Source organism: Pandoraea bronchicola (assembly GCF_902459805.1).
Lineage (GTDB): Bacteria > Pseudomonadota > Gammaproteobacteria > Burkholderiales > Burkholderiaceae > Pandoraea > Pandoraea bronchicola.
In genome coordinates this window covers 1-57,671 of sequence record NZ_CABPST010000013.1, presented here as the reverse complement: position 1 = coordinate 57,671, position 57,671 = coordinate 1, and the positions used below count along the sequence as shown (strand labels likewise).

Sequence of the window (57,671 nt, the reverse complement as noted above, 5' to 3'; positions counted from 1 at the left end):
CACCACTTTGCCGCCTTCCCGATGTGCGATCACCGTGTTGAACGTATCAGGCGCCACCTGAAGCGTGCCTGCCGGCTTGCCGTCGATGACGACCCGGAACGCTTCATTTCCTTTGACGATGGCATACGTACTGGCGACTTTCTCACCGGCCAGCGTCTGCGTCGGGCCATTGGCCACCTGCGTGCGCATGGCCGCGGTTCCCGGATTGACGACACGCACGAATGACGAACCGGCAGGCGGGCGAGCGGCATAAAGCCGGGAGAAGATTCCTTCAGCGGCGGCCAGACCGGCTCCTGCGACGCTCAACGTCAATGCGAGCGTCAGATTACGCAACGTCTTCATGCTTACGACTCCGTTTTTGCTGAATGACTCGGGCGCGTGCGCGCTTCGAGGTACATCCGTTCCAGTTGCTTGCGATCGGCCTTGTCGCTGCTCGTTGTCGGGAATCTGTGACACACGACCAGCTCCGACGGGATCATGTAAGGCGGCAGACGGTGAGCAAGCAACGATTTCCAGTCGGCCAACGCTTCCGGTACGTCATGCAGACCTGCGGGCCCGCTCGTTTCCGGCTCGACGAATCCGATCATGCGCACGATCGCGCCATCCGGACGCCGCAATGCCACGGCAGCGCCCGCCCGAATCCCCGGCAGCGTCGCCAGCGAGGCATCGATTTCCGCCAGCTCGATACGGTAGCCGTGCATCTTGATCTGATCGTCGCGACGGCCGCGGAAGGTGACGAGTCCCTGCGCGTCGATCTCGCCGAGATCGCCGCTTCGGTAAGCGCGCTTGCCGTTGTGCAGGAAGAGACGTGTCTCGTTCAGATCGGGACGATTCAGATAGCCGCGCATGACATGGTCGCCCGCCATGCAGATCTCGCCATCGTCGATGAACACTTCGGCATAAGGCTTGGCGCGGCCGATGGGAAAAGGCAGGGGGGCTGCCGCGCGCAATGCCGGGTCGATCTCGACCCACGTGGTCGAGCAAGTGGCTTCCGTCGGGCCATACGAATTCACGATGCGCACGTCCGGGAAGCGTTGCCAAAGCGCTTCGGCAACGGCTGGCGTCAACGATTCCGCCCCGAAGACGAACATGCGCAAGTCCGGCAGATGTGCGTGATCGAAATCGGCATTGAGCAACTGTTGCCGCACGAACGACGGCGTCGATGCCCAAACGTTGACGCGGGTATTCGCGAGATAACCGGCAAACGCCTGGCGATCGGCAATCACTTCGCGCGGGCACAGCACGCAGCAGCCGCCCGTGGCCAGCGCACCCACCCAGTTGAACAACGAAAAGTCGAAGCTGAACAGCATCTGGTCCATGAAAGCCGGCGCCGGCCCGGGCTTCACGTCGTCGCGAATCCAGCCCGCGAACAGCGCCACGCTGTCCCGGCCAATCTGCACGCCTTTGGGGTCGCCGGTACTGCCCGAGGTGAACATGATGTACGCAAGCCCGCGCTCCGTCAGCGCGGCAGCGTCGTGCCCGGTCGGCACGAATACATTGGCCTGGGCATCGAAGCGCAGCCCCGCTTGCACCAGCTCTCCAATGCGGGCAATGCGCTGCGCGGGATTGATCACGTCCACCGGCACGAACGGCACACCTAGGCGCAGACAGCCAAGCATCGCCACCAGAAACCCCGACTCCTTGTGGCCTGAAATGACGAGTGGCACGTCGGGCAATGCTCCGGCCAGCGTGGCATCAGCCATCCACTGTTCCGTAGCGGCGCGCAGTGCCGCCCATGTGAGGGTGCCCTGAGCGTCGACGACCGCTGGCGCCTCAGGCGCCTGTGCAAGGTCTGCAAACGCCAGCCGTTCGAAATCGAAGTGCATGGTTGAATCTCTCCGGCAAATCGCCCCTGAACTCAGGCGCCCTTCTGTTCGGCAATAAACGCGGCCAGCGTGTGTACCGATTGCAGATACACGTCGATCTCCGATGGCGGAACCTTGACGCCGAACTCGCGCTCGACGGCAAGCACCACGTCGACCGCCGACAGCGAGTCGACCAGCCCGGAATCGATGAGCAGCGTGTCCGGTTCGACCTGCGTAAGCACAATGTTGCCAATGATCTCGGCGACTTTGCCTTCAATCTGATTGATGTTCATGAAACGACTCCCGCGATCAATTCGCAATCAAAACTGGAAATAGAGGAAACGCGTTTCCTTGTGAAGATTCACGAGGCACAGAAACAACAGCACGAGCGTGATCGACAGCCATGCCGGGTTCGGTTGCCACCGCATGAAGCGACGCGCCGCTTCCTGCACCTTGAAGAGCGCCGGTGAATAACGGCCGAGAATCTGATGAGCATTCGGTGTAAACCAGACGATGCCAAGCAGCACAACGACATAGGCCAGTTGCAGATGATGTCCGACCAGCAAACGCCAGCCATCGCCAAGACTCGCGCCGTCGAGATAGCTCAGCGACGGCCACGCCTCAACGCCTCGCAAGCCGATCATTCCTCCGAGCAGCGACAGCGCGTCGTGTACACCATTGGCGCGGAAGAATGCCTGCGCGACAAGCACGGCCACGAAGGTGATCGCCACCGACGCAATATGCGCAGGCCAGTTGATCTTGCGCGACGCCGGCTTTCGGCCGATGACGAAAATGCGCCAGCCGTGATTGATCGAGAGATAGGCCGCGTGCAGCAGGCCGAAGACCAGAAACTGGAAACCCGCACCGTGCCACACCCCGGCCAGCCCCATCGTGAACACCGTGGGCGCGACGATTGTACTCAGAAAGCCTGATGGCGTGCGTGCGCCCTCCGAGCCGACCGGCAACCCGCGATTGCTTCGGCGCCGTGAGATCGCCATCGCTACCGGGTAGAACAGATAAGACGTCAGATAGCGCGTAAGCGTGATGTGCCAACGCGCCCAGAAATCGATGACGCTCGTGGCCTTGTACGGCGAATTGAAGTTCAGCGGGAAACGAATCCCGAACATCTTTGCCAGCCCCAGCGCCATATCCGAATAGCCGGAGAAGTCGAAGTACACCTGCAACGCGTAGCACAGGCTCGTGCCCCACGCCGCCCAGAACTGCAAATCCCCCGGCGAGGCGAAACCAGCATCGGCGTAGGGAGCAATCGCGTCGGCCAGCAGGACTTTCTTGGCCAGACCGATGACGAAAAGAATGCCGCCAATCGACAGGTTCTCTGCCTTGAACCGGTAATTCTCCCGCTGCGCGAACTGCGGCATCATTTCCTTGTGATGCAGGATCGGGCCGGCGATCAAGTGCGGGAAGAACGTGACGAACAACACGTAGCTGAGCAAGCTACGTTCCTTGACCAGCCCCGCACGACAGTCGAGCAGATAGCCGATTTGGGTGAACGTGAAGAACGAGATGCCGAGCGGCAGTATCAGCGTATCGACCGATGAATGCGTCAGACCGAGGTCATGCAGAAATCCGAAAAGTGCGGCGAAATACTTATAGTGAAACAGAACCGCCAGATCAATGCCCACGCCCAGAGCGACGATGGCGTTCTGCACACGCGCACGCCCCGCATTTCGCAACACGCCCTGGCTGATCGCATAGTTGAACGCGATCGACGTAGCGAGCAGCACCACGAACTGCGGGTTCCACCAGCCATAGAACACGAACGACGTCAGGCACAGCCAGAACGCCGCGAGACGCAAATTGATTGCCCCGCTGATGTAATGCCCGGCCAGCGCCACTGGCAGGAACAGCAACAGGAATAGGTAAGAGTTGAACAGCATCGGATATCGCGTATCGGGTCGTTGGGCGTTAGGGCGTTAGGGCGTTAGGGCGTTAGGCGGGTCAGTGCGGACTTCTCGTCGTCGCTGAGCGGCAGCGACAGCGCGTTCTCCGAGAACTCCCAGATCACCAGCTTCAGACTCGTGGGCCACTGCGTGCGCTGTTTGAGAGCCACCGTCAGCGCACCGGCAAAATCCCCGCCGTCCATACTCAGGTTCCACACCTCGCGCCCCAGGTCGACACCGAGCCATTCGGCAAAATTGCTGCGGCGTCCGTGTGAGCTACCGGCGAGCATGACCTCGACGGGCGGTGTATCGTCGAGCAATCCGCCTGCGCGAATAGGCGCAATGTGCTGTGCTGAAGCCAGATCAGGACGCGGCCGCCACGCGCCGTGTGCATGCTCCAGCCCGGACAGCGCGAGCAAATCGCCCACGCGCGGCTGAGCCGGTGCGGGCGCGCCGATATCGAACGCCTGTGTGCCCTTGCCCGGCAACAGCGTAAGACCAGCCGTCGCTACCTTGGCAGCGGCCGCTCTCGCGCCGTCGGCATTCATATGGACATCGGTGCGGAAGAACATCGGCTGGTCTGTACCGGCAAGCGTCGGGCGCAGATCGACGAACGGCACCCCTTCGCGCTGCAGCGTCGATTTCACGATATCCAGACGCGCGAGCATCGCCTGCGATACCTGCCGTCCACACAGATGCGCCGATTCGATACGTGCCTTGTCGGGCACGGCCACCACCAACACGTTGACCCCTTGTGCGCGCACCTGCGACAGCCAGTAATTCATGAGACGCAAGCGGTCCTCGAATACGACGTCGCCCGTGCCGGGCTTTGGCCGCATGCCGTCGCGATAGAACATCCACTGCGGACATCCCATGGCGACCTGCTCGCCAACGTCACCCAGCACGCGATAGCGAACGGCCGCGTTCCACGTCTCGACGGTCTCTTGCTCGGGAAGCCGTAGCGATTTGTTCAGCGCGGCGCCTGCCGTGCCGTTGAGCCACGCGCCCAGATTGACCTGGTCGCGCTCGAGCCGCGCGTGAACGAGTGTCCACACGCCCCAGACGAGGCCGGCGGCAAGCAGCGCCGCCATGACGAACGCCGTCAGTCGATGCGACGGCGCTTTGGGGGAATCAATTTCCGGCACGTGCTCAGTTTCCTAGTGCAGCCTTCAGACGCTTGCGCCATGTGTCGGGCGTCATGATCGAGGCGTTGTCCCACAAACCGGAGGCGTCCGGACCTTGCGAATAAGCTGGTTCGAAAATCTGCCAGACCAGCACTTGCGGCTTCGTCTGCTTGAACGCAGGCGACTCCAGGTATTCAAGCAGCATCACCCATTGCCCCACATTTCCCGGTTTCCAGTTGACCGAGACCGGACGGTCAAGAATGTTCGACAGCTTCTGCGGGAAGCCGAAGTACGGCTGCACCATGCTGTGTCCCGTGACATGCACCGGGGCAGGGGCATCGTCGAGCAGACTTTGCCCTTCGGACGGACGGCGCACCGTAAACACCTCGCGGCCGATCTTCTTGCGCTCGTCGGTCGTCATGAAGAGCTCGGCCAGATCGCCGTAACGTCGGTCGTTGACCATGCCACCCAGCGGCAGACCGGTGCCAGGCTGTCCCGACAGATTCGGCACGTCCTTGCGGATCATGTCGGCCGTCGCCTGCGCGGTGGCATCTGCGGCGACTTGCGTCCAGTGCTGGTCGGTCCGGTAGTAAACGTCCTGGCCGCCGTCCTTGATGCCGCGCAGAATGGTCTCATCGTCGAACGTGTTGATGCCGGCCGCTTGCAACTTGCCCAGAATAGTCTTGTAGCGCGCCTTGACCTCGGGACTCATGACCTTGCCGTCGGGCAGCTTGTCCTGGTAGAACAGCGACTTGTCCGGCAGCAGCAGCACTTCGAGTTTGATGTTGTGTGCGGCGAGCGCGTCGCGCGCTTCGCGCACGAGTTCCGTATTCGCATCGATGCCTCGGGTGTCCACCTGCGTGAGACTGCCCCAGCCCGGGAACAACCAATTGTCTTTGCCGCGAATAATGAGCGTCGAAGCGTCTTGCGCCAGCGCGGCTCCGAAGGCCAGCGTCATCGCGCAAGCCGTCAGACAGCGAAGCATGCCTGCGCCCATGCGTCGCGGCACGCGGGATTCGGAAGCATTGGGGGTCATGCGGCAACTCCTCGATATCGATGAAAATCTGTCATGCCTGAAGACTCAGTAAGAAAGCGTCAGGGTCATGAATAGCCCCTTCGCCCGATCCGCCTGCCCGCCGCCGATACTGAAGCGATACTGCGTGGCGAAATCGACGTACGACCTGGCAGTGTTGTAATGGTCCGAGCGGAAGTAGTAACGGATGTTGAAGCCGACACCTGCGCCCAGCGACCACGACGAACTATTGCCCAGAAGGTCATAACTGTTGACGGCCTGCGGCGGCAAACCCTGATCATTGATAGGCAGCCCGTCCACGCTATCGGCGTTCCTCAACCAATCGCCGCCCATCACCAGATAGGGAAACAGCACGAGGTGTTCGTCGATCTGGTCCATCCGGAAGCTTTGCCCGGCGCGCACTTCGAAGGCCGCGAAATACTGCCGCCGTTTGACCGTGCCCGACGTACTGGTGCCGGCCGCGCCCGTCGTGTTGTCCGTAAGCCAGAGCTGAGATGGCAGGTCTTGCCACGAGTAACCCGCCTGCACGTAGCTCTCGAGCGTGAACCAGCTCGGCTTGTCCATGCGCAATTCGCTACCGATGTAGTACCCATAGGTGGCGTAGGCCAGCCAGCCGCCATTGCCCGCATTGGCGTGGTAATTCGCCGTCTGGTTGCTCTGATTGAGCGTGCATTGCAGATCCTGGCGTTTGGGCTGGAAGGTGCCGGAGCGGGTCGCCGATCCGAGCAGGAACTGGCGCTCCAGACCGAACGTCAACCCGAGATCTGTCGACGGAGTGAAGCGCACACCCAGAATGCCGACGGTCGTCGGAAAGCCCGAGCTGCCGCGGTTCGATGTCGGATCGATGTTGATCGGTGCCTGACTGCACGGATCGAGACCCGTTTGCGCGATCGTGTTGCCCCCTGCGTCGTACAACGTGTTCGACAACTGACCGTAGACTTCGAACGCGTGATCGTTCGAGTTCAACCAGCCGCGAGGACGCCAGAAGACTTCAGCGGAGCTGAATACGGCATTGCCGGGCACCGAGATCGCTGCCCCGCCAAGGCTTCCGCCAGCGGGACGCGAGCCGCGATAGCCCGCAGAAACCGTTGCCCCCCATTGCCGCGATACGTCGGCAATGGCACTGCGCGTGTCGTAGAGCTGCTCCGGCGTCAGCGACAAGTGTTTCGCATCGTAGTCGTCGATGGCCTTGCGGAACGTCTCCTCGGCATCGGCTTTCCGGCCGGCTGCGGAGAGCGCATACCCTTCGGCAAGCACAATATCGGGCGGTGCCTTGCCCGTCGCACGTGCCGCCTCGAAATCCTCCACGGCCAGCGCCGGCTCGCCAACGCGTTGACGCAGATAACCACGCTGAATCAGTAGATCCGGATCCCCCGGCTTCTCGGCGAGCGCTTTCTCGATCCGATCGCTCGCCTCCTTCGTCTGCGCCGAATTTCCTGCCGCCAGTGCCGTCGTCAACAGGCTCTGGTAGATGGGGCTTTTCGGGTCCAGCTCGACCGCGCGACGCGCTTGCTTGATCGCTTCTTGATAGTCCTCGCGGTCGTACGCGGCGTAGGCCTGTGCAGACGGTCCTCCATAGCCCACCGTGTCATATGGCAGAAGTTCGTAGACCGTGCCGTAGGGTGTCTCGCGCGGGTCCTGAATCGGCGACGGGAAATTGACCTGCGTGAGCGGCGACGGCGGACGCTTGTTAGAGCGCGCGAGCTTCAGACGCGTCTTCGCGGCGTCATCCTTGTCGCCAAGCGGCGTAACGAGCGCAATGGCCCGGGCATGATCGCCGCCCGCAAGCGCTGCATCTGCCGCAATCAGCCGGACGTTGCGGACTTGTCCTTCGTCGAGCCAGTCTTGCTTGATCGCTTCGTCGAAGTCCGCATCTGCCAGCGCCTTCTTGCCCTGAAGCTGACGCAAATACCCGCGCATCTCCAGCGCGACCGTGTTCTCGTCGTTCTGCTTGAGCGCATCGGACGCAGCGTCTTCGGCTTCCTGCAACTGATTGTCGAGCATGAGCGCCGATATCAGCAGCAGCCGGTAACTATCGTCCTCCGGCGCCAGACCGACCGCCTCTCTCGCAAAGGGGATGGCGTTTCTCGGCCGGTTATCGATGATCGCCTGATACCCCTGACTGGCCGGTTCGACGGCCTTGCGCGCGCGGAGCACCTGGATACGGGCTTTCAGGTCCGAGGTGTTCGGGGCGCCGAGCGATATCGCCGTGTTCGCGGCGGCCACACCGTCGTCGAGCTTTTCCTGCGCCTCGAGGGCGCCGATCCACAGCAGCGCCCATGCGCCCTGCGACGGATCGATGCGGAACGCTTGTTCCGCATGCGCCGCAGATTCGCTGTATTGCTGCGCGTTGTATTCGGAATAGGCCTGCGTCGCCAAAGGAAAGCCGCGCCGGTAAGCCTCGGTCGGCGGCGGTCCCCCTGCCTGAGCCTGCGCCAGGTTGGTATTCGCATCGCGCAACGCCGGGGCATTGAAACCGTACTTGAGCGCATCGTCGACCGCCTTGCGAGCCTCGTCGAGCTTGCCCGCACGTTGCAGCGAATAAATGAGCAGCATCCGTAGGCGCAGAACATCGGGACGCAGACGCACCGCGCCAGCCGCCGAGGTCGCGGCCTGCGCAAAACGGCCAGCCTGATAGTGCTTGTAAGCCTGGTCGGCAAGCTTCCATGCCTGACCGGAAAGCGGCGCCTCACCGGCCGCCTTATCTGCAGTGGCTGACGCCTGGGCCAGAGCCGGGGACGGAGCGGCAGACCAGCAGCAGGTCATTGCCGTGACAAGGGCGAGCGTGCGAAAAGGCGTCTTCATGTCGCGCCCGAAGTGAGGGTGTTAGGCTGCAGCGGCGGGGCGACCACACCTTGCTGGAACGAGATGGCTTCGTGAAGCGTGGCTTCGTCGAGCCAACCCAATTGCATGAGGATCTCGCCCAGCGGACGGCCCTCGCGTGCTTGCGTCTCCAATGCAAATGTCAGCTTGCTCTCGTCGATGGCCTGCCAAGACAGCAACAGTTCGCCCAGTCGCTGGCGCTGCTGCGTGATCTGATCGGTCGATGGGAAATCGTGCATCGTCTTGTCCCACACAAGGCGCTTGCCCGTAACCAGGTGGACGATAAACAGGCGCCACGCACGCGCGGCGGCCATGGCGTTGATGAAGTTGCCGATCACCATGCGCGGCGCGGCGAGCAGCGCGTGCTCCCAGCCATACATGTGGAACACGAAGAAGCTCCGCTGCGATACACGCAACGCCAGCGCAACGGCGTTCACGCTCATGAGTGTCATGACCCAGCCGTTGGGCGGGAAAATCGACGGGTAATAGACCGTCCACCAGCCGAGCTTGTCGGCGATCAGGAACAGCACGAAGTTGAGCAACAGCACGTAAGCAATGATCGCAACGAACGATGTCGCCAGCCCCTTCCGGTCACGGAACAGCAGGTACTTCGTTGCGAGCGATCCTTGCCATCCGACCTGCGCCCAGCCTTGCAGCCCGATGCCCAGTGTCCAGCGCGCCTTCTGTCGATAGGCCGTCTTGAACGTGTTGGGAAAGTACTCGCGAATGCCGAGCGGCATGCGCAGCGTCGACACCTTCTCCTTGCCGAAACCGAAGAGTCCGGCGCGTTTGATCACGTATTCGACGGGGAACTTGCCGAAGATCTGTTTCATGCCACGCCGCGCCAGTCGCGCGCCGATGTCATAGTCTTCGGTCAGCGTGTCGGTATTGAAAGGCTGATTGTTCGTCTCGGCGGCCAGCTCCTCGAGCGCCCTGCGCGAGAAGCAAGTGCCCACGCCCGCCGACGGCACCATCTTCGACAGGCTCTCGCGCACCACCAGATCCTTGGTGTGCCACTCGGCGAACTCATCCATATAGGTGCCGGCCACGAGTTCGTACCACTCGCGCTCGAGCGACGTCACCGGCAACTGAACGAAGTCGATGCGCGGCAGCAGGTAGTTGTAGTACTTCAGTTCCAGCGGGTGAAGCACGTCTTCGCTGTCGTGCAGGATCACGCCCGCGAAAGGCTCGGGCTGCTGCTGGTTCTGCTTGAAAATCGCCTGCACGATCCAGTTAAGGCAGTCGGCTTTGCAGGTCGGCCCATCGTGCGGCACTTCCACGCGCACCAATTGCCGGTAGCGTCGGCGCATCCGTTCGACTTCGGTCTTCGTCTTCTCGTCGTTCTTGTAAGTGCCAACGAAGATCATGTAGTTCTTGTACTCGAGCGTGCCCACCATGCTCTCGAGCATGGCGGCAATCACGTCGTACTCGAGCCACGCCGGCACCATGATCGCAAGCGGCTGTTCGCGCACGGCGCGCAACTGCGCCGCCTGCAGCGGCGTATAACGCCGCTTGATGAACAGCGAGCGATAGATCTGACGTCCCCAGTACCAGGCATCGATGAACAGATCGTCAATGCTCGACAGCAGGATGACAACGCCGACCACCGCACCGGCAATTTCCAGTGCGTGATAGTAGTCGGCGACCAGATAGGGCCAATAGAGAGAAGAGATCACGATGACGCGCCTCTACGGCTCAATGGCCGCTGCTTTTCCTGCGACCGGCTCGCAGCGCCAGCACAAGAATCAACAGCAATACCAGCAGCGCGATGGCAATCGCAGGCACTCCCCACGACACATAGCGGCGCCATTCATAGAACGCGCTCTCGCCCGCGCCCGGCGGCATGCTCGCGTCCGGATTGCTGCTGTCGATCCACGCCACCGGGCCGGCCGGCCCGATGATCGCCAGATTGCCGCGGTTGAGCAGGAACGGCTCGCCGACATCCGCGCGCGGCGTGCCGATCGCGTACCACAACAGACCGTCTTGGCCGCTCGCGCGCACCACTTCCGCCGTCGACAGGTTCTGCAGGCCGGTGATGTCCAGCCACTTGGCGTCCTTGCCGCCGATCTCCAGTCGCTTGCGATCGGTCACGCTCACCGTCGGTGTGGCCCCGTTGAGCGGCACTTCCATCGCGACGAACGGCTTGCCCGGCTTCACGCTCTTGCCACCGGCGGCCACCGTCAGTTCTGCGCGCGACGGCGACAGGCCGCTGGCTGCCGCGATACCGATCACGCGACGGATATTGGCAGGCGCATCTTCGAGATAGCGGTCCGGCACGATGAGTTGCGGATTGCCCGCCATGAGCGGAAGCAGGCCCACAAAGGTGCCGTCCGGCTCCGCCTGACCCGGGCGGATGTAGCTCGCCGAGGGCAGCACATTGACCGGATAGGCCTGCGGAATCTCATCGCAATTAGCCGAGTACGGCTGGCGCTGCACCGACACGCGCAACGTGTTGTTTACTCCCAGCACATAACCCGGCACACGCGCCTTGAGTTGTTCGGGGCGGCCATTCGCATCGAGTTGCTTGGCCGCGAGCAGAATGCCGTTCCAGAACACCGTGGCCACCGGCTTCGAAGCGGCCGGGCCGGGTGCGGCGGAGAGATACAGCGAAATTTCGGCGGGCATGCGGCCGTCGGATGCCACTGCACTCAGCGGGAACGTCACCGTCCAGTCACCTCGCGCCAGCACGTCGAAACTATCCGACGTCCCCCCAAGGCTCGACAGACGCACCACCTGCTTGTCGGAGATATCAGGCGTATGGGCAATGGGCGCAGTGACGTTGTTCGAGAGCATCAGGCGGCGCAACGAATTGTCAAAGAGACCGGCCGCTTGCGCACCCGCGTCTCCCGCCACGGCGATCACCGACTGATTGCCCATCGCCAGCAGGCGAATCTGCTTGGCGCCAAGCGCGTCGTTCGAGAGCGATGCACGTTGGGTGCGCCACGTTTTGAACGCCTCGGCGGCGTCGGCGTCGCCGGCAAGTTGCCCCTGCACGGCATCGAAAGCAGCCGCAAGCCGCGCACGCAGCGCCGCGTCTGCCACCACGACATCGCCACTCACCGACGGCGCGTTCATCGCGACCAACGCCCCCAGTTCGGCGTCGTTGGCCAACTTGTGCGTTGCACTGTTGTCGCGCAACGCGGAGAAAGCCGGCACACCCGCGAGTGCCGTCGGCACATTGACGCCGCGCGTGTCGACCACATCGCCCACTGCGGGCAGCGCGCGCACGACCACCCGCTTGCCGCTGCGCTCAAGCGCTACACCAATACGCCAGGCGCTGTCGAACGCTTCCTGACTCAGTGTCTTCGATGCGACGAGCAGCGCGGGAGCGCCTGGCAGGGTGCCCCACGCATCGTCGAGACTTGTCACCGACTTCTGATCGATGCGGTAGGTCAGACGCGTCTGCGGCGTGATCGTCACCGAATTGGCCAGCGAGCGATCCGGCTCGCACCGGTACGTGCCGGTACGCGAATGCCAATTCACCGAGAAACGCACGAAACCTGTCTCGCGCGGACGCGGCGAGACCGTCAGATTGCGCTGCAACGGACCGTCGCCGTCGGGCACGGCTTGCGAGGTCATCGGCTGACCGTCGATGGAGAGCACCACTGAGGCGGCCCCCGGTTCGCCCTTCAGATAGCGACCGTCGAATGCCACGGTGGCGTCGGCCAACGGCAGGCCCTTGGGCACAGGCAGATAGAAGTCCTGGCTGGCGTCGCCCGAGAGAACGATGGGCGTTGTAATGCCGAGGTCAGCTAGCGCGATACTGCGCTGCAGGTTGGCTCCCGAGCCAAGCGCGCGAACGCCGTCGCCCAGCGCGCTTGCGTATGACGTGGCGGGAGCGAACGCGCTCAACACCGCGAGGGTGCCCGCTGCCGTCGCACAGACGCGGTGAAGCCGCGCACGCGAGGTATCGGGCGAAGATCGGAGGAGGTCGCGCGCCGTGCGGCGACGCGCATGCAATGTGTTGAGCAACAGCATGAAATATCCGTGAATTGGCGTTTCGTCCGTGCCGGTGGACGTTACGCAGTGGGACGGCTTTGGCGGAGGCGGCAGGAGAGTCATCGCGTCGGCACCCGCTCGGATCTCAGGGAACCCGGCTGTCAGCCGGGGTATTCGGATCGAACTCGCTCACGGTGCGCCCGCACAGGGCCGCCACGATGCGTTGCGAGGCGTGACCATCGCCATACGGATTCAGGCGTCGCGAGAACGACGTGTGATACGCCAGATCGTCGAGAAGACGTGTCACGCCTTCGACGATGCGCTCCCGATTCGCGCCAACCAGCGCGACCGTGCCAGCGCTCACCGCTTCCGGCCGCTCGGTCACATCGCGCATGACGAGCACCGGCTTGCCGAGATACGGCGCCTCTTCCTGCACGCCACCGGAGTCGGTGAGGATCACGTACGCTCGCTGCATGAACCAGACAAAGTCGACGTAGTCGAGCGGATCGATCAAATGCACGTTGCCGAAGCCGGCCAGCTCGGTCATGACGACGTTGCGCACCGCCGGGTTCAAGTGCACCGGATAGACGATCTGCACGTCGTCGCGCCGGGCGAGTTCCGCAAGGGCAGCACAAATATTGCGGAAGCCGTCGCCGAAGCTCTCGCGACGGTGGCCCGTCACGAGCACCAGACGGCGCGATGCGTCGAGCCACGGGTAGCGCGCTGCCGCGGCAACGGCGAGCGGCGAATCGTCACGCAGGCGGGCGGTGAGCGTCGCGAGCGCGTCGATCACGGTATTGCCTGTCACAGCGATCCGGCCGTGCAGATTTTCACGCAGCAGATTTTCCCGGGATGTCGCAGTCGGCGCGAACAGCCAATTACCCACGCAATCGACCACCCGGCGATTCATCTCTTCGGGGAACGGCTTGGACAGATCGCCAGTGCGCAGACCGGCTTCCACATGTCCGACCGGAATGCGGCGATGGAAAGCGGCGAGTGCACAGGCAGACGCCGTGCTCGTGTCACCGTGAACCAGCACGTAATCGGGTTGTTCCGTTTCCAGCACCGCATCGACCCGCTCCATAGCCCGTGCGAACAGGCCGTTGAGCGTTTGATTGGGCACCATGACCTCGAGGTCGTATCTGGCCTTGAGATCGAACAGCGACATCACCTGATCAAGCATCTGGCGATGCTGACCGGTCACACACACCACGCTATCGATACCGGGTTCGCGATCCAGCGCTGTGACGAGAGGCGCCATCTTGATCGCTTCGGGACGCGTGCCGAAGATAGACAGGACTTTCATAGTTACACGTTCTGGTCTGAGCCTGTTCATGCCGTGCGGCACGCAGGCTTCATTGCCCCGGAGGAACTTCGGACAGGGGCGGTCTATGGCATGAGGTCGATACGCCTGCAGCAAATCCAATTCAATTAGATTAGATTGGAATACGATTCATTTTTTGTGAATTTAGCCGCAGCGACGGGCGCTCATCAATACGGGCCGGAAAAACCCGAGTCTGAGCACTCCTCTTACCACCTGTTTGTCCGCCCGGCGCGGCGCTTCTGCCAGCCCCATGCGAACTTGATCTGCCGGATGTTATAAGCCTTCCGTCCCCATACTGTCCCCCGGCAAATCGGAAGATCGTCATTGTCGCGTACGCGCAACGTCCGACGCGCGTCAGCGCTGGGGCTGTACGATTGGGAAATCGGCAAAACAGCCCCGTGCCGACGTCAGAATTGATGTAGCGACTGGGTCAGAAATCTCAAAGCAAATTAAGTAAGTTTGTTAACTTTCCGAAGCGTCACAAAAGCTTCATTGCCGGTGAAGACGGTGCAATCGTCGTGACGAATCGATAGGCGGGACAAACGCAAAAAAGCCGGATGTCTTGAAAGACATCCGGCTTTTGCCATACGTTTTGCCGAATCTGACGCCGGCCGGCTTCGATGTATGAATCACATCGCTGCCGATATGTGGCGTCCCCTAGGGGATTCGAACCCCTGTACTCACCGTGAAAGGGTGATGTCCTAGGCCTCTAGACGAAGGGGACGGAAACCGTCATTCGTTTGGTGGAGGTAAGCGGGATCGAACCGCTGACCTCTTGCATGCCATGCAAGCGCTCTCCCAGCTGAGCTATACCCCCGCGCGAAGAGGCGTGACTATAGCGCATTTGGCAACCGCTGGCAACTGGCCTGTGGCGCCCCCTTCGGCTGACCGTCTCTGACGGCCGATCGTCGCCCAAGGGGGAAATCCGATTTCCACCGCCGATGCCCCACCTCGAAACACCTACATGACACGGACAAAACGTCGGCGTCAGCCCCTATCAATTTAGGCAGGATCGCCAGTCAATAGATTGACTTGAAATAGTTAGTAATACAGTATTCCGCGTTCTCGCGTCCCCCGTCACGGACGCGTAACGGGGGAGCATAACAATATGAAAACCGGCGGATTCCTCTTCCGTCTTGCCATCACCTTTTCGATGGCATTCTCAATGGTGCTTGCGGGGCACGTTCAGGCTCAGGTCACAGACAAAACCGTGGCGTTTGCGGGCGCAGCCTACGGCGGCGACGCCGCCAGCATCGACAAACGATTTCCTTATTCGCGTGCTTATGAGAACGGCCTGAAGGCCGCGGGCGATTCGCCGTACAAGCGTCTGCTGGCGGCAGTGGCACAGAATCCGGCCAGACACTTCACACTCGCGACCGGACCGATCGAGCAGTTGAAGGGTCGCGACCAGGCGCTCGTTGTATCGCTGGTCATCAATACCGAGACCGTGTCCGTCGAGCGCTTCGGCGCCATCCGCAAGCTGTTTGTCCTGCTGCGCGGTCAAGTGCTGTTCTTCGACTTCAAGTCGATGACGGTACTGCGCTCCTATCCGGTCAGCTTCGGTTACGTCGATAACCTCGATCACGAACCCACGCGCGCCGAAGTCCTCGATCGCGTGCGCATGGTCTACGACGGCGCGAACGGCAAGCCCGGTCTGTACGCCCGCTTCGCCGCGTCCGTCGCGCAAGCGCAACTGCCCGATCAGGCGCCGCGCTATCTGCAAGTCACCCGCGTGGAAGTCACGCCGGAGGCCACCGCCGTCCTGCCCGATTACCTGAAGGCCACACCCGGCGCCGCACAGACGTGGGTCGCAGACATGGTGAGCGAGGCGATCTCCACGCGCATCGGCGTGCCGGTCGTGCCTTACTCAAAGGGCTATGCCATCGGTAACGTCATGTCGATGCAAATCATGGACGGCACGGTCTTCAACCTCAAGCTGCCGCAGCCTGATTACGAGATCGACGTCACGCTGAAGAACTTCAAGAAGATCAAATACAGCGAGAACGCGGTGGGCACGGCCTACATCTACGGCAGCTATGCGGATGTCGCCATTCGGGAGCCGCTGACCGGTGCGACCTACCTCAATACCTCGCTCAAGAACGGTGAGGTGAAGCCGGTACCGGCGTCGCAAACTTGGGTCGACGATTTCCCGGCCTATTACGACTCCGTCAACGGCTTGTTCGTGAAGCTTGCCGAGTCTGTGGCAGGTACGGACACGTCATGGGTGAAGTCTGCCGCTTCGGCGTCGGACATTTCGTCGCAAATCGACAAGACGATGGGACTGATGAAGCTATGCAAGTGATGAAGAAACTCTTTCTGCTGTTTGCCGCAGCCGTGTTCGCGTCGAGCGCAGCTGCGCAGGTGCAGCAAGCGCGCGGCAAGGCGACCGTGACGTATGAAGGCTGGTCGATTTCGCGCGACGACAAGGCCCGCGCCTTGTCGGCTGCCCAAATGAAGGCCGTGGAGTTCTATTACGCCGAAGCCGGTGAAGCCGAGTCGGAGAACTTCGACGCGATTCGCCAGAAGATCCTCGCCGAGCCGGATCGCTACATCCTCGACTCGACGATCCTCGCCGAAGACGAGAACTCGGATAAAAAACAATACACGGTGGCCGTGCGCGTGTCGCTCAACGTGGCGAATCTTCGCAACGCCGTGAAGCGCGATTCCGCCGTCGTCAAGGGCGGTCCGGCCGGACGCTCGCCGCTGGCGTTCATCTTCGTGTCGCGCGAAGTCGGTACCTCGCGCGCCTATGACGACCGCGTGTACAAGCGTGTCGACCGCAAATCCGACGTCAAGGCGCAGATCAGCGAGTCCGAGCAGGGCAGCGAGGGCGAGAACATTCGCGGCAATCAGATCGGCACCAGCGCGTCGACGAACGCGAAGATGTCGGCATCGGTGCATAGCTCGGCCTCCATCGAGACAGGCGGCAGCACCACGCGACGCGCCACCGACAACACGTTCCGCCTGATTCCCAGCGCCAATCTGTCGCAGGTCTTCACGTCGACGTTCGCCAAGGCGGGCTTCAAGGTCAACGAAGCCGCACTGGTCGAGCCGTATACCGGCGGTCAGTTCAAGGTCGCCAACGTCGAAAACGACTACAAGAGCGGCATGGACCTGAAGCCTGCGACGCTTGCGTCGATGGTCTCGGGGATGCGCGTAGCGCGCATGTCCTACATCGCGCTGGGCACGCTCGATGTCGGCCTCGCAGATCGCGATCCCAACTCCGGCCTCATGCGCGTGGCTGTCACCGTCAACGCGAAGCTGCTCGATATCGGCCAGACCATTCCGGACACCATCGCCTCGGTGGGCCCCGTTCAGTACGCCGGCACCGGTCCGACCGAAGAAGAGGCCCGCACCAATGCGCTGCGGCTGGCGGCCAACAACGCCGCGCGCGAGTTGACCAGCCAGATCACCAATCTCAGTTTGCGTTAATTGCCGGATTCCACCATCCCTCTCCTGGAGAAGAAGTTCATGAAGAAGATCATCGCTTGTGCCGTTGCGGCTGCTCTCGTGGGTGCCTCGGGCGCCTCGTACGCTCAACTCGGCGGCCTGACCAGCCTCGTGGGCGGCGGCAGCAAGTCGGACAGCACTGCCGATCTGTCGGGCCAACAGGCCGCACTGGTGAAGAACTACGTTGCCGCCAACATCGACGTGCTCAACGCCAACGCCAAGATGGGTGAAGCCCTCGGCCTGAAAACGCAAGCCGAACAGGCTGCCGCAGTCGTGGCGCAACTGTCGTCGGGCTCGACGCAAGACAAGGATTCGGCATCGAAGGCAGTCAACGCCGTGGGCGACACGAGCGGCGCCATCGCAGCGAAGCTCAAGGAAAAGCCGGTGCTCGACGATGCCTCGAAGAAGACCTTCGCACAGGGCCTCGGCCATCTCGCCCTCGGCATGGTTCACTACACCGGCATGCGCAACGACGTGACGTCGATGGGCGCCAACATGAAGAGCGCATCGCCGATGGCGCTGACGTCGCTGGGCGGCGCCGCCTACGTCGTGTCGAACTTCCCGAGCTCGGTCACGGAAGCCGGCAAGGCGCTGAAGAACGCCATCGACTTCGCGCGCAGCAACGGCATCGACGTGCCGTCTGACGCGACCAAGGCACTCGCGGCGCTGTAATCCGGGACACCCTACCAACAACATGATGCGTAACTCGCTCACGGGGGCCCTTGCGGCCCTCTTTTTTATTGCCGGCTGCTCCGAGAAACCCGCCGACGCGCCTCAGGCCCCGGCCTCCGCACCGAGCGCTGCCGCCTCCGTCCCGGACGTCGGCAAGGTCGAGACGGAAAAGACAACTGCGGTAGGCTTCGGCAACTCCGCAGGAGAAGCGGTGCTCGAAGCGATGAAGCTCGCTCTGATGCAAGTCAACGGCGCCGTGGTGCAATCCGATAGCGTGACGGCCAAGTACGGGCTGGACGTCAGTCTCAATCAGGACTCGGCATCGCTGCGGGCAAGCGCATTCGCCGACATCGTGCAGCAGCGCTCGGGCGGCGTGATCCAGCGTCTGCGCGTGATCAGTCTCGACGAGCCGGGTGTCCTGTCCAAGCGCTATAAGGCAAGCATCGAGGCCGACATCGCCAAGTTCAAGCCGTCGGCCGATATGCAAAAGCTCAAGGTCGTGGTCGGCCCAATCGTCTTCCCGCAGGCCTCGTTGCCGATGGGCGACACCACCGTGCCGTCTCGCGAAGTCGCCGCTACGCTGCGCCAGCGTGTGAGCGATGCGCTCGTGCAGACTGGCCGTTTCGCCGTGCTCGACCGCGAGATGAGTCCCGAGATCGAGCAGGAGCTGGACATGATCGCCTCCGGCGAGGCTCCCAGCGCCGAGCTGGCGAAGCTCTCGCAAGCGGCCAGTGCCGATCTGGTGTGGAGTGCGCGCGTGAGCACGTTCAACTACACGAAGCACGCCCGGCAGTTGCGCACAAGCGATCGTCAACTCGTCAGCTATTCGGGCGGCTGGGCACTGTCGCAGAAAATGGTGAACGTGGCGACACGTCAGGTCTCTGCCGCCAGTTCGTTGAGCAACACGTTGCCAGCGACGGCCCCGACCACACTGGGCACCGGCGTCGATGGGCAACGCATTCTCACCGAAATGACCGATCAGGCCAGCAAGGCCATCGTCAGCGCGATCCTGCAATCGACGTTCCCGATCACGGTGCTCGGGCGCGACGGCACCAATGTCGTCGTCAGCCAGGGCGGACAGGCGCTGCGTGAAGGCGGCCGCTACGCCGTCGTGGCGTTGGGCAACGAGTTCAAGGATCCACAGACCGGGCAAAACCTCGGACGCACCGAGAATCCGTGCTGCGAACTGGTCGTCGAGCGCGTGACGCAGAACCTGTCGTACGGGCATCTCGAGAACGTGCGCGGCAACCTCAACCTCGACGCCCTGCCGATCGCAGGCCTTCAGGTGCGCGGCGAGCTTGCCGGCAAGCCCGCAAAGGCAGCGCCTCAGGCCGGGTTGGCCGCAGCGGCAGGTGCGGCGCCTGAGACTTCGGCCGCCAAAGCCACGACCGGGGCAAAGACGGCGAAGAAAGGTTCAACTTCGGCCGACGCGCAATCGGGTCCGTCGCAAGACGAGAAGTGGTAACCCGCCGTAGCCAGTGGTAGCACGCAGTACCGCGGAAGTCCCGTCGCCCGCCTTCGGGGGACGGGACTTCCCGCGAATTCGTGAGAGGGCCCGGGGCCGGTTGCGGGTGCTGACCGTGGGACGCGAGTAGAATCCGCGACACGCATGGCTGGCGATTGTCGCGGCCGGCATAGAACTCGACGGGCCAGACTCATGAGGCAGCATCATGCGTCATCCCCGCTCTCAGCAAGGTTGATGTCATGAGTGAAACCCCATCCCCCGTCCGCACCCCGCGATTCGTGCCCAATGGTCCCGCATTGACCATCGAGCAGACCGCCCTTCAGGTCGCGAACGAGCGGATCTGCATCGCCATGGCCAACGCCGGCACCGGCAAGACGACAACCCTTGTCGCGCGCATCGGTGAAGCCATTGCTGGCGGTACGCCGCCCGAACAAATCCTCGCGCTGACCTTCACCGCCACCGCCGCCGACGTGCTGCGCGCCCGCCTGCAACGCAGCGGCATCCATGCGGACCTGCACAAACGTGTGCGTGTCTCGACCTTCGACGACTACAGCCACGAGGTGCTCGACACCTTGCCCACGGCGAACGAACGCGCACGGCGCATTCAGCGCGACAGCTTCCTGACGTCCTACATTGCCGATGCCATGGAAACATTGCGCGACGACGTCGAACACCGCTACGCACCGGGTACCTTCGAGGACAACCACATCAATGTGGCGCAAAGCATCGACGCCATGCGAAAGCTCAAAGCGGGCGGCGCATTGTTCGATGACGTCGACGACGAACAGCTCGGCGACTTGCTCGAGCGCCTGGACGTTACACCGGCCCAATACGCCATCGCTCAGGCCTATGAACGGATTCGCCTTGGCGCGCTTGATGAGCCGAAGTTCCGGGACCGTTTCGACGCCACTTACGATCTGGCGCAGTTGATCGATCGCGAAAGCGTCGCGCCGCAGTACTTTGCGCCATGCCGGTTGATTGTTTGCGACGAGCAACACGACTTCAACGAAGCGTCGTATCGCGTGCTGCGTCATGTGCTTCGCACGCTGAACTGCCGCTTCGTCGGCGTTGGCGATCGCGATCAGGTCATCCACGGTGAGATGGGTGCGAGCGACGTGTATATGGGAGATCGTTTCCGCGTGGATTTCTCCGGCGCGACCGCCTACCCGCTCACGCGCACGTTCCGTCATGGCCCGCATATCGCCTATCCGGTTGCCGCGTTCAAACGCAAGGCCATCGAGTCGTATGTCCGGCGTCACACCCCCATCGAGGTGATCAAGACCGACGGCGCCCAAGACGCCGTGGCGCAGGCAGTGCTGGACAACGTGCGCGGCTGGTTGCAAGACAGCGACAAACGTTCCACTTGTGCGGTGCTTCTGCGCGACTGGCATCAGAGTGCTGCGGTGGAAGAAGCGCTGTGGCGAGCCGAGATTGCATTCGAATCGCCGAACAAGGAGGGCTTTCAGTTCCGGGAAGAGATCCGGTTCGTGCGCGCCGTGTTCGCGTTGGCGATGCGAGCACACGAAACGATCGACGAGCGCGAGCGCATGTCCGTCGCTGCCGTGCTCGGCATCTTCGCCAATATTCGTTTGTCGCGCGATCAATATCTGCTCACGGCCAAGCATCCGGAGCTGATCGAACAGATCTACGAGTCTTACCTGCTGGGAGCGGCACAGGGTACGCCCGCCGCCAACATCGGCCATCTGATTCGCGAACTGCGCGCGAGCCTGCCGACGCTCCCGGCCAGCGAGGCCTTCCGGCGCATCCGTCAGAAGATCGATTTTCAGGCGGTTGCAACGCGCCTCTACGCCCGCCCTTACGACGTCGATCTCGTGGAGCGCACGCTGCGCGCCTTTGCTGCGACACTGCCCTCAGACGACACGCCGCTCGCCGACTACTTCTCGTCGATGATGACCCGCCTGTCTGCCAGCCGGCGCACACGAGCAGGCGCTCGCGTGAGCGTCGACACCGTCGCGAACATCAAGGGCAAGGAGTTCGATCACGTCATCATTCCGTTTCTGGAACGCAATGAGTTCCCGAATCCGTTCGCTCAGTTGGAAAGCGAGAAGAATCTCTTTTATGTGGCGCTGACCCGGGCTCGGGAATCGCTCACGCTCATCACCTCCCAAGACGAGACCCGCCAGAGCGGCTTCCTCACCTCGCTCGACCTGCCTCGCACGACACACCTCGCCGACGATGCGCTCGTTCGCAATATGGCAATGCCCGTGGACGCCACTCCCGCACGTCGCTACCTCAGCGGCGACACCTATGGCGCGAAAGACAATCTGGCTGCCCTCGGTGCCGTCTACGATCCCGCGCGGCGGCAGTGGTACATCTCGCCGGACAAAGACTCGGCGGCCTTCTCGCAGTGGTTGTCATAACGGTCACCCCACGCGAGTAGAATCCGCTCATGGCAGACATTGACGGGCGAACGTCGTCGCTAACGCAGCGTTTAACGGAACACATCTTCATGAAGAAAGCACTCACACTGGCATTCATGGTCGTGGCGAATTGGGCACATGCCGAGAGAATCGGCGACGTCAGCACGGCGTTCAAGTTGCTGGGGCCCGATCACAAGATTGTCGTGGATGCCTTCGACGATCCGAAGGTGCGCGGGGTCACGTGCTACGTGTCGCGCGCGAAGACCGGTGGTGTCAAGGGCATGGTCGGGCTGGCGGAAGACAAGGCGGAAGCGTCGATTGCCTGCCGCCCCGTGGGGCCAATTTCGTTCAGCGCACCGCTGCCGAAGGAAGAGGAGGTTTTCTCGGAAGGGCTGTCCCCGCTCTTCAAGAAGCTGCGCATCGTGCGAATGGTCGACAAGACACGTAACACACTCGTCTACCTCACCTACTCCGACAAGCTCATCGACGGCTCCCCTCAGAACAGCGTGACCGCCGTCCCGGTAGATCGGGCCACGCCGATTCCGGCGAAGTGATCGACGCCTTTCAGCGAAACGCCCCGTGAGCCACCCGGCAGGCCGGATATCTCACGGGGGCGCAATCCTTCAGATGCCCCATCTCACCGGCGACGACATCACGGCGTCGCCGGTGATCCGAACGCAGCCTCAGGCTTGCCGCTGCAACCGCGCCACCTGCGTTTGCGCGGCCGGTTCAATTCCGGCGCGCAGCAGCAGAATCTTCAGGTGATCGCCAATACGTTCGATACGATCGTTGAAGTGGTTAAGGAACACGAGCACAAACAACGCGGTCGAGATACCGAGCGCGGTGGCGTACAACGCCGTGCCGATACCGGCCGACACGCCCTTGGCATCCGAGATCCCCGACGCAGCGAGCGATGAGAACGTATCGATAATGCCGAGAATCGTGCCGAGCAAGCCGATCAGCGGTGCCGCCGTCACGATCGTGTCGAGCATCCACAGTCGTTGCTTGAGCTTCGACTTCATCGCAAGATACAGCGCAGCCGAGAGCTGCTCCATGTCTTCGCGCGAATGCGCGTTGGCACGCGCCTTGGCCAATGCACGCAGCGCGTCGGCCGGCACGCTGTCGTTGCTCTCGAGATGTTGCGTAAGATCGTCGAGCGTACGGCCTTCGCCGAGCAGCATCGCATCAAGCTCACGAGCATGTTTGTTCGTGTAGCGATAGAAAATCAGACGTTCGATGCTGATGAACAGGGCCACGACCAGGCACGCGTACATCAGGAAAAACGACAGATCATGCAGGACCTGAGTGTTCATACGAAGAGTTCCTCTGGAAAATACGTGAGTGCGGATGCAGCGGCGCGCCTCACTGGAAATCGGCCGACAGCGACACAGACAGCAGTCGCGGCGCGCCCAGGTAGTAATAGACCGTGCCGTTGCCTGCCCCCACCTGAACACTCGAAGGGTTGCGATACTGGCGATTGAATAGATTGCTCACGTTCAGACGCACGGTCGGGTTCTTGAAGAAATAGGTGTTGTTGAAGCGATAGCCCGCATCCAGATCCACCGTCGTGTACGACGGTGCGACTTCGTCGTTCATGAGCGTGGCGTACTGACGCGCGGTGAACTTCGTCTGCGCACGCACATACCACTTCGGCTGCGCGTACTGAATAGACAGACCCAGCAGCCACGACGGGTCAAGCGGGTAGTCCTTGCCCGACGTCGCGAGCGTCGACGTGGCAGACATGCGCAGATCGTTGAGCTGCTTGCTGTGGTTGTTCGTGACAGAGAAGTACGCCGACCAGCCGTGGAACGGCACCGTGCCAAATTCGAGCTGGAAGCCATAGTTGCGCACTGCGCCGGCGTTCATGTACACGGAGTTGTTCAGGTTCGGGTCGTACGCCGTGGCCTGACGGTTCTTGTAGTCGACGTAGAACAGCGAGCCCGAGAACGTACCGAACGCACTCTGATTGCGGTAGCCGAGGTCATACACGTTCGACGTCTCAGCCTGCACGTTGCCCGCAACCACCGCCCGGCCGTTCACGAACGTCACGTTGCCGTTAGTCGGCGAGTATGCGAAGTTGGGCGGTGCGCGGAAGTTGCGCGCTGCGTTCACATACACCTGATTCGAATCGTCGAACGAGTAGCGCACACCGGCTTGCGGCAGGAACGCGTTATAGTCCTTGACCACGTTGTAGGTGATCTGCGAGTTGCTGCCTTCGCTCGCGAAGTTCGTGAAGTCACGACGCACGTGCGGCGTGCGGAAACCTGCCGTCACGTTGAGCTTGTCGGCGAGCATTGAGATCGAGTCGGCCAGGAAGAACTGATACGACGTCGACACCGTCTTCCAGTTACGCGACTGGTAAGGCTGGCCTGTCGGCCCGGTGATCTGGTTATCCTGCAACCAGATATCCGTGGCGGTACCGTCGTTGTTCACGAGCACGGCCGGGCCGGTCTGACGGTGTACCGCGCGCTCGAACCAGAAACCGGCTTGCACCTGGTGGTTACCGATCTGCTGCGTCACGGTCGTAGTGATACCCGGGCGGTCGGTGCGCGTCACGCTGCTGTTCGCCACGATGATTTTGTCGAGCGTGTCGCCGTCACCGTTCAGGTCGCGGCCAGCCCCCACTTTACCCGTCGCCGGGTTCAGGAAGCCCGTTTCCGAGAGCGCGTATTGCTGCGTGCCGCCCGTGCCGAAGCCGTACCAGTAGTACGGTTGAATCTTCAACTGCGTGGTCGGTGTCAGACGGAACACCCCGGTGACCGAGGCGATCACGTTTTCAAACGGGTTCTGCGCCAGCTTGTAATACGCCGGGCTCTGCGAGGCTTCGTTTTGCGCCGTGCCCTTGACCGGCGTCAGGTGCCCGGCGAACTGCGACGCATAGTCGCCGTAGTAGCCGTTCTGGTTAAGCTGCGCGAGCGACGGGTTGTAGATGTTGTTATTGATCGCGCGGTTGTAGTTCATCGATCCCGTAACGTAGTTCGACTTGTCGAAGTCGAAACGGAAACCGAAGTCCACGTGATCGCGCTTGGCCTTGCCGTCGCCCTTCCACTTGTCGATCTCCGCGTGCGAGTACGACATGAAGACCTTCGCCATGTCGTTCGCAAAGCGCCCCGAATCGATACGCACGAAAGAGTTCGTGAGACCCAGGCCACCGACCGTCTGCGTCACACGCATCCGCTTCTGGTCTTCCGGCTCACAGGTGACGATGCTGACGTTGCCCCCGGTCGAGCCGACATGCGGTGCGTCGAGATCGGTCACCCCCTGCGTGACGGACATCGCGCAGGTGTTCGAGTTGTCGAGGAACTCTTGCGGGTACACCGAGAAGCTGCCCGAGTCGTTGACCGGCACGCCGTTGATCGTGTAGCCGATCTGATCGGAGTTAAAGCCGCGAATCGACAGACCGCCACCGAACAGGCCAGACGCGTCGTAGCTATAGGTCGCCACGCCCGGAAGCAGGCCGATCGACTGGAACACGTTGCCCGTGGCCCGTTCCTTTTCGAGTTCGGCGCGCGTGACCGTACTGCGCGTCTTCGGCTCGTCTTCGCGAACCATCAGGCCGTTGCCCAACTGATCGCCTTCGCCGGTGATCGTGACGGTGCCGATGTTGGACGTGGTGGCCGTCGCTGCGGGAGCGGCAGCAGGCGCGGCGGCATTGTCCGAATTCTGCGCGTGGGCGATGCCAGCCTGAAGCAGCAGCACGTTGACCGCGATCATCGACAGACGCAATGCGGGATGCTTGAACGGCTTTGCGGCCGTTGGATAAGGAGCGTTCATCTCGGTGTATAGGTTATGAGTTACGGATACCTGGATCGCAGCGAGTGAGTGCCGCGACAAAACGCACGCGGTTCGAGGCCGCGTGTTCGTGGTGTTTGCAACGATGACTACGGTGATGCCGGTGTTGCCCTGCGCGTCCCTCAGCTATTGCCCGGGAGCTGGTAATCGAGCTTCATGCAGAACCTGTGCTGTGACTGGCCTGCGAAATGCGTGTCCTGGAATGCGGGATACGTGGTGCCCTCGACGAGTCGCGTGGCCGTGTTGTCGAGCAACAGCGAGCCCGAGCTTGTCGTCACGTTGACGTCTTTCACCTTGCCGCCCCGATCGAGCATCAGGCACAGTTCGACGGCGCCCGTGGGCTTCTCGATCATGGCCTGACGACTCGTCGGATACTTCTTGCGCGATTCGACCAGTGCCCGTAGCGAACGCTCGTAGTCACGGTCCGGATCCCCTTTGCTTGCTGCCGCTTTCTGCACCGGCCTCGAATCGGCGGCCGCCGTCGTCGGTGCCGCATTCGTGGCCGTGTTGTGCGCCGAGGCGGCATTCGTTGCGGGGGCGCTGTCGGCGAGCGGTTGCGGCGACGGCGTCGCAGCAGGCGTCGGCTGCGGCGCGGGTTGGGGGCGTGGCTGAAGTTGCGGCTGCGGCTTGGGCTCCGGTTTCGGTTGCGGCTTGGGCTCGGGCCTGGGTTGCGGCTTCGGCTCCGGCTTGGGTTGCGGCAGCGGTTCCGACTTCGGCTGCGTTTTCGGCACCGGCGGCGATGGCGCGAGATCGATCTCGGTCAGCACCTCGGCCCGTTTGTCTCCCGGCGGCGGCGTCAGGCCACGGAACCCCGGGCCGAGCATCGCAGCCAGTGCGAGCAACAGCGTCAATCCGCTCGCCACCCAGTCACGACGGCGATAGATCGGCGTTGGAATCGAGAGTGCGGTCATTGCGCTTTCGCTCGCGTGGCGATGGATAGCTTGCTTACCGAAGCGGCTTTCAGCACATCCATGACATCAATCACACGCTGCATCAACGTGCCTTCGTCGGTCTTGAGCGTGACTTGTGCCTTCTCGACGTCACCCGCCTTCTCTTTCACCCGGGCACCGAGCGCTTCGAGCGTCGTGTCCGCACCGTCCACCTGCAACGCGCCATCGCGCGTGATGGTCACAACAACCGGCTTATCAGGGTTGACCTGTGCAGCGCTCGACGACTGCGGCAGTGTCGTCGACAGGCCACGCGACGGAATCACGTTGATGCTGAGCAACACGAAGAACACGAGCAGAAACATCATCACGTCGATCATCGGAATGATCTCGATGCGTGCGTGTCGTTTGGGAGGGTCTTCGAAGTGAATCATGGCAACGTCCTAAAAAGAACCCGGATTATTTTGGACGTCTATGAAATTTCCGTGAAGAACGGGAGATTTTGTTGCTGACAATCGTCTAGTGAAAATTTATCTCGTAAACGTAATAAATTTTCATAATTGACAAATATTCTGCGAGGTAGACCAACGGGACCGATCACTCTCGCGGCACCGAAACCTCATAAATAAAGGGTTCCAGACGAATGCGAGAAATTATTTCGTAAACGACATATGTAATTGCATATCTTTCGTATACGACGACGTCGCGCAAATGTCACACAGCGATCGCGCAGTCGGTCATCGATATTCACAGCACAACGACACGTTATTCGAGGAAGTCATGCGTCACACGTTTGCCGCGCTCGCGCTTGCGTTGAGCGGCGTCGCGCCCCTATGCGCAGCGCCGGCCCCCGTCACCGTTCCCGGCTTTGAACTCGTTCATACTGCGCCCACCGGTGCCGGCGCCGACAGCGACGATCTGCGCGACTCCGCCACCGTGTGGGCCGACATGTTCGATCACGCGAAGACGTCGATCGACTTCGGCCAGTTCTACGTCAGCGGCGAACCGGGCAGTCGCATGGACACGGTGCTCGAGCATCTCGAAGCTGCAGGCCGGCGCGGCGTGAAGATTCGCTTTCTGATGGAGGCGAAGGGCGAACGCATGTCGGACGAGGCCACCCTGTCGCGCGTCAGAAGCATTCCCAATCTCGAGTTCCGGATGCTCGATTTCTCGAAGGTTGGCGGCGGCATCATTCACGCGAAATACTTCGTCGTGGATCGTCGTGAGGGTTTTGTCGGCAGCCAGAACTTCGACTGGCGCGCGCTCGAACACATCGACGAGACAGGTGTTCGCGTAAGCGAGCCGAAGATCGTTGCGCAGATGCAGGCGATCTTCGAGCAGGACTGGCAGACGCAAGCCGCGCTCGCCAGCGGCGCCCAGCCCACCCTGCTCAATCGCGATGTGGCGCCCGCCGATATCGCGCAGACGTCCTTCCTCGTGGCCAGCCCGAACGCCTTCAATCCGCCGGGCGTCGGCGATTCGCAATCGGCCCTGCCGGCGTTGCTCGGGCAGGCAAAGCACAGTGTTCAGATTCAGTTGATGGATTACGCGCCGCTCTCATTCGGCGCGCCGGGCAAGCGCCCATACTACGGCGTGATCGACACGGCGCTTCGCACGGCCGCCGCGCGCGGCGTGAAGGTGCAGATGCTGGTGTCGAACTGGAATCTGAAACGCCCTGATGTTGCCTACCTGAAGAGCCTCGCTGTCGTGCCCAACGTCGAGTTGCGCGTGGTGACAGTGCCGCCCGCATCGAAGGGTTTCATTCCCTACGCGCGCGTGGTGCACAGCAAGACGATGGTCATCGACGGCGAACTCGCCTGGGTTGGCACGAGCAACTGGACGGGCGGCTATTTCGACAACTCACGCAATCTCGAAGTGGTCATGCGCGACGCAAAGATGGCACAGCGCGTTGCGCAATTGCAGCGCACGTGGTGGACCTCGCCATACACAGCACCGATCGATGTGTCGCGCGATTACCCGGTGCCGCATCCGGGAACGCCGTGAGGAGCCACAACACATGAAACCCACCGACCTCATCACCGCTGCGCACGGCGGCGTCGCTTTGCTCGACCGCACTCGCCGCACGTTCCTCAAAGGCGCGGGTGCGCTGGTCACCGTACCGCTGCTCAGTCCGTTCTCGCGAGCCTTCGCGGCGAATGCCGCAGACCCGTTCACATTGGGCGTGGCATCGGGCGATCCGGCATTCGACGGCTTTGTGTTGTGGACTCGCCTCGCGCCATCGCCGCTGTCGCCCGACGGGCTCGGCGGCATGGCTGGCATGCCCACTCAGGTGCCGGTGCAATGGGAGATTGCGCGCGACGACGCCATGCGTGACGTTGTGCGTCGCGGTGTCAGTTACGCGCCCGCACAGTTCGCCTACAGCGTTCACGTCGAAGTGAGCGGGCTCGAACCGCACCGCCCGTATTGGTATCGATTCACGGCACTGGGTGCGCAAAGTCCCGTGGGGCGGGCGGTCACAGCGCCGCTTGCCGATGCCCCGGTGGACCGGCTGCGCTTCTCGTTCGCCTCGTGCTCGCACTGGGAGGCCGGGTACTTCAGCGCGTATCGTCACATGGCGCTGGAGAATCCGGATCTCGTCATCTTCCTCGGCGATTACATCTACGATTATTCGCACGATACGAAGAAGAAAGACGCGGCGCCGATCGTGCGTCCGCACGATGGCCCGGACGCCAGGGACCTCACGGGTTATCGCAATCGCTATGCGCTGTATCGCACCGACCCGGACCTGCAAATGTTGCACGCCGCCGCGCCAAGTCTGATGACGTGGGACGATCACGAAGTCGAGAACGATTACGCCAACGCCTGGTCGCAGCACGCCAACGTGTCGGCCACGGATTTCCTGAAGCGTCGCGCGGCCGCCTATCAGGCGTATTACGAACATATGCCACTTCGTGCGATGTCGATACCGCGCGGGCCGGATATGCGGGTCTATGACCGCATTGCGTACGGCTCGCTCGTCGACTTCCATATCCTGGACGGCCGTCAGTACCGCACGCCGCAACCCTGTGCGCAGCCGAACTATCGAGGTGGCCATGTGGCGCCGGATAGCTGCACCGAGCGCACCGAAGCACGCCGCACGATGCTCGGCTTCGAACAGGAAGCCTGGCTTCACGACGGCTTCAGGCGGTCGCGTGCGCAATGGAACGTGATGGCGCAGGATCTGCTGTTCGTGCCGCTCTTGCAGAAGGATCGTCAGACCGGTGTCGTCGGTCATTGGACCGACGGCTGGGACGGTTATCCGGCCACGCGTGATCGCCTATTGCAGGCGATCACCCAAACCCGTCCGAACAATCCTGTGATCATTGGCGGCGACATCCACTCGTTCTGGACCAACGACGTGCATGCGGGCGCGCGTCCCGACTCGCCGGTGATCGCCACGGAGTTTGTCGGCACGTCGATCACAGCCGATCCGCCGCCTTACGAGCCGTTTGCCGAGTTACTTCCGGCAAATCCGCATGTGAAGTTCTTCGAGAGCCGGCATCGCGGCTATGTGTCCGTCGATGTGACGCCGCAGCAGATGCAGACCCGCTTTCAGGTGATCTCCGATCGCGCCGATATCCGGGCGACGGTCTCGACGCTCAAGCAGTTTGTCGTCGAGACCGGCGTACCAGGAGCGAAGGTCGCCTGACGTTCAGCCCCGCAGCAAGCCGAAGCGTCGCAGCTTGCGGTACAGCGTATTGCGGCTCACGCCGAGCTTGCGCGCTGCGGCGCTGACCTGCCCCTGACAAGCGTCGAGCGTTGCGCGCAACGCCTGACGCTCTGCCGCCTCCAACGGAGGCTCCATGAGCCCGTCCGGCGACGAGTCCGCCGGCGTCGCGGCTTGCGCTTCGCGCAGCTCGTCCGGCAGGTCGTCCAGCGTGATGACGCCACTCTCGCTCAGCGCGACCAGGGTGCGGATGACGCTGCTCATCTGACGCACGTTTCCCGGCCACGCATAGGCGCACAGGCGCTCCTGTGCGGCGTCCGTCACCGTGATCTGGCCCGGTTCGCAAGCCTGCGCCAACAGCCGTTGCATCAGGTCGATCTTGTCTTCGCGCTCACGCAACGGTGGCACGGTGATCTCGAGCCCGCTCAGACGATAGAACAGGTCCTCGCGGAACAGCCGCTCCGTGATTCGCTCGGCAAGATCGCGATGCGTCGCGCTGAGTATGCGAATGTCCAGCGGCACCGGATCGCCGCCGCCAAGCGGCGACACCACGCGGTCTTCGAGCACGCGTAGCAGACGGGTTTGCATGGCGAACGGCATGTCACCGATCTCATCGAGAAACAGCGTGCCGCCGTTGGCTTGCCACAACTTGCCGTTCATCCCCTCCTTGCGCGCGCCGGTGAAACTGCCGCCAACATAACCGAAGAGCTCGCTCTCGATCAGCGACTCGGGAATCGCCGCGCAATTCAGCGCCACGAACGGGCCGCTCGCCCTCGCACTTGCCGTATGCACCGCGCGCGCGAAGACTTCCTTGCCGCTCCCGGTCTCCCCCCGAATGAGTACCGGCACATCGTGAGCAAAGACACGACACGCCCGCGAGAACTCGCGTGCCAAAGCCGGATCGGAAAATGGCGGTGCAATCGTCTCCTGCCGGGGAATGGGTGGACGACTCACGCGCCGCGCCGCGCGCGACGGTGCCCGCACCATCGCCAATAGCGGCTCACCGGTATGTGTGCGAATTGGCCAGCACGCGCTCGGCGCGGGATGCCCTTGTGCAAGCAGCCCATCGAGCGACTGGGCAAACCATTGGTCCACACGCGTGCCCACAATCTGGTCGCGCCTCAAGCCCAAACGGTTCAATGCACTTTGATTGGCGGCAAGTACGCGCCCGGTATCGTCGAACGCGATCAATGCCTGCGCGAAGCCGCCGAGATGATCAGCCTGCTCCTGCAATTGAAGCAGCCATTCGTCGCGATAGTGCAGGAAGAAATACTCGCTCTCCACCACCTTCGCGGACAGGTTCACGAGCGCGAGCGTATGGAATTGGCTCTGCCGGGTGAGGTCTGCACTCGTTGACGACACGTCGATCACGGCAAGCAAATCGCCTTGCGGCGCAAATACGGGACTTGCCGTACAGGTGAGCGGCGTGTGCAGCGCGCGGAAATGGTCGTGCTGACAGATGATCACCGGCGCTCGCTCGACCGCGCACGTGCCAATGCCGTTAGTGCCTTCGCACGACTCGCTCCAGTCGGCGCCCGGCCACAGGCCCGCGCGATGAAAATCGTCGCGCTTGCCATCAGGGAGCCGGGAGTCGACGATCACGCCGTCGGGTGCCGTGAGTAGCACCGCCTGATGCGGATTCATCAGTTGGCGTTGCAGGCGCTCGAGCACGGGCGTGGAGACGCTGCGCAGCCGCTCCATCGCGCCGCGGCGCTCGCGCAGTTGTGTCGACTCCAGCACGCGTGGCGCCATGCGCGCCCCCGGGTCGAGCGCGTGCGTATCCACACAGCGCCGCCAGGAATCGGTGATGTTCGGGTCCGTCGCGGCAGCACCCGACGGTATATGACCCTGTACGACACTCAGCACACGGCGCGCGTGTGCTGACTCAGTATTGGCTGGCATTGGTCGTCTCCCCCCTGCCGGATGATCTCGTAGTCGTTCCCGAAGCATGTCCCATGCCGGACGCGATTGCAATGCGCTATGTCAATCGACAGCCGCAAAGCGATTGCCTGTCACAACCGCGAGACAGCGGGTGTCACCGCGCGAGACAAAGGTGTCACGAATTCGGTACACCCGAGCGTCGCCGTACGCCCGTCATCCGCGCGGATACGGCGTCGCCCGGAGGTGGCCCGCGACTTGCTTATTGCCTCGTGTGGCCGCAGCGCCACCGACACGACAATATCCGGAGACATAACATGCGATACGCCCCACCCGGCACGCCCGGTGCCCTGCTGTCTTTGCAATCGCGTTACGAGAACTACATCGGCGGCAAGTTCGTCCCGCCCGTGGAGGGACGCTATTTCACCAACACATCGCCCGTCACCGGCGGTGTCATCGGCGAGTTTCCGCGATCGACCGGCGCGGATATCGAGCTTGCGCTTGACGCAGCCCATGCGGCCGCGCCCAAATGGGGCAAGACGCCGGTGCAGGCACGCTCGCGCATTCTGCTGCAGATCGCCGACCGTCTCGAGGCACAGCTCGAGCGGTTCGCGGTCGCCGAGACGTGGGACAACGGCAAGCCGGTGCGCGAGACCCTCGCCGCCGATCTTCCGCTGGCCATCGATCACTTCCGCTACTTCGCCGGGTGTATTCGCGCGCAGGAAGGTACGGCAGCGGAGATCGACGAGCACACGGCCGCCTATCATTTCCATGAGCCGCTGGGTGTGGTCGGTCAGATCATTCCGTGGAATTTTCCGCTGTTGATGGCCGCGTGGAAGCTGGCCCCAGCGCTCGCCGCAGGCAACTGCGTGGTGCTCAAACCGGCCGAGCAAACGCCGCTGTCGATCACCCTGTTCGCCGAATTGGTGGGTGATCTGCTGCCGCCGGGCGTACTCAACATTGTTCAGGGATTCGGCAAGGAAGCCGGAGAAGCGCTGGCGTCGAGCCGGCGCATCGCGAAAATCGCCTTCACCGGATCGACGCCCGTCGGCGGGCACATCCTGTCGCGCGCGGCGGCCAACCTGATTCCGAGTACGGTCGAGCTGGGAGGCAAGTCGCCGAACATCTTCTTTGACGACATCATGCGCGGCGAGCCGGAGTTCATCGAGAAGGCCGCTGAGGGCCTCGTGCTGGGCTTCCTGAATCAGGGTGAGGTCTGTACCTGCCCATCGCGCGCGCTCGTGCAGGAGTCGATCTACGAGCCCTTCATGGAGGTCGTGATGGCACGGGTCGCACGTATCAAGCGCGGCGACCCGCTCGACACGGAAACGGCCATCGGTGCGCAGGCGTCGCAACAGCAGTTCGACAAGATCCTCACCTACCTCGATCTCGCACGAAAGGAAGGTGCGCAAGTGCTGACGGGCGGTGGCATCGAGATACTGGACGGGCCGCTGGCGTCGGGCTTTTACATCCAGCCAACGCTGCTCAAAGGCGACAACCGCATGCGCGTGTTCCAGGAGGAGATCTTCGGTCCGGTGGTGGGCGTGACCACGTTCCGCGACGAAGCCCAAGCCCTGGCGATTGCCAATGACACCGAGTTCGGGCTGGGGGCAGGCGTGTGGACACGCGACATCAATCGCGCCTACCGCATGGGCCGTGCCATTCAGGCAGGGCGCGTGTGGACCAACTGCTATCACCTCTACCCGGCGCACGCCGCGTTCGGCGGGTACAAGAAGTCCGGCATCGGTCGCGAGACGCACAAGATGATGCTCGATCACTACCAGCAAACGAAGAACCTGCTGGTGAGCTACGACATCAATCCGCTCGGCTTCTTTTGAGCGCTCGCTCTACTCGCCCCTGAGTTTGCAGCAGATCAAAGACGCATCGCACCTTGGGTGCGATGCTGACTGCAGTGCTTGCGAGAGATGATTCTGGACACCGCATGCGCGCTCATGTTCATCGGTGCGCGCGTGGTGTGCCCCTCACAGAACAAATAAGGAGCATGACCATGAGTACGACCTTCTTTATTCCCGCCGTCAACATGATGGGCATTGGCAGCCTCGACGAGGCGATTGCCGCCCTGCGTCAGTACCATTTTCGCCGCGCATTGATCGTGACCGACGCCGGACTCGCCAAGGCGGGTGTCGCTGAGAAGGTGTCGAAGCTGTTGACCGAACAGGACATTCAGTCGGTGGTGTTCGACGGCGCGAAGCCGAACCCGACTGTCGGCAACGTGGAAGCCGGGCTTGCCATTCTCAAACAAAACCAGTGCGATTTCGTGATTTCGCTGGGCGGCGGCTCGCCGCACGACTGCGCGAAGGGAATTGCCCTGTGTGCGGCCAATGGCGGACACATTGCCGATTACGAAGGTGTCGATCGCTCGAAGAAGCCGCAACTGCCGCTCGTCGCGATCAACACGACAGCCGGTACCGCGAGCGAGATGACGCGCTTCTGCATCATTACCGATGAAAAGCGTCATGTGAAGATGGCGATCGTCGACCGTAACGTCACGCCGTTGCTGTCGGTCAACGATCCGGCGCTGATGGCCGCGATGCCGAAGGGACTGACAGCCGCGACGGGCATGGATGCGCTCACCCATGCGACGGAAGCGTATGTGTCGACTGCGGCGACGCCGATCACCGACGCCTGCGCACTCAAGGCCGTCACGCTGATTTCGCAGAATTTGCGGCGCGCTGTGTCGCATGGCGACGATATGACGGCGCGCGAGAACATGGCGTACGCGCAGTTTCTGGCGGGTATGGCGTTCAATAACGCGTCGCTCGGGTATGTTCACGCGATGGCGCATCAGCTCGGCGGGTTCTACGACTTGCCGCACGGTGTCTGTAACGCCGTGCTGCTGCCTCACGTGGAAGAGTTCAACGCGAGTGTCAGCGCTGGCAGGTTGAAGGATATCGCGCAGGCGATGGGCGAGAAGGTCGACGTTCTGAGCGACGAAGAAGGCGCGAAGGTAGCGATTGCCGCGATCCGCCGGCTGTCCAAGGACATCGGGATTCCCAATGGGTTGACCGAACTTGGCGCGAAGCTCGAGGACATCCCGACGCTTGCCGCGAACGCAATGCAGGACGCTTGCGGGTTCACCAACCCGCGACGTGCCGAGCAAGCGCAGATCGAAGAGATTTTCCGACGGGCGTTTTGATGAAGCGGGTCGTCGAATACTGACGCACTGCATCAGGGGCACGCATTGACGTGACGTTCCGCCCCGATTTGAGCGGCACGCCTGTTTAGAGTCCAATCATGTGGTTATGAGACTGGATGTTGTTTGCCTTCGCGTACTCAACAGCGTAACCGTACAGCACTTGCTTCTACTGGTCGAGTACCGTCAACGGCGACGTGCTGTCGGTCGACCGACCATTGATGACGCTAGCCTCGCCGCTCGCGGAGCAACATCGGCATGCCTTGAGCATGGCTTGAAACGACAAAGGGCTACGTGAAATCACGTAGCCCTTTGACACATCGAGTGCGACTGCGGCACCAGAGCCTACCACCTGCAACTTCAAAAATTCCCACGCCTCGACGGACTCGGGCGAGCCCGGCACATCACTGCGAATCGACTACGCCCTGTCACCTAACACCGTGGCACGTGTGAATTCCTCGATGTTGTCCAGCAATGCGTCGAGCGCTTCGCCCGCGCGCATCACTTCGCCGGCAGCAATCGATTCGGCCACTTCCGCATGCAGACGCGCCATCGTCGGCAAGTCGGCGGCTTCCTTATAGTGGTAGTACCAGAAACGGCGAGACAGTCCGTGCATCAGGCGCATCGCGCCTTCGGCGAATTCGTTACGCGCGGCGACCAGACACAACTCATTGAACTCGCGGTCGGCGCGGACAAACTCCACATCCTTGCCGCTGCGCGCAGAAGTCTTGAACTCCTTCGCCAAACGCGCGAAATGCGCACGCTGTTCGGCCGTGGCCTTCTTCGCGGCGCTCCTGGCAATGAGCCGCTCCACCTCACGCCGCGTCTCCAGCAGGCGCAGTTGCTTGCCAACATCCATCGGCGGCACCAGCAACCCGCGCTGCGGCAACACCACAATCAAATGTTCGCGAGCCAACCGCTGGATCGCCTCACGAATCGGCGTGCGGCCAAAGCCCGTCATTTCGCTCAACTGCAACTCCGACAGGGTCGAGCCCGGCTCGAGTCGCAGCGTCACTATCGCCTCTTCAATCCACTCGTACGCCATATCGGCCATATGGCCACGCGGAATAGCTTCCGACCGCTCGTCCGGCGCGATGGCTTCCGATTTCCCCTTACGTTGCGTCGCTTTTCTTGTCGCCATTTGGGCAGAGTTCAGAGCAAATATTAATTGTATATCACCTGCTTCCGACGACTCACCATGACGCACCAAGGGCCTCGCGGCCCGACGCCAGCACGCACCGCGGCGGTTCCCGCAGTCGTTCACCTCACCCTGAACCCCGGGCTTTCCCTGTGTCCACGTCGCTTGCTCAACCCATCTAATATGCTATTATCAATCAACTAATATATTACTAAAACACAAGGGTTTGCGATGGACATCCGGCATGTAGGAAAGCCCGACGGCTTTCCAGTGGTTGCCCTGCATGGCATTCAGGGGACGAGCGATTCCTGGGTTCCGCTCGCCACTGCGCTTGGCGATGCGTTCCACTTCGTCTTGCCCAACATGCCAGGTCGTGGCGACGCGCAATATCCGGCCTCCCCTCATACGTGCAGCGCAGACGCGTTCGCGCGCCTCGCGAGCGCTGTCATCGCGCAGGAAATCGGCTCCCGCCCCTACATGCTTGCCGGCTGGAGCATGGGCGTGTCGGTGATTCTCGAACTCATGGCGCACCTGGCGAATGGCAAGGCACGCCACCCGCCTCCGGAGGCCGTCGTGCTGATGTCCGGCACCGCGCAGCTGAATGAGGTGTCCTGGTTCAAGGCGTCGGGAGAAACGGCGCTCCTGGATGAGATCCGGCACCGGGAGATCCGTCTCGGACTCAAGCGTGCGGCACACCCGCAGGTCGTGGCCTGGACCTGGCGTGCGCTCAAACCTGTCTCGCATCTCGCGCACCTGCCCCTGGTCACCATGCCCGCCCTCATCGTCCACGGCAGTGACGACGAGGACTGCCCCGTCGATCATGCGCATCGCATGTGCGCGGGCATCCGCAACGCGACGCTGCATGTCATTCCGCGTGCGCGCCATTCCCTCCTGACGCAGAACACGCAAGACGTCGGCGTCGTCATGCGGGCCTTCATGACGCGGCACCGCGCGGCATCCCTTCCACCGGTCAATCGAGAGGAAATTTCGTGAGGATTGATGACTGCATCCACTTTTGCGCGCCATCTCGGCTCGTCATTGAACTGGGCTATCGCCGCAAGCTCCCCCAACTGCTGCACGGCCTGGGTTATCGGCGGGGACTGCTCGTCACCGACCGCTTCTTCGCAGAGAAGACCCCCTGGGTCGACGAATACGTGACCGCGTGCGAACGCCTCGGTATTCGTGTGGACGTCTACGCTGGCGGGCAGGCAGACCCCACCACCGACCTCTGCGACCGCGCGACAACCGACCTGCGCAAGGCGCTCGGCGGCCAAACACCGGACCACGTCGTCTCTCTGGGCGGCGGTAGCAACATCGACCTGGCCAAGGCGTTGTGCGTCACGCTTCCTTCGGGGCGCCCTGTGCGCGACTTCAGTTCCGGGATCACGAGCGATACGGCGGTCATCGACCACATCGCCGTGCCGACGACAGCAGGCACGGGCTCGGAGCTCACACCGGGCACGATCCTGTTCGATTCGGCGACCGGCATCAAGACCGCCGTGATGGACAACCGCCTGCGTCCGGTCATCGCGGCTGTCGATCCTGAACTCACGTTCACCTGCCCGCCCAAGGTCACGGCGGAGTCCGGCGTCGACGCCCTGACGCACGCGCTCGAATCGTTCGTCACGCTCGACTCCGGACGGTTCGACCGCAACGGCAACATCGACCCGGGCTATAGCGGTCGAAGCAGCCTCACGATGCTCTTTGCGCGTGAGTCCGTTCGGCTCGCTGCGGCGTATCTGCTGCGTTGCTATGAGAACGGCGATGATGTGGAGGCACGCGTTGGCATGTGCTATGCGAGCGTCTATGCCGCCATGTCCTACGGCAGTGCGGGTCTCAACGCCGTTCACGGCATTGCCTATGGGGTTGCCGCATTGACCCACAAGTCCCACGGCGCCACGAACGCAGTGGTTCTGCCTTACGTCATCGATGTGCTGCGCGAGTCGCGCCACGCCGAGTTGCTGGAAGTCGCCCGAATGTTCGGCATCGACACGGCCGACGAGGTCGAGGCAGTCCGCACATTGCCGCACAAACTGCGCGATCTCGTCGGCAGGCTGGACATCCCCACCGATCTCAATGCCTTCGGAATTCCCAAGGCATCCCTGAAAGATCTGCTCACCGATTCCCTTGGCGTGACTCGGTTGGCCAAAGCATTCCCGGTCGGGAATATCGAAGCGCACTACGCGGAAATCATCGATAACGCGTGGCAAGGTGTGCTTCGAGACGAGAAGGCAGAGAGACTGACGGCAGCCTGATCGCATCGGGTCGATTCGATCCGGCCGGTCAGCGCCGCCCCGCAAAGACACTACACAAGATTCGGCCGGCCCAACCGGTCGCTTTGCGCCTCGACGCCTAATATGTTAGATGACTATTAGAAGCATGCATTGGAGGAGACACAAGCATGGATATGCCTACGGCCGCGTCGCGGCTGGGTGTTGACGTCGTCGCGCGGCTTGAGCGACTACCGATGACCCACTATCAACGAACCCTTTTCTCGATCATCGCCACGGCCTGGTTTTTCGATTCGATGGATCTCGGGCTGATGACGTTCGTTCTCGGATCGATAAAGGCGGAATTCGGCCTGTCCGCGTCGCAAGCCGGGCTTCTCGCCAGTTCGAGCTTCCTTGGGATGTTTCTGGGCGCCGCTACGGCGGGCCTGCTCGCGGACAAGTTCGGGCGCAAACCCGTCTTTCAGGTCAGCATGATTTTCTGGGGCGTCGGCAGTTTGATGTGTGGCTTCGCGCATAGTGTCGATTCGCTGATGCTATATCGCGTGCTGCTCGGCTTCGGCATGGGAATGGAGTTCCCGATCGGTCTGTCGATGGTCTCGGAGATCGTGCCGGCCAAGAGTCGCGGCAAGTATGTCGCCATCCTGGAAGGCTTCTGGCCCATCGGCTTCATCGCAGCAGGCGCCTTCTCTTACTTCATGCTGCCCGTGATCGGCTGGCGCGGAATCTTCATCGCGCTGGCAATCCCTGCCGCGTTCGTTTTCGTAATCCGACGCATGGTGCCGGAATCGCCGCGGTGGCTGGAAGACACCGGGCGCATGAGAGAAGCGGCGGATGTGATGAACCACATCGAAACCAGGGTCGAAAACGCCTACGGCCGCAAGCTTCCGGAACCGGCGATGACGCCGGGCGCGCCGCGCCTGGCGTCGGGCCGCAAGGCGCTTTTCGCGGAGATTTGGAGCGGCATCTACGCGAAGCGCACGATCATGCTCTGGACGACCTGGTTCTTCGCACTGCTCGGTTACTACGGGCTCACGACATGGCTGGGTGCACTGCTGCAACAAGCCGGCTATGAGATCACCAAGTCGGTGCTCTACACCGTCTACATCTCGCTCGCCGGCATTCCTGGGTTCCTCTTTTCCGCATGGTTGCTCGAGAAATGGAGACGCAAACCGACGTGCGCACTGATGCTGCTTGGCAGTGCCGTTGCAGCCTATCTGTATGGTCAGGCTGCGGGCAGCAAAGCGCCCATCGAGCAGCTCATTGCGGCGGGTCTCATGATGCAGTTCTTTCTGTTCGGCATGTGGTCAGTGTTGTACGCCTATACGCCGGAGCTCTATCCGACCCGCATGCGCGCTACCGGCTCTGGCTTCGCCTCCTCCATCGGACGCGTCGGGTCGCTTGCCGGCCCCTTCGCCATCGGCGTGCTGCTGCCCACATGGGGACAAACGGGGGTGTTCACCATGGGCGCGCTCTCCTTCGTCATCGCAGCACTCGCCGTGCTGTTGCTCGGCATCGAAACAAAGGGCCGCTCGCTTGAGGATGTTTCGCATTAGCGTTTCGTATCGGGCGCCGTTCGACCGGCGGGAGCATTGTTCCCGCCGGTCGGCGTGACGGCAGCGGCACCGGCTGTGAGCGGCGCCAGTCCCGCTTCACCTTGCCTGGACACACGTTCCGATAGACCCACCGCTTCGATCTCCCACTCCCGAGCAACGGACGTAACTCAGTTGACTTTTGTTTTCCCTTAACTAATATATTAGTTGCGTATTTGTAATTTTTACCGACTCAACCGCAGGAGAAACGTCATGATCACAGAGCGCCAGTTGAAGTTCAGGGCGCAGTACCAGTCCGACATCAGCCCGATGTACAACGGTCTTTTGCACATCACGGTGATGTACATCGTGGCCATCGGTGCGGTGTGCTACGCCGTCAGCCAGTTACAGCATCCGACCTGGGAATGGCTTCTGATCCTCCCGGTTTTCCTGGCCGGCAACTTCGTCGAGTGGTTCATGCATCGGTTCGTGATGCATCGTCGCGTGGATGTCTGGGGGCTGCGCGAGATTTACAACCGCCATACCCGTCAACATCACCAGTACTTCACGGATCAGTTGTCGACGATCGACACGACGCGCGAATTCCGGATCGTGTTCTTCCCGTGGCGCGTGCTGATCACGCTGGGTGTTGGCGGCGGCGTCTTCGGTTACTTGACCTCACTGGTCCTGAACACCAATGCAGGCTGGATGGTCTTCCTGACGATGGTCGGCCAGTACGTGATCTATGAGACCTTCCACTACTGTTGCCACTGCCATGAGAACTGGTTCGTGCGCAACATGCCGTTCATCAACACCATTCGCCGTCATCACACGGCCCACCACAACATGGGCATCATGATGAAATACAACATGAACCTGACGTTCCCGATTGCCGATTGGTATATGGGAAGCAGCGATTTGCGCCGCGGTCTGCTCGGCCATCTCTTCAACGGCTACAGCGAGAAGCATGTCAAGGCCGAGCTCAAACCCATCATCGCGAAGTTCAGGGACGATCACTCTCGCGTCACGCTCGACGGCCCCATCCTCACAGATGAAGAGCGCAGAGCCATGACGGCTATCTGAGCAACGTGGCTTAGGAGCTGGATGGCGAGAAAGGCAATCACGGCGATGCCTGCCCGGAAGGTGTTCGGCGTAGTGACTTTTCCTCATACCAACGCCTCGTCTGCGTTGAGGAGCCACGATCTCTGGATTCGTCCGGTGCGGAATTTTCCGGACGGGCCGGACTTGCTCTGACTGCCATCGATGGTGCGACTGAAGTTGGCGCGCTTGTCAGCGGACGCTGCGGAACAGCAGCGATTATGCAGTGCAAGAAAACGGGCCCCATTCCTGGGGCCCGCTTCAACATTGGTGCCGCTGCCAGATTCGAAGCCGCTGCCTGACGATTTCTCCGGTGTACCGCCTAGAAGATCCAGTTGAGCTTGGCTGAAGCCGATTGATTCAGATAACCGCGGCGGCCTTCGGCGTCGTCGCGTATCGACACACGAACACGCTGGCTGGGCCGATAGGTGTAACCAACACCCGCCTTAGCGATCCAGGCGCCGTGATCAATGCCGGAGGCCACGAAACTCTGGCCTGGCTCGCCGGCATAAGAGGCCACCAGATTCCCCTTGTCGTTGATCAGGTCGTATCCCACGCCAACGTTGGCCTCGAAATGCGATTTCTCGGAAAACGCGTGCATGAACCGGTTATCCGCGCCCAGCACCAGGGCCACGGCCGCCGCGTACTGGTCGAGCGGCATCGTCCGCGTCATCGGCGTGTCGGTAAAGCCCGGCGCAATCGAATTCACTGCGATCTGCCGGACTCGCAACTCCATCGCCATCGCGCGCGTCAGACCGATAACGCCCGCCTTGCTCGCCACATCGTCGGCGAAACCGCGTCCGCCCAATGCCCCGCGCGACGACACCATCACGATACGGCCGCCCGGGCCCGGGCGTTAACCAATGCCGGCGTCATACCGTATCCCATTTGAAATTGAACTTGTTCAGCGTATTCGATCAGTGCGCATAGGCGCTGGCATCATTTTGTGACTTGCGCTTGCCGTAGGGCAGGACCGCTGCCAGCACTGCCGCCGCTGCCGCACTAGCCGCCAAGCAATACAGTGCCAACGTGAAGTCGGTGGAGCGTCCGCGCGCGACACCGACCAGCCAGGGAGCAAAGAATCCTGCGAGACCGCTGATCGCATTGATCAGCGCAATTCCACCTGCGGCGCCTGCACCGGACAGAAACGTCGGCGGTATGGTCCAGAACACACTGAGCGACCCGACGATGCCGGCAGCCGCCACGCAGATACAAACGAACGACACGATCGGCAGGGTCGACGTCAGGCCGCTGCCTGCCAACCCTGCGGCGCCGACGAAGAGCGCACCTGCCAGATGCCAGCGGCGCTCCATCTTGCGGTCCGAATGGCGCGCGTTGGCAAACATCGCAATCGCCCCAAGAATGAACGGAATGGCGCTGACCAGACCGATCTCGACGATCGACAACCGGCTCATCTGACGGATCACCTGCGGCAGCCACGTCGAGATGCCAAAGAAGCCGATGCCGATGCAGAAATACAGCAGCCCCATCAACCAGACCATCGGTGCGACCATTGCGCTGCGAAAGCTCGATAGTCCCGTCGTAGCCACAGCCGCTTCCTCTTTCGCCATCGCACTCACCAGCCACTCACGTTGCGCCGGGCTCAACCATTTCGCGTCCGCCGGCCTGTCGACCAGCACGAACCAGGCGATCACGCCAAGCGCTACGGCCGGCAGCCCCTCGATCATCATCATCCATCGCCATCCGGAAAACCCGCTCGCCTCATGGAAGTGGTCGATCAGCAATGCCGAGACAGGCGCCCCCACGATCAGCGAGAAGATGTTGGCCGAGTAGACCCGGCTGATCGCGCGTCCGAGATGCTGCTTCGGGAACCATGTCGCGAGGTAGTACAACACCGACGGGAAGAAGCCCGCCTCGACCACGCCGAGCAGAAGACGCGCAACATAGAGTTGCTGCGGGGTCTGCACGAAAGCGGTCCCCGCCGACACGATTCCCCACGTGACCATGATGCGCGCGAGCCACACGCGTGCGCCGAAGCGATGCATCATCATGTTGCTCGGCACTTCGAAGCCGATGTAGCCGAGGTAGAAAATGCCGGCAGCGAAGCCGAACATCTCCGGCCCCATGCTCAGTTCCTGATTCATCTGCAATGCGGCGAAACCGATGTTCGCGCGATCGAGATAGTTGACGAACCACGCAACGAAAATCAGCGGCACCAGTCGCCACGTGATGTGGTGGATGGTCGCTCGCTCGACCCCAGCATCGTCCGTCGCCCGCAACGCGCTCGCACTTGACTCGGATGGCTTCATGGGAAATCTGTCCTCTTGTGATTGATGGTCTCGCCGGGCCATGCCCGATCAGATGGGGGAATTCGTTGCGGCACACGCGGGCGCATCGAACGGCGCCGCATAAGCCACGATTTCGATGCGCATGCCGGGCACGACCAATGCCTTCACCACGACAGTCGACCGATTCGGATACGGGGCATCGAAGAACGTGCGGTACACCCTGTCTACCGCACGCATGTCCTCGACCTCGGTGAGATAGATCAGCACCTGCGCAACGTCGTGCAAGGTCAGACCGCCTGCCGCCAGCGTGCGGCGCAGGTTCTCGAACGTCAGACGCGCCTGCGCTTCGATACTGCCCGTGTCGATGGCGCCGTCGCATCGCACGGGACCTTGCGCAGTGAACGTCACGCCACTGGCGCGCGTCGCCCACGAGAACGGCTGGCCGAGATCCGGCAAATCAACGGGAATGACCTGTGCCATCGCTTAGCTCCGCAGGGGCTGAACAAGTTCGTCGCGCTGCTCACCGTGCGCGGCAGCAAAGTGGTCGACGGAATCGCGCAACGCGTATTGCGCGTTGAAGCCGAGGTAACGCCTCGCGGCGCTGACATCCGACGGCGCCGGCCGGGTGTGCGGGAAGGCAGCAAAACCCCCCGCAGGTAATTGCATCTCGGCAATGCGCAGTGCCGGATACCGTTCCCGGACCACGCCCACGAACTCCTCGACGGTGAACCAGTCGCCCGTGGCAATGTTGAAAACGCGCTGCTCGGGCGCCCAAGCCCGCAGTGCCGCCACGTTGGCGAGCGCGCAATCGCGAGCGTCGACGAATTCCTCACGCCCGTTCCACAGCAAGACAGGATCGTCCAGCCGCGCGGGCTCCTCACGACGGCCGGCGTCGAGCAGGCAGCCCAGCAATCGACCGGGCACGCTCGTTGACGCCTCCCTCCCCGCCCCCAGTACCGCGCCGTAACGCAACACAATCACGCTCATGTCGTACAACGAGCCATAGGCCAGTGCGAGGTGCTCGCTGGCGACCTTCGTTGCCGCATAAATGCTGGCTGGCGCCTCACTCACGGCATGGGTCGCGAAGTTTTCGCGAATCGGCGTGGCGGGCAACGTGCCGAAAGCCGCATAGGCCACCGTGGTCGAACTCGCAACCACAACCCGCGCCACATCGTGCCGGCGGGCCACCTCCAGCACGTTTGCGGTTCCCAGCGTGTTGACCTTCACGCCGGCGAGTGGGTCGCGCCGGATCGCGCTCGACAGCAATGCGGCCGTGTGCACGATCGACGTCACACGATGCTCCTGCACCACTTCGGACAAACGCTCGAAGTCGGTCACGTCGCAGCGAACGATCGGCACCGTCAGCTCGGGTGCCTCCTGCGGAACACGAACATCCACCAGCACGACCGCCTCGCCCTGCGCGTGCAACGCCGCTGCCGTCAGCCGGCCGATCAGCCCTGCGCCAGTCACTAAAACCGTCATCTCACTCTCCTTGCAGTCGGCACCCGGACCGGGTGCTCCGACCATCCATGAAGCGCAAGTTACGGATACAAAATCATGGTGTCAATACAAAAAAAGTTTGATTTTATAAATTTGTACGTTAATTATATGAACCCATCACGGCCGCTCAATGGTGTGCCGTACTTGTCCGTACTTTCCCTGATCTATCAGCATGAAGTCACAAATCTCGCAGCAGATCGCGACGTTTGGCCCCTGGGGCCTTGCGCCGCAAATGCCCCTCCCGAGCGCCGCCGCACTCTCCTATGAAGCGTTGGTGCTCGACTGGGCCCAGCGTCCGATGGAAGGATTACGCGTCGCCAGGAACCTTCCCTATGGCGCCGATCCTCTGCAACGCTTCGACGTGTTTTCCGCACCCGACATGCCGCACGATGCCCCGATCGTGGTGTTTTTCCACGGTGGCGGCTGGACGAATGGCTACAAGGAATATGTGACGTTCATGGCGTCGAATGTCGTGGCATCGGGTTGCATGCTGGTCGCGCCCGGCTATCGGCTCGCACCGGCGGCCGCCCTTCCCGCCGCGCTCTTCGACGGTGCGGCCCTGCTCGCCGCGTTACCGGATGTTCTGCCCAACTGGGCCGCGGGCAGCGCAGACGGCGCTCGCCGCATCGTGCTCTCCGGTCATTCGGCCGGCGGGCATCTGGCTGCTTTGCTCACGTTGCGCCCGGACCTGCTCGCGCTCGCAGGTGCGAACCCGGACGACATCGTGGGGTGCTTGCCGATCTCCGGCATCTTCGACCTGCATCATCCCGCGCCGGCGCCCGGGTCGCTCGAAGCGCGCGTCTACGAGATGGTGCTCGGCCCCGATACCGATGACGCATTGATGAGTCCGCTGTGCTGGACGCGCGGCAATCGCGTGCCCATGGTGCTCGGCTGGGGTGAACACGACAGCGCCCGCGTCGCCCTTTCGAATCAGCGCATGGCCAGCTTGCTCAATGCTCAGGGAGCGCCCTGCGCCGCCTTCGTCGAACCCGGCGCCGATCACTTCCAGACGCACACACACCTAAAAGATCCCGCCCATGCCTGGTACGGCCGTCTGGCGAGCATCGCCCACCACGGCACGGTTCCGATCGGCTGAACCGGCGCCCGGTGTGAGCGATCGCACCGCGCCGGGCGACAGCCCTGCTCATGAGTTTTCAACAGGCGCCCCACAAGCGCCGTCACTACGCCCTACGGAGTCACCATGATGCGCAGCCCCAGTCTTGCCCGCCATACCCGTCATTCCCGGCTTTCCTTTTCATCGCTCGCGATCCCGCTCGCGTTTGGCGCATCCGTCGCCCACGCGCAGTCGAACGTCACGCTGTACGGCAGCATTGACGCGAGCATCAACTACGTGTCAAACCAGAATGGCGCTCACAGCTTTCAGGCGCAAAACGGCATGATCAACGGCACACGCTGGGGGATGAAAGGCACGGAAGATCTGGGCGGCGGGACCAGCGCCATCTTTCAGTTGGAGAACGGCTTCAACCTCTTCACCGGCAAGCTGGGACAAGGCTCCCGCGAGTTCGGGCGGCAGGCCTGGGTCGGTCTGAAGGACAATCAGCTCGGCTCGCTCACGCTCGGTCGTCAATACGATCCGACCATCTGGTATCTCGCCGTGCATACGGGGGGCTTCACCGGTGGCACGGCGTTCGCGCACCCGTTCGACAACGACAACATGGGTAACTCGTTTCGCATCGACAATTCGGTGATGTACACGAGTCCGTCGTGGAACGGTCTGTCGATGCGCACGATGTACGCGTTCTCGAATCAGGCCGGTGCGGCCACGGCAAATCGGGCCTACAGCGCGGGCATCGGTTACGAAAACGGGCCGCTCAGTCTCGGCGCGGCCTTCATCGTCATCAACAACGTGGGGGCGAACGCGGGTGGCGCGGTCGATGGCAGCAGCAGCTCGGGCGACTCGACGTTCGTCGCGGCCAAGCAATCGGTCTTCGGTATCGGGGGAAGCTACGTCTGGGGGAATGGCACTTACGGCGCCACGTGGACGCGCACGGTCATCAGCGACGGTTCGTCGGTCAATCTCTTCGGCTACAAGCCCATGGGAGACGCCAGCCTGCGCATGGACAACTTCGACGTGAACGTGACCTACAACGCGACCGCCAACATTACGTTGATCGGCTCCTACGCGTTCACGATGGGTCGATATGAAAATGCCACCACGAGCGCGAGCCCGAAGTGGCATCAGGTCAATCTGCAAGCGGCCTACTACTTCTCCAAGCGCACTGACGTCTATATCGACGCCGTCTACCAGCACGTGATCGGCGGTACCGGCACGCCTTTCGCGAACGCTATCTTGTGCGGATACGCCCAGTCGTCGACGCCGACACAGATCGTCGTCGGGCTGGGGATGCGTCATCGCTTCTGATGGCTGGCGGCACGAAGCGCGACACGTTCGCGCTTCGAATGGCCTGGGACGCCCGTGGGTGGAGCGTCTTCAACGACGCGACGGCAATCGGGCCTTTTGCGGGGTATCGGCCGAGCGGCGTGCGCGCGGCGTTGCGACCTTTCCGGCAGCACGTTTGACTGGCGCCGGTGCGGCCGCAGGCACTTCATCGGTGGCGGCAAGGCCGTCACCCAGCCATGTCTGCGCATCGAAGGTCGCCGTTAGGTGTTCGCGCAGCAGATGGCACGCGGTATCGACATCGCGTGCGAGCGCCGCTTCCATCAGTGTCTTATGCTCGGTGAAGATGCTGTCAGTGCGAGCGGTGAACCCCATGCGCGCGAGACGGATGCGTCGATAGCGTTCGGTCAGGTCGACGAGCTGCGCGTCGACGCGATGCAGCCACGGCGATTTGGCGCCGGCGAGCAGGGCGCGGTGGAATCGCCGGTGCGCGGCTTCCCATGCCTCCAGATTCTCGATGTCGTCGAGCGATGCCGGCACGGGGGCATGCGTGAGCTTGTAAAACGCCGCCGAGATTTCCGCGCCCCAGTCGGCATCACCGTGGCGAATCGACTGGCCGAGCAGGATCGTCTCGATGTTCAGTCGCGCCCAGACGATGTCCTGCAAGTCTTCGACGGATACCGGCGTTACGCGGAAGCCGCGCTGTCCTTCATTCGAGACAAGTCCCTCACGACTCAGCAGCATCAGGGCTTCACGGATGGGACTCATGCCCAGACCGTACCGCTCCTGCAGCCCCTGCAAGCGCAACTTTTCATTCGGTGCCAGAACCCCCGCGAGAATGTCGCGGTGCATCAGCCAATATGCCTGCTCCGATAGCGTGTGCCCATCGGACGTCTCTCGCCCCGATGCCTGAGTGACTTGCCGAACATCTCGTTCACCTTTCGGTCGCATCTGACCTCCACGCTCCCATGCAAAGTAGTGCTTTCGCTAAATTTTCGAAAATTCTCGTGATTTTGTAAATTTACCATGAATGCATGAAATGGCCGTGGCGGGCACGTGGCCAATGCATGAAGATGCGCCGATCGATACGCGCGATACGCGCGGTGAACCATGGTCAGCCCAGACATATCCGAGCCGGCGATTCTACGCATCGAGCACAAGCGGTCCTAAGGGATTGTCGATCAGGACTTTCCATCCGCCGCCGGGCTGATTTCGGAATACCGTCGTTGCGACGAGCTCCCTTGTGGAAACTGTCCCATTGGGTTCCTTGTAGGCGAGCGTCCATCGAGACAGGAACAATGCAATGCCATCTACTTCAACAACGTGGGTCTTGAGCTGCGCGGCCGACACACCGGATTTCATCGCGTGTTCGAAAAAACTGCGCAGCTGTGCTCGCCCCCGGACTGTTCTTCCCGGCTCCGCGACGACGACCGCCTCATCTTCATAGAAGCCCATGACGGTATCAATGTCGCGTTCATTGAAGGCTCGATCCAATAGCTCTACCGCCTGCTGCGGGCTGCTCGCGATCATGGTTTTCCTCTGAAACACATTGTGACGTGGCCGGGCGTCTGGCCGGATAGCAGGCCCTGCCCCTTGGTGAAACCTGTCCGATCCGAGACACTGTTCGTGAAGGCGCGCCAGTCTGTCGGCGATCTCGCCATTGATATCAACGACAGAACTTTTAACGGGTCGGTCCCGTCTGCGGCTTCTGTCCGGGCTCGGGACCTATGTTGCCAGCATTTCCAGCGGACTCGATCAGCCACACCAGCTTCTCCATTTTCAGTTGCCCCATGCGCTTCGAGGTCAATCGCGAATCGACCAGGCTTACCACCACGAGATCGAGCGACGGCACGATCACCGCGTACTGGCCGAGATAACCATCGGCCCAGTATGTGGGCCGCCGCAATGCCGCGTTCGGCCCTCGAATTCCGTTGGCGGGTACGCTAGTCCACCACATGTACCCGTACCCCCCCGTCGGCGTGTCCGAATACGAATGCGTCGACTCGGCGACCCATTCCGCCGGAACAATCTGCCTGTCTAACCAACGCCCATCGTGAAGGTATAGCAACGCGAAACGGGCAAGATCCCGCGCGCTCATGTCAAACGGATAAGCGGGATACATCGTGACAGAGCTATCGGACACATAGTGCCCGTCCGATGCACCATAGTCCTGCATGCCGATCGGATCCGCGATCTCCGACTGTAATGCCTTGAAAATGTCTACACCCGTGGCTTTCTCATAAATCGCGCCGACGACGTTGAAGTCCCAGTTGTTGTAGTACCAGAACGTGCCCGGCAAGTGACTGTAACGTGCGGGTTTCGTCTTCTTCATTTCGGCCGTCTCATAGACGGTCGGGTGATAGACGCCCGACCGCGCTTCAAGCAGCATGCGAACGGTGGCCTGCCTCTCGATGGGTGACAACGACGGCTCGTTGTCATCGATGCCCAACTGCGCCAGCGTATCGTCGAGATGCATCTGGCCGCGTGCAACTGCGATGCCAATGAGCGCGCTCATGAAGCTCTTGCGTGCCGAGTGAAGATTCGATTTCCTCGACACGTTGCCCCACTCCGCTACAACCCGTCCGTTATGGACGATCATTCCGGACGTCGAACCCTCCTGCTTCGCGTAGTCGACTGCCCGGTCGATGCCCTCCTGAGAAAAACCCTCCGTAGCGGGCGCTACCGACACCCACTCGATGCCGGGAAACGGAGACTGCGGACCGTACACACGCTGCGGGAAAGCCGCTCCCCGAGCGCAGACGCAAGCGCCAAGCACTAATGCGAGCGCTGTTGCTACACGTGCGAACGTCGAGAACCTGACGACCTTATTTTCCATCGTTGGAATTCCGGTCCAGAAGAGTCCATGTTTGGGTATAAAGGCGACCGACCGTTGCTGGCCGCCCAGAGCCTGGCCGCGCGCGGATCGGGTCATCGCTAGCGGGACGATCGACGTGCAAAGTGGCCGGCGTACGCCGACCGTTTTCCTGGTACCCGAAGTCCAGCCGGCAAGTCTTCGAACCGCCCACCTGGTGACTGATCAGGTACGTTTAGCTAGGCAGACATCGAGTAATCAGCGTCAGGACGGGCCGTGATCCGACTACCGTCGCACGCATCCCCTGCTTCGCGATACCGGCGAATTGCTTTTCCGCCCAATACCGACGCCAATACCGACGCCATAAGGGTGCCTGGCCGCATCGCGCAGGCTGGCGATACCCATTCCAGTGTCGATCACCAGGTCTCGGTCGCGACCGCGCACATGCCAGATATTGCAGCGCATTAGTGGCACGACCTGACGTTCCCACAGCAGGGGGATGCCATCGCTGACGCGTTTAAGTTCAAACCATCGCTGGGCAATTGGTAACGTGATCATGTAGGGGCACTCACGAGTATGAGTGGTTACTTTGACACACTTCGAATCCCACCTCGAAATCGTTGTCATTGAAGCGCCGCAGGAGGTTGCAAAGTGTCGACGATTTAGGCATGCAGGTCGACCGGGGTATGGATCGCCCCACTCGGGAAGCCATTTCAGACCGTTGCCAGAACCAGACGCGCGGGTGTCGCACCGATAAACAGCCCGTCATCGCGGTTTGCGAGATAGCGCTGGTTTAATTCCTCGGGAGTCCACGCGTGGCTATGGATGTATCCCAATGCACTCAACGTCTCGGCGAGGGCCGCCGGCTCAAAGAAGGTCTTCCACGGCTCGCCACGCTCGGCGAATTGCGCCGTCAACTGCTCCATCGCAATACGCATGATCGGCGGCAAGCTCGAAAGCGGCGTCACATACTCGAACAGGACCGCACTGCCTTTGGCGCAGCCGGCGATGAAACGCAACGTCTCAATGACCGCGGCTTCGTCGAGATACATCGTCACACCGAGCCAACTGAAAATGGCCGGTGCACTAGCATCGAAACCGGCCCGCGCTAACCCCTCTGCCAGACCAACGCTCTCGAAGTCGACCGGGACGAAATGCAGCGACGGCGGCACTGCAATGCCTGCCTCGCGCAGGCGCACCTGCTTCCACTGCTGCGTTGCCGGCAGGTCAACCTCGAAGATACGAGCCGGCGTATCGGGATGTCGGTACGCGCTGGTATCGAGCCCCGCCCCGAGCACCACATACTGACGAATGCCACGTTCGACCGCCTCGCGCCACACATCGTCGGCAAGCCGGCTGCGTACGATCACCGAGCTACGCATTCCCACCGACGTCGGATGGCGGAACCTGTCGATGTTCTCACGCAGTGCCTGTGCTTCAGCAGCGCCGAGGACCGCCAGTGCAACCGGATCGTCAAGCACCAGCGGACGGTCAAGCAGTTGATGCGCGGCCCGCTGTGTCGCCACCATCAACGCGCTCGGCTTGGGTCCGGCGTTGACCGGTGTCATGTCGTGGCCGACGATATGGGCTTTGTGCAGATAGGCCAACAGCGAATCGTCGAGGCCGACGCCCAGTTGCAGATCCGGTTCGTGCATCAAGGCATCCCGCACGCGCGCCTCCAGGACCGCGTCGTCTCCGCAAAAGCTGTCGAGAAACAGTTGTTGCCATCGCTTGACGATCGCCTGTACCGGTGCCGCACCGGCGTCGACGCCCGCGTCCATCTGTGCCCTTAGTTCGACCACCAGCGCCGGCCATGCTTGATTTTTCGCGGTGGCGAACTGGCGACGCCGCACCTCGTCGGCCTGCGCTGGGCTGAGGTACTTGTCGAGCAGCGCGCAGCGCGCGTGCGTGAACGCTTCGTCGATCCAGTCCAGCATCTCGACCGTAATGCCGACGATTTGCCGGGCGCGTGGCTCGCCGAGTTGCATCATCATCAGCTTGGTCGCGAGCGCCGGGTCGTTGTGGGTCATTCGAATCACGAGCCTGATCCAGCGCCAGGACAGTGCCTGTGCGGCATCGCTTTCGGTCGGCAGCGCCTGCTGCACGGCAACGCGGACCTCGTCGATGAGCTCGGTCCACGACGGATCCGTCGGCGGCACCATATCCGGCCCGGATGCCAGCAGCGCATCGAGTTCGTCGTCATCAAGGTGCTTTTGGTACATGTTCATCAGCTCCAGAGCGTTCAGCCAGTCGGTCGCAGCGATCTCGCTACCGGCGGCGATCATGTCAACGATGTATTGCAAGTGACGACTGAGACGCTGCGCGCGCAACGCCTGCGCATTCAGCTCTGTGATCTGACGCTGCAGGAGTTTTAGCGGACCGTCGGTCAGTTGATCATCGAGGCTGGCCTTGATGTCCGGCAGCGAATACCCGAACCGTTTCAGGGCCTCAATACGATGCAGCCGGATCAGATCGTCCCGCCCATACAGGCGCGCGCCTCCATCGGTGCGCTGGGATGGCGACAGTAGCCCGATTGCGTCATAGTGATGAAGCGCTCGGACACTCAATCCCAACTTCTTCGCGAGTTCACCGATTTTGAATCGCATTGCGTTCCCAGTGTCAATCATGGAAGCTGACGTAGCGTCAGGTGCAAGTGAAATCGACGCGTTTGTCTGCGCGCCAGGGTAGTGCGCCCCGAAACCAATGCCGCGCCAGCTCGATCAAACCAAAGGCAAGCCGGCATGAAGCGGCAGGGCTAGTATCAGCGAACCTAACTCGTGAACGTTTCATGGGCATGATCGGGAGCATGGCCGCGCTCGCGTCGGGAACGGAGCTGGGCTTGCTAAAGTGTCTTCGAACAACGCAATCGTCGACAGAAGCGTTCATCCCAAATCTCGCCTTGGCAGTGTCACACCGAAGGGCAACGAGATGTTTGGGAGGCTTCCGGGACTCGCATGATGTTTGTATCGCCTTTTTGAACCGCGCGAATTTACCAGAGCGTTTGATCTTGGCCCCCGCGCTTCGATCGAAGCGTCGAGGTTCACGGGTCTGCTCCGTTAGCTCGAAATGCACCTTGGCAACATTGTGCCGGTGGGGCCGGAAGCCTTGATCCACGAGGCGTCGAGCGTGACGGAATTATTTCTCTGCGATAAGCGCGTGCATTCGGCCAACCGGTTCGTTGGTTCTCACCGTGAAACCCAGGCGGGTCAATTCATCCGAAAGCGTATTGGGGGACAGCCGGAGTTTCTGATAACTGCTCTTGCGAAGCGTCCAGCCGCCCGATTCTCGAACATGGACGAGGTCGTTCACGAGGACGACGTCCGATCTATATTCCAGCATGCACGTCATGATGCGATCGTTATCGGCGTGAACGGGCAGAAACCGGTCCAGGCCGGTCAGCTCAATGGAGAGATCCCGAAAAGTCAGGAGCAGAAGGCCCGACGGTTGAAGCATGTCTCGCGCCTTCTTGAACACGCCCGCGACATCCTGCATGTTGTCAAGGTGGGTGAGCGTGTCACCCATGCAAACGATTGCCTCTGCAGATCCAGCCACTGCGAAGCGATCGAAGTCTCGCAGATCGGCAAGGGTGGTCTCGATCGGAAGATTGCCCTTCTGACTATTGAGTTCGTCTAGTAGCGCCCGGCTCGAATCGATAGCAACGATTTTTTCGAAGCCAAGGTTCGCAAGTGCGATCGACTGGAATCCGGGCCCACAGCCGAGATCGAGCGCTGTTCCATGCTGACCGGGCCCGATTCCTAGCATCTCGAGCAAGCGTCGTTGTTCATCGACTTTCTCTTGGAAAGGAATTCCAAACATCCAGGTGTAGTGCTCCGCAAGGAGCGCTTCGTAGTGCCGCGAGATCGGGTTCGTCATTGTGTCACCGTAGAGCACGTCGATTGCCGCGGAGCATTGCCCCGCCACAGCGTTCATCCATCCGCCAGACCGATGCTATGTCGGACCACCGATTCAGGGCGGGACAAGCAGGGCTTGCGCACCGGATGGCATGGCATAGATACTTCGACGAAACGCATGTGCCATTCGCGGAGCGGCGCCCAGAGCGATGCCTTAGTACCCGTTCACGATCTCGATGATCGCCTCGATTTCTACCGACATCCCGTTGGGTAGTGAACTCATCCCGACCGCCGACCTGGCGTGTCGGCCGCGATCACCCAGAACCTCCACAAGCAGATCCGAGCATCCGTTAATGACCTTCGGATGGTCGCAAAAATCTGGCGCAGCGTTCACCATTCCGAATATCTTCAAAACGCCCGCCACGTGATCAAGCGACCCTGTCGCCAGTTGCATTGTCGACAACAGCTGCAGACCCACTTGACGGGCATCAGCATAACCACGATCGACACTGTAGTTCTGACCTAATTTCCCCTGGATAACCGAGCCAGAAGCATCACGAGGCCCCTGACCAGATAAATAGAGAATCTGGCCAGATCGTCTCCAGCTCACGAAGTTGGCGATAGGGGACGGAATTGGAGGCAGCACTAGTCCTAAACTTTTAAGTCGCTCGTCAGTAGTCGTGGCAGTCATGGTTTTATGGCTCGGGTTGGACGAAAAAGGCACAACAGCTTCGTTGGTCATTTTGGTACGTCTGATGGCATCTCCTCCACTACACCCTCCGCGTGAGTGGCGTCCTCTTTCGCCGGTGGCCACTTTCGGCTTGCCCCCATCTGTCCTTCGATGATCCCCGAACGAGATGTTGAAATCAGTATGTGGCGTGTCAAACCGATGAGTAGTCCGCCCCGCGGTTCGCAGGTGGTATGGCTGAATCCCATTGCACTCAACGTATCGGCAATGACAGCCGTTTCAAAGAAGGTTTTCCACGGCAGCGACCACCTCGAGGCCTGACAGTGCGTGGGCAGCACGCGGAAGCGTTCGCTGCCGCCGTAGCCACCGAAGCCGCTATGCTGGCGTCGTACAGTGCATCGATTCCTTCCCGGATCATGGAGTCTCCTTTGCTGTCTTGCGTACGCGCCGAGTCACGGCTGCGTCGGGCGTTCGGCGGCCTGGATTGCGATGTGAACGCTCGTTGCCGCACGCCGGGCATGGCGGTTTGCCAACAGCATGATAAGCAGCGCTGCGAGTTCGCACAGTCCGCCGATCGCGCCGATGTGAGTCACGGAGCTGTAGGCGACGATGAACGACCCGAGCGCCGCGCCGAGCGCGAAGCCAAGATACGTGAACGATGAATTGAGTGACAGCGCGACGGGTGCGACATCAAGGCCGGCAATACCGATCAGCTTGGTCTGTTGGGCCGGGTTGAAGGCCCAGCCGGCTGCGCCCCACGCGGCTATCGCAATCAGGATCGCGATGCGCGCATGCGCGGGGTCCAAGTGCCGCGCGCTGGCGGTCATGCACTCATACGACAGGATCATCACGACCAGACAGACGACCAGTACCTTCCCGCTGCCGAAGCGGTCGATCGTACGGCCGCTGATGAACACGCCGATGCCGGCGAATACGCCGTACAGCAGCAGTACGGCGCCGACTTGTGCGGCGCTGAAGCCGGGGCGGCCTGTCAAGAACGGCGCGAGATACGGGTAGATAGTCCAGATGCCCGCAGCCCATAGGCTCGTGACGAGCAGGGTGACCAGCACGGCGGGCTGCCGCCCGATGGCTATACGCTGCGCGAGCGACGGCACCGACACGCTCGCGCCGATCCCGCGCGGCAAGCCGACCATCACCCCTAGCGTCACGATCGCGGATAGCATGCCGATGCCGGCGAACGTCGCACGCCAGCCGAAGTGGGCGCCGATCCACGCACCGAGTGGCACACCGAACGCGACGGCGATCGTGATCCCGCCATGGACGGTCGCGAGTGCGCGCCCCCTGGACTCCGGCGCGACGAGCGAGCCGGCGAGCGCATTCGCGCTAGGCATGTACAGGCCGGCCGACACCGCGAGCAGCACGCGCGCGGCTAGTAGCGCCGGATAGCCGGGCGACGCGCAAGCGGCGAAATTGGCGACGGTGAAGCACAGCAGAGCAACGATCAGGAAGCGTCGCCGGTTGACGCCCGCACTGACCGTTGTCAGGATCGGCGAGCTTATCGAATAGGATAGCGAAAAGACCGTGACGAGCTGCCCTGCCGCGGCGAGGCTGATGGACAGATCCTTCGCGATGATCGGCAGCAGCCCTGCGAGCATGAATCCTTCGGTGCCGATCGCAAAGGCGCCCAGCGCGAGGAGATACAGCGATACGTCCTGATTCAGTTCGGCGGCTGACGCCATGAAATCGTCTCCCTGTTGAGGAATCCGGAAAGTGGACGCATTCGCCCGCGCAGGGCGTGCCGTTTCGGCGCGCGGTCGACCGGCTGAACGCGTCCTGGCCATGCGCATCGCCCTGATGGATGTGGACGCACGGGTTCATGCGGAACACATCGCCGGCATTGTGGCTCTGGCTCCCGGAGCGTTGTGCCTCGACGGCGCCGGTATTGGCGGCGTCGTACAAGCAGGGGACAAGATCGTCGAACTGGCCCTGCGTCAATTGTCACTGGGTGACGGTTCTACGCATCCAGCTTCCGTGCGGCTCACGCCCGTAGCAAGTTGCGCGTTGACCTACCTGACGCGGCTCGCGTTTCGTCGCATTGCTTTCCAGTCGTCGGTTTCAACCATAAAAGGTGACGTAGCGTCAGGTGCAAGCGAAATCGATGGGTTAGCGTGCTGCAGGGAAGCGTGCCACGAAATGCCAGGGCCCCATGCGTTTACGGGACCCCGATTGTTGACGAACTTGAGGCGGGCGTCGGCCGGCCGGTTTTGGCCGAGCTCCGCCTGACGCGTCCGGTCGTTTGCGCTTAGCTTGCCAAGCAGTTGACTGAGGTGCCTCGCCTGGTCGCTGCCCACAGTCGCAGCCCGCGTTAGCGGAACCAAGCGTGCAGAACCGTTTTTCGTATCCGTCGATCAGACGCTCCGCTGTGTCGTTGGCCGCTTAGTGACAGACACCACTTCCATGTAGCGTTTCAACGCGCCGGCCACGGTCAATTTTTTTGATGCGGCACGCGAAAGGTAAACGCCCCGAACCATCTCATCTTCGGTTCGGCGAGCCCAATCTTCGGCGTCACGCTTTGTGCGAAATGTCTTTGCCGTAGTCGGCCATCCGATCTTTCGGATTACGGCCTTCCAGGTACCTGAGGGAGTCTTGACGATGGTTGCTATGTACCGTTCTCGATAGCGAACTGTGCCGAAAACGTACCTTTGACCAACCACAACGACAAACGGGTTACGTGAAAATCACGTAACCCGTTGTTTTATTTGGTGCGGCTGCAGGACCAGAATTAATGGCCAGAGCCCTTTTGGTGTAAGATCTAGAGCCACCCGACCATTTCAGCATGCCCCCAAATGTGCCCCCAATATTCGGGACCATTTTGGTTCGGTTTGACCCTACACCCGAATTAGTACCGATCAGAAGTAGAAATTTCCGGCTTCGGGGTTTCGTCCGTCAAGGCGCGCTGC

General features: G+C 61.8%; 43 protein-coding genes, 2 tRNA genes and 1 pseudogene (1 of these 46 running past the window's edge). 16 read left to right on the top strand and 30 right to left on the bottom strand.

Translation table 11 applies throughout. The features are described 5' to 3' along the window. The 12 genes from PBR20603_RS20095 to PBR20603_RS20040 all read right to left on the bottom strand — a co-directional run. Nucleotides 1–342, bottom strand: partial view of an alginate O-acetyltransferase AlgF gene (locus tag PBR20603_RS20095; RefSeq protein ID WP_150561222.1) — the 5' portion only. It extends 333 nt beyond the left edge of the window; only the first 342 of its 675 coding nucleotides appear in the window; its start codon is at nucleotides 340–342; the stop codon falls past the left edge of the window. Nucleotides 343–344: 2 nt separating this feature from the next. Further along, a complete protein-coding gene (locus PBR20603_RS20090; RefSeq protein WP_150561221.1) occupies nucleotides 345–1,826 on the bottom strand; it encodes an AMP-binding protein in 1,482 nt (493 codons plus the stop codon). Between the two features lie 32 nt (nucleotides 1,827–1,858). Next, nucleotides 1,859–2,098 (bottom strand): acyl carrier protein, encoded by a 240-nt coding sequence (locus tag PBR20603_RS20085; RefSeq protein ID WP_150561220.1) that lies wholly within the window; start codon nucleotides 2,096–2,098, stop codon nucleotides 1,859–1,861. A 27-nt stretch (nucleotides 2,099–2,125) separates the two neighbouring features. Then, nucleotides 2,126–3,703 (bottom strand): MBOAT family O-acyltransferase, encoded by a 1,578-nt coding sequence (locus tag PBR20603_RS20080; RefSeq protein WP_150561219.1) that lies wholly within the window; start codon nucleotides 3,701–3,703, stop codon nucleotides 2,126–2,128. A gap of 44 nt (nucleotides 3,704–3,747) precedes the next feature. Continuing rightward, nucleotides 3,748–4,851 (bottom strand): alginate O-acetyltransferase AlgX-related protein, encoded by a 1,104-nt coding sequence (locus PBR20603_RS20075; protein ID WP_246174867.1) that lies wholly within the window; start codon nucleotides 4,849–4,851, stop codon nucleotides 3,748–3,750. Nucleotides 4,852–4,855: 4 nt separating this feature from the next. After that, nucleotides 4,856–5,866 carry an alginate O-acetyltransferase AlgX-related protein gene (locus PBR20603_RS20070; protein ID WP_150561218.1) on the bottom strand — a complete coding sequence of 337 codons (1,011 nt, stop codon included), beginning with the start codon at nucleotides 5,864–5,866 and terminating at the stop codon, nucleotides 4,856–4,858. A 45-nt stretch (nucleotides 5,867–5,911) separates the two neighbouring features. Continuing rightward, nucleotides 5,912–8,668, bottom strand: coding sequence for an NfrA family protein (locus PBR20603_RS20065; RefSeq protein ID WP_150561217.1), 2,757 nt, complete (start codon nucleotides 8,666–8,668; stop codon nucleotides 5,912–5,914). Continuing rightward, nucleotides 8,665–10,362: a glycosyl transferase family protein gene (locus tag PBR20603_RS20060; protein WP_150561216.1), complete on the bottom strand. Its 1,698-nt coding sequence runs from the start codon at nucleotides 10,360–10,362 to the stop codon at nucleotides 8,665–8,667. The genes PBR20603_RS20065 and PBR20603_RS20060 overlap by 4 nt, the downstream gene beginning before the upstream one ends. Nucleotides 10,363–10,381: 19 nt before the next feature. Beyond that, a complete protein-coding gene (locus PBR20603_RS20055; protein ID WP_246174866.1) occupies nucleotides 10,382–12,664 on the bottom strand; it encodes a cellulose biosynthesis cyclic di-GMP-binding regulatory protein BcsB in 2,283 nt (760 codons plus the stop codon). Nucleotides 12,665–12,770: 106 nt separating this feature from the next. Next, the gene (gene wecB, locus PBR20603_RS20050; RefSeq protein WP_150561215.1) at nucleotides 12,771–13,931 is read right to left on the bottom strand and encodes a non-hydrolyzing UDP-N-acetylglucosamine 2-epimerase; all 1,161 of its coding nucleotides are present in this window, start codon (nucleotides 13,929–13,931) and stop codon (nucleotides 12,771–12,773) included. 666 nt (nucleotides 13,932–14,597) lie between these two features. Beyond that, nucleotides 14,598–14,673: transfer RNA gene (locus PBR20603_RS20045), tRNA-Glu, on the bottom strand. Nucleotides 14,674–14,690: 17 nt separating this feature from the next. After that, nucleotides 14,691–14,766: transfer RNA gene (locus tag PBR20603_RS20040), tRNA-Ala, on the bottom strand. Between the two features lie 291 nt (nucleotides 14,767–15,057). Between PBR20603_RS20040 and PBR20603_RS20035 the strand changes: the two genes are divergently transcribed. The 6 genes from PBR20603_RS20035 (at nucleotide 15,058) to PBR20603_RS20010 (ending at nucleotide 22,471) form a co-directional block, all read left to right on the top strand. After that, on the top strand, nucleotides 15,058–16,251 hold the full coding sequence (locus PBR20603_RS20035) for a hypothetical protein (RefSeq protein WP_246174864.1): 1,194 nt from the start codon (nucleotides 15,058–15,060) through the stop codon (nucleotides 16,249–16,251). Beyond that, nucleotides 16,251–17,381, top strand: a complete 1,131-nt coding sequence (locus PBR20603_RS20030; protein ID WP_246174862.1) for a hypothetical protein — start codon at nucleotides 16,251–16,253, stop codon at nucleotides 17,379–17,381. The genes PBR20603_RS20035 and PBR20603_RS20030 overlap by 1 nt, the downstream gene beginning before the upstream one ends. Nucleotides 17,382–17,420: 39 nt before the next feature. Next, nucleotides 17,421–18,071 (top strand): hypothetical protein, encoded by a 651-nt coding sequence (locus tag PBR20603_RS20025; protein ID WP_150561213.1) that lies wholly within the window; start codon nucleotides 17,421–17,423, stop codon nucleotides 18,069–18,071. A gap of 22 nt (nucleotides 18,072–18,093) precedes the next feature. After that, complete coding sequence (locus tag PBR20603_RS20020) at nucleotides 18,094–19,536, top strand: CsgG/HfaB family protein (protein ID WP_150561212.1); 1,443 nt, start codon at nucleotides 18,094–18,096, stop codon at nucleotides 19,534–19,536. A gap of 239 nt (nucleotides 19,537–19,775) precedes the next feature. Then, nucleotides 19,776–21,917 (top strand): UvrD-helicase domain-containing protein, encoded by a 2,142-nt coding sequence (locus PBR20603_RS20015; RefSeq protein ID WP_150561211.1) that lies wholly within the window; start codon nucleotides 19,776–19,778, stop codon nucleotides 21,915–21,917. A gap of 89 nt (nucleotides 21,918–22,006) precedes the next feature. Next, nucleotides 22,007–22,471, top strand: a complete 465-nt coding sequence (locus tag PBR20603_RS20010) for a CreA family protein (RefSeq protein WP_150561210.1) — start codon at nucleotides 22,007–22,009, stop codon at nucleotides 22,469–22,471. A gap of 129 nt (nucleotides 22,472–22,600) precedes the next feature. Here the strand turns inward: PBR20603_RS20010 and PBR20603_RS20005 are convergent, their stop codons facing one another. The 4 genes from PBR20603_RS20005 to PBR20603_RS19990 all read right to left on the bottom strand — a co-directional run bounded on the left by PBR20603_RS20005 (nucleotide 22,601) and on the right by PBR20603_RS19990 (nucleotide 27,030). After that, the gene (locus PBR20603_RS20005) at nucleotides 22,601–23,230 is read right to left on the bottom strand and encodes a MotA/TolQ/ExbB proton channel family protein (protein ID WP_150561209.1); all 630 of its coding nucleotides are present in this window, start codon (nucleotides 23,228–23,230) and stop codon (nucleotides 22,601–22,603) included. A 49-nt stretch (nucleotides 23,231–23,279) separates the two neighbouring features. Continuing rightward, entirely contained in the window at nucleotides 23,280–25,691 is a 2,412-nt protein-coding gene (locus PBR20603_RS20000) for a TonB-dependent receptor (protein ID WP_150561208.1), read from the bottom strand. Between the two features lie 140 nt (nucleotides 25,692–25,831). Continuing rightward, nucleotides 25,832–26,620 carry an energy transducer TonB gene (locus PBR20603_RS19995; RefSeq protein ID WP_150561207.1) on the bottom strand — a complete coding sequence of 263 codons (789 nt, stop codon included), beginning with the start codon at nucleotides 26,618–26,620 and terminating at the stop codon, nucleotides 25,832–25,834. Then, a complete protein-coding gene (locus tag PBR20603_RS19990; protein ID WP_150561206.1) occupies nucleotides 26,617–27,030 on the bottom strand; it encodes an ExbD/TolR family protein in 414 nt (137 codons plus the stop codon). Before PBR20603_RS19990 ends, PBR20603_RS19995 begins: the two co-directional genes overlap by 4 nt. A gap of 346 nt (nucleotides 27,031–27,376) precedes the next feature. Between PBR20603_RS19990 and PBR20603_RS19985 the strand changes: the two genes are divergently transcribed. Both PBR20603_RS19985 and PBR20603_RS19980 read left to right on the top strand, forming a co-directional pair. Further along, nucleotides 27,377–28,600 (top strand): phospholipase D-like domain-containing protein, encoded by a 1,224-nt coding sequence (locus PBR20603_RS19985; RefSeq protein WP_150561205.1) that lies wholly within the window; start codon nucleotides 27,377–27,379, stop codon nucleotides 28,598–28,600. A gap of 13 nt (nucleotides 28,601–28,613) precedes the next feature. Next, on the top strand, nucleotides 28,614–30,245 hold the full coding sequence (locus PBR20603_RS19980; protein WP_150561204.1) for an alkaline phosphatase D family protein: 1,632 nt from the start codon (nucleotides 28,614–28,616) through the stop codon (nucleotides 30,243–30,245). A gap of 3 nt (nucleotides 30,246–30,248) precedes the next feature. On the opposite strand, the gene PBR20603_RS19975 is transcribed toward PBR20603_RS19980, so the two are convergent. Next, nucleotides 30,249–32,165 (bottom strand): sigma-54-dependent Fis family transcriptional regulator, encoded by a 1,917-nt coding sequence (locus PBR20603_RS19975; protein ID WP_150561203.1) that lies wholly within the window; start codon nucleotides 32,163–32,165, stop codon nucleotides 30,249–30,251. Between the two features lie 293 nt (nucleotides 32,166–32,458). Between PBR20603_RS19975 and exaC the strand changes: the two genes are divergently transcribed. After that, entirely contained in the window at nucleotides 32,459–33,979 is a 1,521-nt protein-coding gene (gene exaC / locus PBR20603_RS19970; protein WP_150561202.1) for an acetaldehyde dehydrogenase ExaC, read from the top strand. A gap of 170 nt (nucleotides 33,980–34,149) precedes the next feature. Further along, nucleotides 34,150–35,298 (top strand): L-threonine dehydrogenase, encoded by a 1,149-nt coding sequence (yiaY, locus tag PBR20603_RS19965; protein ID WP_150561201.1) that lies wholly within the window; start codon nucleotides 34,150–34,152, stop codon nucleotides 35,296–35,298. Between the two features lie 415 nt (nucleotides 35,299–35,713). Here the strand turns inward: yiaY and PBR20603_RS19960 are convergent, their stop codons facing one another. Next, nucleotides 35,714–36,436 (bottom strand): GntR family transcriptional regulator, encoded by a 723-nt coding sequence (locus PBR20603_RS19960; RefSeq protein ID WP_425495835.1) that lies wholly within the window; start codon nucleotides 36,434–36,436, stop codon nucleotides 35,714–35,716. A 228-nt stretch (nucleotides 36,437–36,664) separates the two neighbouring features. On the opposite strand from PBR20603_RS19960, the gene PBR20603_RS19955 reads away from it, so the two are divergent. The 4 genes from PBR20603_RS19955 to PBR20603_RS19940 all read left to right on the top strand — a co-directional run bounded on the left by PBR20603_RS19955 (nucleotide 36,665) and on the right by PBR20603_RS19940 (nucleotide 41,276). After that, entirely contained in the window at nucleotides 36,665–37,426 is a 762-nt protein-coding gene (locus tag PBR20603_RS19955; protein WP_150561200.1) for an alpha/beta fold hydrolase, read from the top strand. Beyond that, nucleotides 37,423–38,688: an iron-containing alcohol dehydrogenase gene (locus PBR20603_RS19950; RefSeq protein WP_150561199.1), complete on the top strand. Its 1,266-nt coding sequence runs from the start codon at nucleotides 37,423–37,425 to the stop codon at nucleotides 38,686–38,688. The genes PBR20603_RS19955 and PBR20603_RS19950 overlap by 4 nt, the downstream gene beginning before the upstream one ends. Before the next feature lie 146 nt (nucleotides 38,689–38,834). After that, entirely contained in the window at nucleotides 38,835–40,217 is a 1,383-nt protein-coding gene (locus tag PBR20603_RS19945) for an MFS transporter (protein WP_150561198.1), read from the top strand. Nucleotides 40,218–40,466: 249 nt separating this feature from the next. After that, nucleotides 40,467–41,276 carry a sterol desaturase family protein gene (locus tag PBR20603_RS19940; RefSeq protein ID WP_150561197.1) on the top strand — a complete coding sequence of 270 codons (810 nt, stop codon included), beginning with the start codon at nucleotides 40,467–40,469 and terminating at the stop codon, nucleotides 41,274–41,276. A 337-nt stretch (nucleotides 41,277–41,613) separates the two neighbouring features. Here the strand turns inward: PBR20603_RS19940 and PBR20603_RS19935 are convergent, their stop codons facing one another. The 4 genes from PBR20603_RS19935 to PBR20603_RS19920 all read right to left on the bottom strand — a co-directional run bounded on the left by PBR20603_RS19935 (nucleotide 41,614) and on the right by PBR20603_RS19920 (nucleotide 45,022). Beyond that, nucleotides 41,614–42,126, bottom strand: coding sequence for an SDR family NAD(P)-dependent oxidoreductase (locus PBR20603_RS19935; protein WP_281356079.1), 513 nt, complete (start codon nucleotides 42,124–42,126; stop codon nucleotides 41,614–41,616). Nucleotides 42,127–42,208: 82 nt separating this feature from the next. Then, complete coding sequence (locus tag PBR20603_RS19930) at nucleotides 42,209–43,561, bottom strand: MFS transporter (protein ID WP_150561195.1); 1,353 nt, start codon at nucleotides 43,559–43,561, stop codon at nucleotides 42,209–42,211. Nucleotides 43,562–43,609: 48 nt separating this feature from the next. Then, complete coding sequence (locus tag PBR20603_RS19925; protein WP_150561194.1) at nucleotides 43,610–44,020, bottom strand: RidA family protein; 411 nt, start codon at nucleotides 44,018–44,020, stop codon at nucleotides 43,610–43,612. A gap of 3 nt (nucleotides 44,021–44,023) precedes the next feature. Next, nucleotides 44,024–45,022, bottom strand: a complete 999-nt coding sequence (locus PBR20603_RS19920) for an NAD-dependent epimerase/dehydratase family protein (protein ID WP_150561193.1) — start codon at nucleotides 45,020–45,022, stop codon at nucleotides 44,024–44,026. Nucleotides 45,023–45,212: 190 nt separating this feature from the next. Here PBR20603_RS19920 and PBR20603_RS19915 point away from each other — a divergent pair, with 190 nt between their 5' ends. Together PBR20603_RS19915 and PBR20603_RS19910 are read left to right on the top strand one after the other, a co-directional pair. Further along, the gene (locus PBR20603_RS19915) at nucleotides 45,213–46,136 is read left to right on the top strand and encodes an alpha/beta hydrolase (RefSeq protein WP_150561192.1); all 924 of its coding nucleotides are present in this window, start codon (nucleotides 45,213–45,215) and stop codon (nucleotides 46,134–46,136) included. Nucleotides 46,137–46,241: 105 nt separating this feature from the next. Further along, a complete protein-coding gene (locus PBR20603_RS19910; protein WP_246174860.1) occupies nucleotides 46,242–47,423 on the top strand; it encodes a porin in 1,182 nt (393 codons plus the stop codon). Between the two features lie 69 nt (nucleotides 47,424–47,492). On the opposite strand, the gene PBR20603_RS19905 is transcribed toward PBR20603_RS19910, so the two are convergent. From PBR20603_RS19905 to PBR20603_RS24395, 8 genes and pseudogenes are all read right to left on the bottom strand, one after another. Further along, the gene (locus PBR20603_RS19905) at nucleotides 47,493–48,350 is read right to left on the bottom strand and encodes an FCD domain-containing protein (RefSeq protein ID WP_150561191.1); all 858 of its coding nucleotides are present in this window, start codon (nucleotides 48,348–48,350) and stop codon (nucleotides 47,493–47,495) included. 192 nt (nucleotides 48,351–48,542) lie between these two features. Continuing rightward, on the bottom strand, nucleotides 48,543–48,929 hold the full coding sequence (locus PBR20603_RS19900; protein WP_150561190.1) for a YybH family protein: 387 nt from the start codon (nucleotides 48,927–48,929) through the stop codon (nucleotides 48,543–48,545). Nucleotides 48,930–49,080: 151 nt separating this feature from the next. Beyond that, nucleotides 49,081–50,331, bottom strand: coding sequence for a serine hydrolase domain-containing protein (locus PBR20603_RS19895; RefSeq protein WP_150561189.1), 1,251 nt, complete (start codon nucleotides 50,329–50,331; stop codon nucleotides 49,081–49,083). A gap of 593 nt (nucleotides 50,332–50,924) precedes the next feature. Continuing rightward, a complete protein-coding gene (locus PBR20603_RS19885) occupies nucleotides 50,925–52,817 on the bottom strand; it encodes an SAM-dependent methyltransferase (RefSeq protein ID WP_150561188.1) in 1,893 nt (630 codons plus the stop codon). A 529-nt stretch (nucleotides 52,818–53,346) separates the two neighbouring features. Continuing rightward, complete coding sequence (locus tag PBR20603_RS19880) at nucleotides 53,347–54,084, bottom strand: class I SAM-dependent methyltransferase (protein WP_174977995.1); 738 nt, start codon at nucleotides 54,082–54,084, stop codon at nucleotides 53,347–53,349. 192 nt (nucleotides 54,085–54,276) lie between these two features. Beyond that, nucleotides 54,277–54,804, bottom strand: coding sequence for a RidA family protein (locus tag PBR20603_RS19875; RefSeq protein WP_246174858.1), 528 nt, complete (start codon nucleotides 54,802–54,804; stop codon nucleotides 54,277–54,279). Nucleotides 54,805–55,202: 398 nt separating this feature from the next. After that, nucleotides 55,203–56,450, bottom strand: a complete 1,248-nt coding sequence (locus PBR20603_RS19870) for an MFS transporter (protein ID WP_150561186.1) — start codon at nucleotides 56,448–56,450, stop codon at nucleotides 55,203–55,205. A 678-nt stretch (nucleotides 56,451–57,128) separates the two neighbouring features. Further along, nucleotides 57,129–57,374 (bottom strand): annotated as a pseudogene (locus PBR20603_RS24395) (site-specific integrase); the annotation flags it as partial. Nucleotides 57,375–57,671 lie beyond the last annotated feature (297 nt).

Coding starts and splice junctions, on each gene's coding strand:
- PBR20603_RS20090 (WP_150561221.1), bottom strand. CDS start 1,826: ATGCACTTCGATTTCGAACGGCTGGCGTTTGCAGACCTTGCACAGGCG.
- PBR20603_RS20085 (WP_150561220.1), bottom strand. CDS start 2,098: ATGAACATCAATCAGATTGAAGGCAAAGTCGCCGAGATCATTGGCAAC.
- PBR20603_RS20080 (WP_150561219.1), bottom strand. CDS start 3,703: ATGCTGTTCAACTCTTACCTATTCCTGTTGCTGTTCCTGCCAGTGGCG.
- PBR20603_RS20070 (WP_150561218.1), bottom strand. CDS start 5,866: ATGACCCCCAATGCTTCCGAATCCCGCGTGCCGCGACGCATGGGCGCA.
- PBR20603_RS20065 (WP_150561217.1), bottom strand. CDS start 8,668: ATGAAGACGCCTTTTCGCACGCTCGCCCTTGTCACGGCAATGACCTGC.
- PBR20603_RS20055 (WP_246174866.1), bottom strand. CDS start 12,664: ATGCTGTTGCTCAACACATTGCATGCGCGTCGCCGCACGGCGCGCGAC.
- wecB (WP_150561215.1), bottom strand. CDS start 13,931: ATGAAAGTCCTGTCTATCTTCGGCACGCGTCCCGAAGCGATCAAGATG.
- PBR20603_RS20035 (WP_246174864.1), top strand. CDS start 15,058: ATGAAAACCGGCGGATTCCTCTTCCGTCTTGCCATCACCTTTTCGATG.
- PBR20603_RS20030 (WP_246174862.1), top strand. CDS start 16,251: ATGAAGAAACTCTTTCTGCTGTTTGCCGCAGCCGTGTTCGCGTCGAGC.
- PBR20603_RS20025 (WP_150561213.1), top strand. CDS start 17,421: ATGAAGAAGATCATCGCTTGTGCCGTTGCGGCTGCTCTCGTGGGTGCC.
- PBR20603_RS20020 (WP_150561212.1), top strand. CDS start 18,094: ATGATGCGTAACTCGCTCACGGGGGCCCTTGCGGCCCTCTTTTTTATT.
- PBR20603_RS20015 (WP_150561211.1), top strand. CDS start 19,776: ATGAGTGAAACCCCATCCCCCGTCCGCACCCCGCGATTCGTGCCCAAT.
- PBR20603_RS20010 (WP_150561210.1), top strand. CDS start 22,007: ATGAAGAAAGCACTCACACTGGCATTCATGGTCGTGGCGAATTGGGCA.
- PBR20603_RS20005 (WP_150561209.1), bottom strand. CDS start 23,230: ATGAACACTCAGGTCCTGCATGATCTGTCGTTTTTCCTGATGTACGCG.
- PBR20603_RS20000 (WP_150561208.1), bottom strand. CDS start 25,691: ATGAACGCTCCTTATCCAACGGCCGCAAAGCCGTTCAAGCATCCCGCA.
- PBR20603_RS19995 (WP_150561207.1), bottom strand. CDS start 26,620: ATGACCGCACTCTCGATTCCAACGCCGATCTATCGCCGTCGTGACTGG.
- PBR20603_RS19990 (WP_150561206.1), bottom strand. CDS start 27,030: ATGATTCACTTCGAAGACCCTCCCAAACGACACGCACGCATCGAGATC.
- PBR20603_RS19985 (WP_150561205.1), top strand. CDS start 27,377: ATGCGTCACACGTTTGCCGCGCTCGCGCTTGCGTTGAGCGGCGTCGCG.
- PBR20603_RS19980 (WP_150561204.1), top strand. CDS start 28,614: ATGAAACCCACCGACCTCATCACCGCTGCGCACGGCGGCGTCGCTTTG.
- PBR20603_RS19975 (WP_150561203.1), bottom strand. CDS start 32,165: ATGCCAGCCAATACTGAGTCAGCACACGCGCGCCGTGTGCTGAGTGTC.
- exaC (WP_150561202.1), top strand. CDS start 32,459: ATGCGATACGCCCCACCCGGCACGCCCGGTGCCCTGCTGTCTTTGCAA.
- yiaY (WP_150561201.1), top strand. CDS start 34,150: ATGAGTACGACCTTCTTTATTCCCGCCGTCAACATGATGGGCATTGGC.
- PBR20603_RS19960 (WP_425495835.1), bottom strand. CDS start 36,436: ATGGCGACAAGAAAAGCGACGCAACGTAAGGGGAAATCGGAAGCCATC.
- PBR20603_RS19955 (WP_150561200.1), top strand. CDS start 36,665: ATGGACATCCGGCATGTAGGAAAGCCCGACGGCTTTCCAGTGGTTGCC.
- PBR20603_RS19945 (WP_150561198.1), top strand. CDS start 38,835: ATGGATATGCCTACGGCCGCGTCGCGGCTGGGTGTTGACGTCGTCGCG.
- PBR20603_RS19940 (WP_150561197.1), top strand. CDS start 40,467: ATGATCACAGAGCGCCAGTTGAAGTTCAGGGCGCAGTACCAGTCCGAC.
- PBR20603_RS19930 (WP_150561195.1), bottom strand. CDS start 43,561: ATGAAGCCATCCGAGTCAAGTGCGAGCGCGTTGCGGGCGACGGACGAT.
- PBR20603_RS19925 (WP_150561194.1), bottom strand. CDS start 44,020: ATGGCACAGGTCATTCCCGTTGATTTGCCGGATCTCGGCCAGCCGTTC.
- PBR20603_RS19920 (WP_150561193.1), bottom strand. CDS start 45,022: ATGACGGTTTTAGTGACTGGCGCAGGGCTGATCGGCCGGCTGACGGCA.
- PBR20603_RS19915 (WP_150561192.1), top strand. CDS start 45,213: ATGAAGTCACAAATCTCGCAGCAGATCGCGACGTTTGGCCCCTGGGGC.
- PBR20603_RS19910 (WP_246174860.1), top strand. CDS start 46,242: ATGATGCGCAGCCCCAGTCTTGCCCGCCATACCCGTCATTCCCGGCTT.
- PBR20603_RS19905 (WP_150561191.1), bottom strand. CDS start 48,350: ATGCGACCGAAAGGTGAACGAGATGTTCGGCAAGTCACTCAGGCATCG.
- PBR20603_RS19900 (WP_150561190.1), bottom strand. CDS start 48,929: ATGATCGCGAGCAGCCCGCAGCAGGCGGTAGAGCTATTGGATCGAGCC.
- PBR20603_RS19895 (WP_150561189.1), bottom strand. CDS start 50,331: ATGACCCGATCCGCGCGCGGCCAGGCTCTGGGCGGCCAGCAACGGTCG.
- PBR20603_RS19885 (WP_150561188.1), bottom strand. CDS start 52,817: ATGCGATTCAAAATCGGTGAACTCGCGAAGAAGTTGGGATTGAGTGTC.
- PBR20603_RS19880 (WP_174977995.1), bottom strand. CDS start 54,084: ATGACGAACCCGATCTCGCGGCACTACGAAGCGCTCCTTGCGGAGCAC.
- PBR20603_RS19875 (WP_246174858.1), bottom strand. CDS start 54,804: ATGACCAACGAAGCTGTTGTGCCTTTTTCGTCCAACCCGAGCCATAAA.
- PBR20603_RS19870 (WP_150561186.1), bottom strand. CDS start 56,450: ATGGCGTCAGCCGCCGAACTGAATCAGGACGTATCGCTGTATCTCCTC.